The organism is Flavobacterium frigoritolerans (genome assembly GCF_025847275.1).
Taxonomy (GTDB): Bacteria; Bacteroidota; Bacteroidia; order Flavobacteriales; family Flavobacteriaceae; genus Flavobacterium; species Flavobacterium frigoritolerans.
The window spans coordinates 1-57,671 of the sequence record NZ_JAOZEV010000009.1; the positions used below are offsets into that span (position 1 = coordinate 1).

Here is a 57,671-nt window from a genome sequence, read left to right on the forward strand (position 1 = left end):
GGCACGCAAAACTTTGTGAACTTAGCGTAAATCTTAGCACCCTTTGTGGTTAAATTAATTTATAGACTAAATGATCTTTACTGCTTTGTAATTTAATGACATTACTTTCTGAAATAATATTTTTTTCCATGAGTAAACGTGCTGTTAAATAACAAATAGTAGATTCAGCTCCCTGATTTAAATTTACATTTTCTTTTTCCAATCCATCATAACACCCACCTGTAATGGGATCATACATAATTTGATTTAAATGATTTTGACCTAGGAACCAATTAAATGCTACTTTCATTAATTTTTTATATAAAGGATCATTGAAAGTTTTATAAAAAAGATCCAGAGTTTGTATGGTATAAGATACATCTATTGGCTGTTCACCATATTTATACGGTATTGCTCCTTTATGATGCCATCCATTATTTGAAATTACTTTGAATTCCCCGTTTATAAACATCTTAGATAATAAAAAATCAAATGATTGTAGGGTGATATTTTTATAAATTAATTTATCAGTTGCTAAATATGCATAAAGCATAGATTCAGATAATATACTATTGGCATAAGTAAGATAGTTTTCGAACCAGTTCCAATTTTTAATTGCATGATCATTATAATTCTTAGATAGTCTTGTTGCCAGTTTATCAATTATTTCGTTGATGCGTGGACTAGGATCTACAGAATTAAATAAAAACAATCCTTTGATTATAAAACCTATAGATCTAGGGGAAGTAACAGTCTCTGTCCAATTTAAAGCTTTTATAATACATGCTGTTGCTTTATTTATAGCACTTGGAGGTATTAGTGTGGATTTTAGCGAAACGAGCATTCCTAGAGCCCAAATTGCTCTTGCATTTGAATCTTCTAGGTTTACAGTATCATTTTTCGGATCTATTGTATTGAATTCATCTACATAATTTATAAAATTCCCCCCTGGTTGCTGGCATCTTTCAATAAAATTTATATAAGTATTAATGTAATAAATATCATTGATGTCTTCTTTTAATTGATAGTGCAAACACATAGATATTAATGCTCTGGCATTATCATCAAGTGTATATCCAGAAGTAATATCAGGTTCAGAAATTTTGCTAAATTGTATCATTCCCAGTGGTGTTGTCATGTTTTTTTGATGATCCATTTTGATTGGTGGATACATAAATTTGACAGCTGTTAGTTCATCTGTAATTTTTTGATAGGTGATCATATGCTTTATTGCTACATTTTCCCAAGAAGTTTTTCTGGTTTTTTCAAATGCATTCAAAGCCATAGATTCACGCAATATTGGATCTGAGAGCAGTTTTATCGTCGCATTTGCAAATTGGTCAGCGTTTTTAATATCGACTAAAACACCAGTATCTGGAGATAAAACTTCTAGTGTATGAGGAATTTTTGTTGCAACAATAGGACAAGAACAACTCATTGCATACGAAAAAGTACCGCTTACTGCTTGATTTGGATCTTTAGATGTAAACAGATATACGTCTGTTGCTTTTAAATAATTTAAGAGCTCGTTTACTTCTAAATATTGATTTATAAAAAGAACATTCTTTTTTAAGTTCAAATCATTCACAAGAGATTCTAAATGATTTCGATATTCATCTATGTTATCTATAATATTGTTGGGATGTGTTTTTCCAATAATTAAATATAATACATTAGGAAATTGTTCAACAATTTTGGGAAGTGCTTTTAACCCTGTCTCAATATTTTTGCCTTCTCCTAATAAACCAAAAGTAGAAAGAACTATTCTGTCTTCTAAATTAAATTTTTGTTTAGCTTTTGATGTATTTTCATATTCTACAATGTGCGTACCATGATGAATACAAACAATATTTTCGTGATTTATTCCATAATCTTCAATGAGGATTTTTTTTGACTGATTTGTCATTACAAAAGTTGAGCTGGAATAGGAAATTAATAGCTTAACGAAGTTTTTTAATTTTTCGTTAGGTCTTGGAATCACACTGTGAAAAGTAAATGTGATGGGTTTGTTACTCGCATTTAAAAAATCAATCAGGTAATTACCATATTCACCTCCAAAGAGACCAAATTCATGTTGAATATGAATTAATTTTACAGCATTATCTTTATTTATTTGAAATGCTACTTTTTTATATTCATCCCTATTTTTTGTGTCAAGTATATAGGCAGATTTTTGGTTATTAGCGACTTTGTCTGTTAATTCACATATTTCGCATTCAATACTTTTACCATATACTTTATTTATAGCATTGATGCTGTCTTCTGTATAGGTGGCAATTCCACATTGTGTAGGTGGAAATGTAGAAAGGAATATTATTTTTGATTTAGGTTCTTTCGTTTTCATTTTTATTATTTTTTAGTTCAAGTAATAAATCATTTATGTTTATTGATGCCACAGCAATTTTATCATCGGCAGCGCCGTAGTATATATATAGTCTATCATTAAAAATTGCTGTACCAGTTGGGAAAACAACATAATTTACATAACCGTGTCTTTCGTAATATTCAGTAGGAGATATTAAAGGTTTTTTTAATCTTGCAATAACCTTAAGCGGATTATTTAGGTCTAATAAAGCGGCAGAAGCATGATATACGAGTCCTTTTTCTCTTTTCTCGACAGAATGATAAATAATAAGCCAACCCTCTTTTGTTTCGATAGGAGGGCTTCCTGATCCGATATGACTGGTTTCATGTTCATATTTAGGGCTCATTACAATATGTTGGCTTAAATTTGAAATATATTCTCGCCAGAATTCAACTGTTAATTCAGAAGGTTTATTAAAATATAATAGTTGTATGGAAGGGAATAGTCTGTGAAAGGCAGCAAATTTTCCGTTAATCTTTTTAGGAAAAAACACAACATTTTTATCCCATACATATATTTTATTCTCTGTGCTTTGAGCTAACGGATAATTTACGTTTAGATTAAATAGTAAGCTATCGAATATGCTTGAATTCTTTAAGCTATGTCGGAGTAAATCGGAGTATTCCTGGATTAAAAATTTGGGTGTAATAATCCCTTTTTTTTTAAATTTCTTTAAATCTTTGGAAACTGCATATGCTCCAAATACATTTGTACCATCATATGCTGCATATGACAAGTAGTAAAGGTCCTCAATCTTTGTTATACGCGGATCTTCTACACCATGAATTTCATATATATATTCGGGTGAAATTATTGGCTCAGTAGCTCTTTCAATTACTTTTAAAGGGCCTTCGAGTTTACAGTATCCTATTGAAGAAAAATTTCCTATTTGTGCTGCTCTATAAAACATATGAACTGTATTTCCATCTTGATAAATAGCAGGATTTAGTACTCCAAGATTTTCAAAATTCAAATCGGTAGGTTCTAATATTACACCATGCTTAGTAACTGACTCCATAATAGATTTTGTTTTTTATAAAATTAGAAATGAATATTCACATAGATTAACTCAATCGATTATTTGATTGACTCATCTATGATTATTCAAAAAAATATTAATTAATAAGTTGTCAATTAATAAGTTATTTATTTTGTGATTGACTTTTTTGAAATAATGGTTTTGGAAGTAGGGTTAAATTAAAAATTTAAATGAGTCAATAATTTTACCATTTGAGTTAAGTCTTATGCTTTATAAAGTTGAAATTTGTTACAACTAGAAGATTGTTTAGAATCTTATTTACTAACTAAAAAAAGAATCATATGTTACGTTGGACAGTCATTTTTATAGTTCTCGCAATTATTGCGGGAATTTTTGGTTTTGGTGGTATAGCTGCCGGAGCTGCTAGCATAGCCAAAGTGCTATTCTTTATCTTTATTGTATTATTTGTAATCTCATTAGTTACAGGGAGAAGGAAAGTATAAATTAAAAGAGATAAAGCAGAATTATTTTTTTTAACACTTTATAAATAATTATAAAGACAACTTAAATTGCAACCTGTTTTGTTTGTGTTTATTTTAGACAAAAAACAGAAAGGTATCTCTTTAAAAATATTAATTATGAAATTAGAATATGCAAAACACGAAATAGATTATATCGAAGAGTATCAAAAAAAGGGATATACATCTAATTATCTTTTTGAAAATGGTTGCTTGATTGATACGGAAACAAAATACTCTTATAAACCAGAGGAAATTTTTATAGTTGCACAGCACCGATACGAAGGTATGAGTAATCCTGATGATATGTCAATTTTGTATATAATCGAAACTGCCAATTTTGAAAAAGGAACATTTTTACTCGGATATGGACCAACAAGTGATTTAGAAGCTTCGGAGTTTTTTAAGGATATTCCTGAGAGTAATTGTTCGGATAAAGAAAGTATAAATAATCCATAATTAATTTTAATTTTTTTATTGATTTTAGAATTAACTAAAACTACTTGAAAAGCCTTGTTAGTATGACAAGGCTTTTTTTTTGTTTTTAATTGATTTACAGGTAATTATGAAACTTAATATCGGAATTCTATAACATAATCATTGAATTGATTGCTAGATTTGATTGTACTAATAAACTATTAAGAATTATTTTAAAATAAATTAAAAATGAAAAGTATATATCTAAAAGCAGGAAAAGCACAAGATGTTTTTAATGAATTAAAGAAGAATCTTAAAGGAATATTAACCTCAAACAATGAGGAGTATAATTTAGCGCTAGAATCAGATTTTGCAAAAGGTAATATCGAAGGAATGACATTTCAAGAAGGAATGACTTATATGCAATTTGAGATTGTTTTTTCTGATGATGTAATGCTGAGCATAGAATTGTTTAAAACATCGCCTATTTTCTTTGCTTATTGTTCTGAGGGATCTCTTAAGCATAGCTTTGGAGTAAATGGTGATAAAAATTGCCTTAAAAAATATAATTCAGGAGTTCTAAAAAGTACAAGCAGTATTAATAGTATTTTATACTTTGAAAAAAACATTCCAATTAAATTTTCTATCATAGGAATTGGTACTAGTGCAATTAGTAATGTGCAGAATGATAATTTAATACATAAACTAAAAAACACATTCTTAAAGAGGAAAGATGATTATGTGGATATTAGATTTAGAAACTTTAAAATAGACGAGAAAATTGAAGAACTTAATGCTATAACACAAACCGGAATTGTTCGGAATTTATTAAAAAAAGGAATTTTACAAATTATTCTGGCAATGGAAATAGAACAGCATACTGATAGTTTTGTTAAAATATCTGAAGCAATTACTTGCCTTACATTGAGACAAATTGAAGAAATTAAAAGAATTTCAAATTTCATTATGAATTTTCCTGCTGAGCAATTTACAATTAAGTTTTTGACTCAAAAAACGGGATTATCGCCATCCAAATTACAAGAAGGATTTAAGCTGGTACACAGTCGAACAGTTAATGATTTTATAACTTTTATGAGAATAGAGAAAGCAGAGAATCTAATTAGAACATCCGATTTAAATATTTCAGAAATAGTTTATGCTATTGGTTTTACAAGTAGAAGTTATTTCTCTAAAATATTTAAGCAAAAATACAATTGTAGTCCTAAGGATTATAAATATAATCAGAATTCGGTAGCTAAAACAGCCTAATATATTATTGTTTATTAATAAAAGAAACAGCTTTTCATGGGGCTGTTTTTTTTTGCTTTATTCTTTTTCGTATTTGCTGATGAAATAAATCATGACTATATTCAGGAATAATGAGATACTATTAGTTATCATTATCGGATAATCTTTTTTGAGAAAACCATAAACTACCCATAAAAAAATACCTAATGTGAGTGTGCTAAACATGGTTAAAGAAACATTTTTTACTTTTTTTGATTTCCAGACTTTTATAATTTGCGGAATAACGGCTATGGTTACACAGATTCCTGCTGCAAGGCCTATGATATTAGTTATTTCCATAATAATTGATTTAAGGATTTAAAATTATCTATTGAATTTATAAAATTTTAAATCTGGGTGAGGAGAGTTGTTTAATGATTCCATAATAGAATTCATTGCCATTACACTAAAAGTAATGCCGTTACCGCCAAAGCCTAAAACATAATGTTCTTTTTTTTGAGGATTAGGTTTACCAAAATAGGGCAGTGCATCCTGGGTTTCTCCAAAGGTGCCAGCCCAAGAATAATCAAGTTTAAAATTTATATTTGGAAAGCATTTTTTAAATTGTTTTAAAAGATAGATTTCTTTTCTTGGTAATAGTTTATCTCGTTTTTCGGGATTGTGAAATTCTTCATCTCCACCACCCATTATAATTCTATTATCGGCAGTTGCTCGAAAATATAAATAAGGTTCAGATGTATTCCAATAGATACAATTTTTAAACACTTCAGGGACTTTTGTAAAACTTTCAGAAGCCAATGCATAAGTACTTTTTAAATCTACTATCTTCTCAGTAAGCATTTGGGTACTTTCATAACCACTGCAATGAATACTATTTTCTGCTGTAATGGTAAACAAATCTTCAGTTATTGCAAGTATTTTTCCTTTTTGGTATTTAAATTCTATAATATTGGTACGGTCATATATTTGCATTCCTTTTTGTGTACAATATTTTAAAAGATCATAAGCCAGTTTATAAGGATCCATGACGGCTCCCGATTCAGATTCTATTGCAGCAAAAGCATTTATTCCCTGTTTTTTTAATTCTATTTCATCCAGCCATTTTACTTTAAAACCATTTTCTTTACGAGCTTTAAATTCTCTTTTTAAAAACGGAATATCTTTTTTTACAGAACAAAAGTAAACACTCTTTTTAAACTCAAATTGGCAATCACTTTTTATTGAATCTACTATTTTTTTGAGATCAAAGATTGCTTTTTCACAATTTTTATAACTCGATACAGCACAATCAAAACCTCTTTTCTCTATTAGTTCATGCAAAGAAATATCAATTTCGTATTGCAATAGTGCAGTACTTGCTGCAGTACTGCCATTACAGATATCACGTTTATCTACAAGAACCACTTTTTTTCCTTCGGTTATCAATTTATAGGCAATTAATGCTCCAGTGATGCCTCCGCCAATAATTAAAATAGGTGTAGAGATGTTAGCACTTAAAGAAGGATAACTTGTGTCCATGGCATTTTTAATAGGCCAAAAAGTTTCGGTTGAATGTAGTATCATGATTTTATCTTTTCGATACTAGTTTTAATTATAGTTTTAGAACTAGTAATTTTATTTGAAACCAAAGTAGAAATGTTTCCTATATTATTTTTTTGCGTTGTCTTTTTCCTTTGGAGCTTCTTCTTTTTTATCTTTTTCTTTCGTCTTGTCTTTTTCCTTTTCTAGTTTTTCATGCTCTTCTTTGGCTTTTTTATCAGCTTCTTCTTTTTCTTTTTCCTTTTTTTTGAAATATCCTCTAAAAAGGAAATTACTTTTAGCAGCTTCCATGTTTTGACTAAATCCTTGTGTACCGCTTTCTAAGTTGGTAATTGTTTTAGTAAGTGTGTTTGCAAGCTTAGGATCTGTCAATAATCTTGATAATGCACCATTTCCATTATTCATATTATGAGTAAAAACGGCAAGCTCTTCGGATATTATACCTGCATTATCCACACTTTTTTTTACGCTTTTCATAATGTCATCCATTTCTATGGCATCTATAGAAGCTATTTTTCCATCATTAGCGATAATCTTATTCGATTTATTACCAGGAGAAATAGTAAGGACTTTGTCGCCCATTAACCCTTCGGAACCAATACTGGCTCTGGCATCTGTTTTTATAAATTGTCTGACTTCATCTTTGATAATCAGTTTTACAACCACTGATGAGTCGTTTATTAATTGAATGTCTTCAACAGTACCTATATTAATTCCTGAGAAACGCACATTGTTACCCACCTGTAAACCACTTACGGTTTTAAAAGTTGATGTTATATGGAATGTTGAACCAAATAAATTTTGTTGTTTTCCAATAAAATAAATGGTTAGCATAAAAAGGATTAAACCTATTGTTACAAACATTCCTAGTTTCCATTTAAATCCAGATTCCTTATTCATAATTTCTTATTGTTAAATGTTTATATAAAAAATGATCTTACCCATTCATCTTCACTTTTTTCTAATTCTTCGTATTTTCCTTCGGCATGTATTACGCCGTCTTTTAATATCATAACCCGATCAGCCGTTAATTTGGCACAGGACATATCATGTGTAATGATTATAGATGTCGTCTTGCGTTTCTTTTTGATATCTAAGATTAATTCGCTTATTTCTTTTGATGTAATTGTGTCTAGACCAGTAGTAGGTTCGTCGTACAAAATAATTTCGGGCTTTAGAATTAATGTTCGGGCAAGGCCAATTCGTTTTCGCATACCACCAGATAATTCTGAGGGCATTTTATCGACAGCATCTGACAAACCCACACTATCAAGAACATCCATAACCTGTGTGTCAATTTCCTGAGCTGATAGTTCTGTTGAATGTCGTTTTAATGTGAACTCTAAATTTTCTCTTACCGTCATTGAATCATATAAAGCACCACTTTGAAAAAGAAACCCAATTTTGACTCTTATTTTATTAAGTTCACTTCTATTTAATCCAATTATTTCTTCTCCTAAAACGCTTATATTTCCTTTATCAGGAATTACCAATCCTACAATACATTTTATAGTAATTGATTTTCCTTCGCCGGATCTTCCTAAAATCACTAAGTCTTCGCCTTTATTTACGGTGAGATTTATTCCTTTTAAAACATCATTATCGCCAAAAGACTTATGCAAGTCTTTAATCTCGATTACAGGGCTTCGTTTAGCAGGACTAGCTGTTTTTACTATATTTTCTTGTTCGGTTTTCATACTAAAAAAATAAATCTGTGATTTGTACTGCGAGCATATCTAAAATAAAGATGGTCAGTGAGGCTGTAACTACGGCTGAATTTGCTGCTTTACCAACACTTTCGGTACCATTTGAGGCATTAAAACCTTTGTAACAGCCAATCATTCCGATGAAAAAACCAAAGAAAAAAGTTTTAATAGTAGCTGGAATGATATCTATAAAGTCTAATGATTCAAAAACTTGCGTAATGTATCGGTATGCGTTTACATCGCTATGAATTGTTATTCCAACGTAACCGCCTAGTATTCCGATTGCATCTGCAAAAACTACTAAAATCGGAACCATTAATGTTGTGGCTAAAATGCGTGTAACGACTAAATATTTAAAGGGATTTATGGCGGCAACTTCCATGGCATCTATTTGTTCGGTTACCTTCATCGAACCTAGTTCGGCTCCAATTCCTGATGAAATTTTTCCAGCACAAATCAATGCAGTAATTACTGGTGCAATTTCTCGAATCAATGATAAGGCGACCATACCGGGCAGCCAAGATTCTGCTCCAAAAGTGGCTAATGTAGGTCTTGTTTGTAATGTGAGTACTAATCCCATTATAAAGCCTGTAACAGCTACCAATGGCAACGATTTATAGCCCATGAGATAACATTGCCTAAAGAATTCTTTGGATTCGTAGGGAGGAATAAATACTTCCTTGAAAAACTTTTTAGTAAAAAGTGTTACATCACCTATATCTGTAAATGTATTTTTAAAGTATAAAGTTGGCATAATATATTTTTAATTTGTGAAAATCATTTTTATAATCTTATTGAGAATTAAAAACGGAAAATCTGGTGTTTATAATTAAAGTATATCCTTCTTGGAGATTTCTGTTTATTTGAAGAAGGACTACCTTTAAAAATCAAATTATTATAACTTGTGTTTTTTAATAATTGATTTGGTGTGAATTATGCTTAAAAGCATATTGTTAAAGGTCAGTATTTTATATGGGATTTGAATTATATAACTTTAAAAAATAGTTATATAATTAACATAATGCGAATATAATTGTATGCAAAAGTGGAATTAGGGTATACTAAATGCAAAATCTATTGACTTAGCCAAAAGTAAAAATGGAAAGAATTATAATTTATAGAACTAGATATTTATGCAATTTAAGCCATATTAGGTATTTAGGTAATGCATTTTTTTGTTTAGAGTAATAGTCTAAATCCAAAAACAGGAAGTTCTCCTTGCATGAAATCTAAATCTTCGGATCTTTTAAAACCTAATCTTTCATACATTTTCCATGCAGTTTGCATTGCCATAGTCGAATGGATAATCAACTGCTGATGTTTTTTTTCTTTTGCTTTTTCAATACAATCCTTTATTAAGAGCTTGCCAATGCCTTGCTCTCTGTTCATCGGGTTTACAGCTAGTAATCTAAAACCTGACGTATTTTGTTCTTTGGTTGCAATTCCTCCTGAACCATAATATTGCATATCGCTAAAATAAACGATGCCACCAATGATTTTACCATCAGAAGTAACTGCAACCAAAAGTTCTGTATTGGGATTGGTAGTTAAATCACCAATGTTAGCAAGCATTTTGTAATAATTGGGTTGCTCAGATTCTTTTGGAAAACCTTCTAATTGCGAATAAACAAGAACCATTAATTTTCCGATTTCCTCAAATTCATTTGCTTTAGCATTTCGGATTGTATATTCTTGGTTGTTCATGATTTAAAGTGGTTTGTAAGCATTAGATAGGTAAATATATTGAAATATTTAATTTTGGCTAGTTAAGTAGAATTAAAAATATCGAATTTTAAGTATTCTATTTTTTTAATTTTTTTGGACTCATTATAGAATCTCTGGCAAAGACCTATTAGGACGTTATATTTATAGAAAGTTCATTTATTTTTGAAGAACCCCAGCGGGGTGGTATCTGTCTTAGATCATAGAATATAAATATAGATTTCGCTCCGTTGGAGCTTGAATAAGAAAAACGTGATTATTTGCTATAAATAGGATGCTCCGATGGAGCTTTTAATGATAAAATTAAATGCAGATTGAAATTATTATGGTAAATAGATAATCTAACTTACAATAATATCATGTTTAAAAAGTAATCCTTTGACTTCTTTTAAAGCAAAAATTGCTTTTTTTAGTTTTACTCTCGAAGGATCTATGGTATAATTGTAACTGGTTTTAAAATCGGCTTTATTTGCAATTGCTCTATCAAATTCAGCGCGGTATAAGTCGCAATTATCAAATACTACATTTGTGATATCGCTAGCCATAAAATCGACTGCTACTAAGCTGCAATCGGTAAACGAAGTTCCTTTTATCTTTAGAGTATAAAACTTAGAAAAATCCAAAACACAATTATTAAAATTTACTTCGAATATAAGTTTATCACACATAGCAAAATTTACATCTTTAATCTCGCAGTCATTAAAAGTAGCGGTTCTAAAAGCGACATAGTTTATTTTGGCTTCGCTAAAAGTACAATTGTTAAATATACAATCAATAAAAGTAACGGCTAGGAAAGTACAGGCTGAGAAATTACAATTGCTAAAAGTGCAGCATTCAAAATCCTTGAAATTCAGATCATCTCTATTATAAGTGATGTCTTTGTATTCAATATCAAGGAAATAGTCTGTCATAATTGTTTTTAGAGAAAGAAGTAAATATTTAGGACAAATAAACGAAATTATTTTCGCTTAAATAGTGCTGATTTTAATTTGGATAATCCTGTTGCAAATCTAAAATGACTTCCCATTCATTTAGTTTTGTATCAAATGATTTACTGGCATTTGCAGGGCTTGTAGATGGAAGTGTAATTAGTTTATAATTATCACTAATTTGAATGTATTTCTTAAAAAAGGCAGCTGCTTTTTGTCCATTAAATAGAATGGTTTTAATATGGATGTGTTCTTTTAAGAAAGCTTCAAAATCGTTAGTGATTTCATTTTTAATGGCACTATCGAGACTTCCAATTCTATCACAGTATTTTAAAACATCCCATAAGGCAATGTTGTTTTTTAAAAGAATTTCTTTTTTAGCTTCGTAATCATTCGTTGGATCTTCTTTAAAAATAGTGAATACTAATTTCCAAAAGTTATTTTGTTTATGCCCATAATATTGTCCTAATTCTAAAGATTTTATTCCCGGCATGGTTCCAAGAATTAAAATAGTGGCATTGGGCGATGCAATAGGTTCAAAGGAATAACTTTCCATTTGTTATTTGCTGTTTTGAGAAATTACAATTAAAACAATTGCTATTAAGGCCAAGAAAAGACCAAGGTAATTCATCTTGGATTGTTTTTCTTTAAAGATTAAAATACCAATAAGACTTCCTATAATGATAACTCCCATGTTCATTCCTGCAAAAACTGTCGATGGATTATCGGCAAACTCTTTATGTGCTTTTAGATAAAAGAGAATATTACCAAAATTAAGAATACCTACCAATCCGCCAAAAAGGATATTATTTGCTGTTAGTTTTATTTTCTTAAAAAGAGTTTCATAAATAACAACTACAATCATTATAGTCATTGAGATTGCAAAAATGGCAAACAAAGAAGTAGTGTAGGGAAGGTCGGTGTAGGTTGCAATTTGCTTAAAAAGAATATCGATTACTCCAAAACCTAACAATACAACTGCAGGATAAATCCATTTATTGGTTGTTTTACCAGTGGGTTTATTCAAGATAAGTAATAAGGCAGGTAAGGCTATTAAAAGCGCTATAATTTTAAGGACATTAAAATCTTCTTTAAATAATAACCAAGCAGCTAGAATAGGAATAAATAACGAAAGGCGCTGTGCAGCATCAGTTTTTACAATTCCCATATGTTTTATAGAAAGTGCCAAGAATAGAAATATAGTAGGCAATAAAATTCCAATTACGATATAAAGATTCCAAGGAGCAGCAGCTGTAATTGCTGTAATATCTGGGCTGAATGACAGATAACAAAGTGACAAGGCAAAAATATAATTGTAAGCCACGATTTGAGTATTGCTGGTATTGTATTTTCGTGCTATTTTAAATAAAACACCAACACTCACACTGCATAAAATACTTAATATTAGAAATAACATATATTTTTCGGGTTTATTTTCGACGAAATAATTCGCTCCCAAATTTACTTCTATTTTAATTAAAAAAGCCTTCAAAAAGAGCTATTTTGAAGGCTTTGTATTTAGCTGAAAATCAGATTTATTTAATGAAATCCATTTCGACATGATCGATTCCTGCATCTACAAAATAATTGTCGGTTACTTTAAAACCATTTTTGATGTAAAATTGTTTAGCAACAACCTGAGCATGTAAGTATATCTTTTCTTCTAATTTTACATCATCCAAGATTTTAAGCAATAGTGCTTCGCCAATACCTTTTCCTCTGTAGTTTTTTAATACAGCGATGCGTTCTATTTTAGTTCCTTTTTCGGTTTTTCTATATCGGGCCGCACCAGCTGGTAAGTCATTGTAAGTAGCTAAATAATGAACCGATTCGTTATCATCCATAGATTCGCGTTCTACAGAAACATGTTGCTCCTCTACAAAAACTTGTCTGCGGATAAAGAAAGCAAGATCTATTTGATCTTTATCATTAATTAATTCTGTCTTGATTATATTGGTCAAAGTGTGATTTGAATTAGTCTCCATTTTATTGATTTTATGCTGTCAAAAAATAATTTATATGCAAATATACGTAGTTGACTACATATATTCAAAATCAAAAAGAAAATTTTAAGTTTTATTACTAATCAAAACCAATAATCTTTTGGTAAACGAATAAAAATAAAGAATAAGTAAGGATTTTATTTTTTGAATATTATAATTTTCTATTTTTGATTAGAACACTTTTGAATATGAATTACCAGAATTTGTCTGGAAAAAATAACATAAATGAAAAAGGAAATTTTAGATAGAATTCAACAATTAGGGGGAAACATAAGTAAAGTAAAAGGATTGTCTTCGCATAGCGATATTTTGTCAATTACTTTTGATACCGTTCTCTATCGAAGACCAATTGATACTCCATGGGAAAAAGCAGAGGATTCAGAACCAATTTATGGTATCGCTGAGTTCATTACTGAAAATCAAGAACTTTTTAAAAAAGACCCAAAAGCTTTTTATGATAAAATAATCGAAAAATATTATCGATTAACGATAGAAGGTTATGGGCAGATGTTTTGGGAAGGGCAGCCTTTTACGCCTTTTAAAGATGGAACAGAAGACTATGAGGAATGGAATGATGAGTTTATAGATGACGATATTGATCTAAGCGAAATAACTAAAGTAACGAATGATCCTGCTCCAGATTTTATTTACCTTTTTTCTAGTTATGGTTTTCCCGATAATTACTATATATGCTTAACAGATCCAAATCCTGAGAATCCCACATTATTTGGTACCGATCACGAAGTATTTTTTAGAGAAGTTTCTAATGAAGGAAATCTAGAAGATTTCTTAAATACTTTTATGACGAAAGAAGAACTTTTGGAAATAGTAAAAAAACGAATTGAAAGTTAAGATCTAAAGCAATTATTGCTGACGGAATGGGAGCACTTATGTTTGTATATAGTGGACCTCTTTCTATAATTGCAGGTTGTGTAACTTCGCTTTTTGTTAATGAAGCCTTATAATAAACTAGAAAAATAAAATTTATGGAATATAACAAAGTAATAAGATTTCTAGAAAAATATGATTACACATATACAGTAAAAGATAAAATTATTACAACAAACCTTAATCTTTCTCAAAATGTAATTATTGATTTATCTAATTCTCAAAAAGTAATCATTAGTGACGAACTAGTAAATTGGAATTTTTTAACTGGAGGAATTATAATGAGTTTAAAAAAAGCAATCATTTATAATTTTGTTGCTATGGTGTTTTTTGTTTTTTTTTGCCAATATCTAGAATTTTCAAATAAAGATTTTTCCAGTTTACTATTAGTATTTATTGGTTGGGTGTTAATTTTTACATCATATTATTCTATTAATTTAGCTAGTTTTAAACAAGGAATTATACATTGTACTTCGGAATAAATAATTTAATTATTATGGAAAGGCAGTACTTGACTTTTTTAAGTTAGGTATTGCCTTTTTGCATTAAATTTTATTACATATAAAGAGATAAGTCCAAATTATTCAGTTTTGCTAATTCATTGCAATCGGATTTAACTCATTTTCATAATGCTTAGAATTAATAGAGAAGTTTCTTTTTTAACTTTTTTAGTCGATATTTAGGAAAAGCTTCAACAGTTTTTTCAATTGCCTCCTGCTTTAGCTGGAGGTTTAGAATAGAATAATAAAAAAGGCTTTAGCCAAAATGTACATATTCGGCTAAAGCCTTGGTTCTTGCTATATAAAATCCCTCCAGCTAAAGCAGGAGGCTATTCAAACTTTTAGTATTAATCTTTGTGAATCTCTATGTAACTTTTAAACATAAAAAGGACGATACTAAATAAAGTATCGCCCTTTAAGGCAAAATTTAATTTGCATTCTAAAACCAGATTTTAAAATGCGGAATTTAAAAATTGCGTACAGTTCTTGTAAACTATAAAAAGAAGGCTAGTTATTCCTTAACAGCATCGCCTTCTTTAATTTCTTCGTTGGCAAGTTTTATCAGTTTGTCGTTGGTATTTAAGTTACCAAAGATTTCAATTTTATCATCGATTTCTCTACCTTTTTTTACGTTGATTCTTGTGGCTTTATGGTTTACAACTTTTATAACATACACACCTTCGGCAGAACTTACAACGGCAGTTTTAGGCGCTACAAATGTACTGTCTTTTGCATTTAGCGGAAGCAAAACTTCGGCTACCATTCCAGGTAATAAATTTCCGTTGGTATTGTTCACATCCATTTCAACACGTTCTGAGCGCAGTTTTAAATCTAATGCTCCCGACATACGTTGGATTTTGGCTTTAAAAGTATCAGGTGATGATTTTACATTAAAACTCATTTCGTCACCTTGTTTTAAATATCCTGTATATAGTTCTGGGATAGAAACTGCAAGACGTAATTTGGTTTGTTCCTGAATGGTTAATAATGGCAAATCAGATCCTTTACCAGATGGACCAACATAAGCGCCCAAATTGACATTTCTTGCTGTAACGATTCCGTTAAAAGGCGCGCGAATTTCCAGATATCCTCTCATAATCGCGACTTCTTTATGTGCTGCAACGGCGGCTTGGTATTGCGCATAATCAGAATTCTTTTTTCCGTTTGCCATTTCTAAGTCATTTTTAGAAATTGTTCCTTCAACTTTACTGGTTTCATAAAGGCGGTTGTAGGTGCTTTTGCTTGTATTATAAATAGCTTCCATCGATTTTAATCTCGACTCGGCTGCTGCAAGTTGCGAACTAATTTCGGGTGCTTCTAATACGATTAAAAGTTGTCCTTTGGTTACTTTCGAACCAATATCTACTTTAAGTAATTTTACAAAGCTGCTTACTTTAGCATATAAATCTACTTGTTGAAAACCAGATAATTCTGCTGGCATTCTTAGTTCGGTTGTAAACTTTTCTTTTTGCAAAAGAAAGGTTTCCGTTTTAGGTTCTACTTCAGCAATAGCTTCTTCTTTTTTGCTCGAGTTGCAGCTGCTTAATAAACTTACTGCTATGAATAATAGCATGGTCGATTGTATTATTTTATTTTGCATTTTTTGGATTTAATGAGGATATATAATGAATGCTTTCTTCGTCTTCGGGATCTAAAGAAACCGATTGTGTTGTTGCTTTTTCTTGCGCCCACGCAAAAATTAGTGGTAAAATTAATAGTACTGTAAAGGTCGAAAAGAATAATCCTCCGATAACAGCACGTCCTAATGGTGATACCTGATCGCCTCCTTCGCCATGACCAATTGCCATAGGTAACATTCCGGCAATCATCGCGACTGATGTCATGATGATAGGGCGGAGACGCAATGCAGCAGCCTCACGAGCCGACTCTAATGCGTTGCCATTGTGTTTGCGTAATTGTTCGGCATTGGTAACCAATAAAACTGCATTGGCGATAGAAACCCCAACCGACATAATGATTCCCATATACGATTGTAAGTTTAAGGTCGAACCTGTTATTGTTAGCATTAATAAAGCTCCTAGTACTACTGCGGGAACTGTTGTTAAGATGACCAACGATACTTTGAACGATTGGAAATTTGCCGCCAACATCAGGAAGATTACAAAAATAGCAACCAATAAACCTACTTGCAAACTGCTTAATGTTTCTACCAATACTTTACTCATACCTATTGGGGTAATGAACAATCCACGAGGTAACTCTCCTAATGAATTTATGGTTGCCTCTACATCTTTTACTGCCGTTCCTAAATCGGTTTGGCTAATGTTTGCAGTAACAGTAATGTAAGGCATCGCACCTAAGTTGTCATTTTCGCCACTAACAAAACCGGGTGTAATTTTGGCAACATCGCTTAAAACTGGACGAAGCGAATTTTTTAGTACTGGAATTTCTCCTATATCGGTTTTGCTTTTCATTTGATTCAACGGAACCTGAACCTGTACGTTATACGATAATCCAGCTCTTTCATCTACCCACATATTTTTTTCAGTATATCTGGATGAAGAGGTCGAAGCTACAAGTGATCTCGAAATATCATTCATATCTACGCCTAGTTCGGCAGCACGAGTTCTGTCAATATCGATATTCATTGCAGGATAATGAATCGGCTGTCCAATTTGCACATCTCTGAAATAAGATATCTTCTTTAGTTTTTCGACTATTTGGTTGGCGTAAAGCTCATTTCTTTTTTTGTCTTTTCCTGCAATTCGTACTTCAATAGGAGTAGGCGAACCTTGACTTAAAACTTTATCGGTTAGTTCGATAGGTTCAAAAGAAAGCTTTACATCAGGAAGAATCTTTTTGATTCTAGCCCTAAATTCGTCTTTAAAATCATCCATATCGGTATGATACTCTTTTAAACTCACCTGAAAAACTGCTTCATGCGAACCTGCCATGAATAAATAAATGGGGTTAATAGAGTACAATGCCGGGTGTTGTCCTACATATACTGAGGAAATCCCGATATGTTCCTTGCCAACCATTTTGTTTAATTCTTTTAGTACTAAAATCGCCTTTTCTTCGGTACGCTCTAAACGAGTTCCATCGGGAGCGCGCATTCTTAACTGAAACTGGCTTGAGTTTACTTTTGGGAAAACATCTTTTCCGATAAAGGTAATCAGTACAATTGCCAAGAAAGTAATTCCGAAAAGATAGGCGAGAGTAACTCCTTTTTTATGCGGAAACAGTCGATCTAATGTTTTCATAAATCGGATTCTGAATTTCTCAAAATGACTTATTTTTCCATCATTGTTAAAATCGTCTCTTTCGACCATTGCTTTTTTCTGAGTAATCAAATCTTTTTCTGACTCAGGTGTTAATCCGCAATCATTAAATTCGGCTTCGTCATCTGTAATTCCTGGTGCGTGTGCGTGTTTTGGGTGCGCTTTCATTAACCAGTTTGCCATAACAGGCACAAAAGTTTGTGATAGCAAAAACGAAATAACCATCGAGAATCCAATCGCTAATGCTAATGGTAAGAATAATGCTCCCGGAATTCCGACCATGGTAAATGCTGGTGCAAATACGGCAAGAATACAAAGCAGAATCAATAATTTAGGCAGTGCAATTTCCTGACAGGCATCCCAAATGGCGAGTGCCTTGGGTTTTCCCATATCGAGATGCTGGTGAATGTTTTCGATTGTAACCGTACTTTCATCTACCAGAATTCCAATGGCAAGAGCCAATCCGCTTAATGACATTAAGTTGATGGTTTGTCCGAATAATTTCAAGAATAAAACGCCCGCGATAATCGAAATAGGAATGGTTAGGATTACGATTAAAGCAGCACGTTTGTCGCCAAGGAATAGTAAAACCATTAATCCTGTTAATACAGCGCCAATGATTCCTTCGGTAATTAAACTCTTAACCGAATTGATTACATAAACCGATTGGTCAAACTCGTATGATAATTTTACATCTTCGGGTAAGGTACTTTGTATTTTAGGCAGTTCGGATTTTAATTTCTGAACCACATCCCAAGTCGAAGCATCTCCTGCTTTGGCAATACTAATATAAACCGAACGTTTTCCGTTTACCAAGGCATAACCTGCCGTAATATCGGCACCATCTTTTACGGTGGCAACATCACCTAATTTTAAGTTTTGAACACTTCCTTTAAACAACGGAATGTTCTCAAAATCTTTAACTTCTTTAATCGTATTATTGGTTGGCGTAATATAATTTTTATCGTCTATTCTCACATTTCCAGATGGAGCCGTTTGGTTGTTTATACGAATGGCTTCAACAATCTGATCGGGAGTCATACTATGCGAACGCAGCAAATCTGGATCTACATTAACCTCGATTGTTCTTGGGCTTCCGCCAAAGGGTGCAGGAGATAATAAACCTGGAATCGAAGTAAATGAGGCACGTACATACACATTGGCTAAATCCTGTAATTCATTGTTGGAGCGTGTTTTACTACTCAAAACCAATTGTCCGATTGGTAATGACGAAGCATCAAAACGAATGATAAATGGCGGTTGTGTTCCGGGAGGAAATGCCGCTTGAATTCTGTTTGAAAGCGAACTCAATTCGGCAGCAGCCTGCGCCATATTTGTGTTTTCGTAATAGGTTAATTTCATAATCATTAACCCCTGAATATTCTTAGTTTCTACCGATTTTACACCATTGGCAAAAGGCAAAATATTGACATAAGTCTTAGCAAAATAAGCTTCCATCTGATCGGGTGTGTAACCACCAAATGGATGTGCGATATAAATAACTGGCAAATTCATTTTCGGAAGTATATCTACCTTGATGTCCTTGATGGCACCAATTCCGAAGAAGAATAAACCTGCAACCATAACCAGTATGGAAATGGGTTTGCGAAGTGCAAAACGTATTAAATTCATTAGGATCTATAATTAAAATTCATTTATAAATAAGTCAAAATTACCTGTGGCAGCAGCCTTGAGTAAGAAAGATTGCCAAACATTATTATTGACAATATCGCGGTCTATTTCGGCACGATTAAGCGTATATAGCGTTTGAGTAATATCGGTTAATGTGGTTAATCCGTTTTTGTATAAAGTTGATTTTTGTAAATAAGCCTGAGCAGCTGCATTAACCTGAATAGGTGCTTCGGCATAATTATCCATCGTGATTTTAATTTTCGCATCAGCAAGACTCAATTGCGCTTTAAGCTCGGTATCAATCTGGTTGTATTCATCTTGTAATCCTTGCGAAATAAATTTCTGAGCACTTACTTGTTTACTCACTCTAAATGGTGTTGTAAGATTCCAGCTAATACCAATTCCTACCAAATAATTGGTTCGGTCAGGACTAATACCATCTATGTAATTTCGATTGAAAGCTGTTTGGTCAGTTGCATAATCGGAGTTAAATCCCGATGCTCTTGTTTGTAAAACGCCAAACATACTCATTGTTGGGTAATAGCTTCGTTTGTATAATTTAAGTTGTTGGTTGCTGTAATCAATTTTGGTTTTGTAGTATTGAAGTGCTGGATGTAAACTATCGTTAGATACTGAAGGGTGTATCATTTCTCTAGGAATCTGACTCACAAATAAGGTATCTGGAACAAAATCCTGAGTAGGAACTCCCATTAAAATAACCAGTTTGCTATTTTGTTCTTTTACAAAATCTTTGGCTTGGTTTAAGGCAATTTTTGCACGTGATACTTCGGCTGTAGCCAATGTAGAATCTACGCCAGCCAATAATCCGTTTTTGACTCTTGCTACAGCTGTATTCTTGAAAACTACAGCGCGTGTTAAGTTTTTTTGCTGAGAAATTAATAAACGTTGGCTTGCCAGCAAATTAAGATAAGCAGCAGAGATTTTGATTTCCTGTTGAAATTTCTCTTGTTGCAAATCATTTTCACGACTTTTAACTTCAACTTTGGCAAGATTGATTTTTTGTTTGATTTTTCCGAAAGTAAAAAAATCCCAATTCATGTTAACCAGATACAATGCTCCAAACGAAGCGTTCCAGTTTTGTTCAGGCAATGCAGGACCAGAAGAAGCAGTTCCTAAACCATTAAAACCGTATAATGCACCATTTTGGCCATTTATGGTTCCATAGTCTTGTTGTGCCGATAAATTTAAATTGGGCAAATAATCCCGGTTTGCTTGTTTGAGCGTTTCTTTGGAGGCATTGGCATAATTGCTTTTTGCTTTAACACTACCATAATTTTCAAGACCTATTTTAATAGCATCTTTTAAAGATAGTGTTTGGGCAAAGGATGCCGAAACGGAAAACAATAAAAATAATAGCGTAATTTTTTTGAAATACATAAAACTCTAAGTAAGAAATTATGAAACAAAAATATTTTACTTGATCGGAAATAGCCTTTGTTAAATGATGTAATGCAATAGTAAATGACGAATTGAATTGGTCATTTATTGGCTATAAAAACTAAAAAAAAGTGGTTAATTTGTAAACTATTTAAGTATTAAAAATGAATAAAAAAATCAGTAAGGTATTGGATAACAAATGGTGGCAAGAAATTGCAGTTATTGTCTTTTCGTTTACAATTTACACGTTAAAAAACGATTGGATGTTATTTAGTTCTGTGGCATCTATATTAATGGGCGTTTTTTTTTATTTGATTTTATACATGCATGCCCAATTTAACCGTTTTTTTATACTTCCTATTTTATTTAATAAACAAAGACCATTAACATATATATTCTTGACTCTTTTGGGAGTATTCCTATTTTCGGTTGTTTTATACGAAATAACGACTTTGGGTATGTTTAACAAATGTCGTTTGTATCAAAATTCTCATCAACGAAGTTACGCCTTCCAATTAGCAAGTGTATTAGGGACATTGGTATGTATATTGAGTCCTATAATTGTTTTTAAATTCTACAGAATTCATAAAAAGCAAACAGACGAAACATTGTTGTTTAATCAGATGCAGCTTAATGCGCTTAAAGGACAATTAAACCCTCACTTTTTATTTAATACTTTTAATACGCTTTACGGAATTAGTTTAGAATTTCCTGATCGGACACCCGATTTAATCATGAAAGTGTCCCAATTAATGCGTTATCAATTAGAGAGTAATAATAAACAATGTGTATCATTAGAAGAAGAGCTTTCGTTTATTAATAGCTATATTCAATTAGAAAAAGAACGAGTAGGGTATCGCTGTGATATTACGTATGATTGCAAAATCGATAATGAAAATGCCTATAAAGTTTCACCAATGTTATTAATTGCTTTTATAGAAAATGCATTTAAACACGGAACTTGTGCAATCGAAAACTGCTTTGTTCGTATTTTTATCACAGTCGAAAATGGGTTACTGCATCTTCATGTTATTAATTCGATACCAACCAAAAAAACTAATGTAGTTTCGACAAAAATTGGATTGAAAAATACTATTGAAAGATTGAATCTAATTTATGGCAAAGAATATAAATTAGATATTCAGGATGATAATAATACGTATATCGTAGATTTAAAATTGCAACTCAAGAAGCTTGTATAAAATGAAAGAGCCAAAAAAATGTATTATTGTTGATGATGAGCCTGCTGCGCATTACGTTTTGGTGAATTATATTAAACAAAATCCACAGCTAGATTTAGTTTTTCAATGCTATAATGGCATTGAAGCTATGAATTATCTTAGAGAGAATAAAGTTGATTTGATGTTTCTTGACATTAATATGCCCGAAATAACCGGAATAGAATTATTGAAAATTATTCCGATGCCACCAAAAACAATCTTGACTACTGCTTACTCCGAATTTGCTTTAGAAAGTTATGATTATGGCGTTATCGATTATTTATTAAAGCCTATTTATTTTCCTAGGTTTTTAAAAGCAATTGACCGTTTTTTTTATGTCGAAAATATTCCAAACAAGGTTACCGGAACTGTTGCAAATTCAGTAAGTGTAAAAGTCGATGGACATTTTATAGAACTAGAACTTGATACTTTTTTGTTTGCGCAAAGTTTTGGGAATTACGTAAAATTACATACTACCAAAAGAACTTATCTGGCATCTATTACAACTAGCGAATTTGAAAAATGTCTTCCTGAATTGGGGTTTATGCGCATTCATAAATCATATATTGTTGCTTTGGATAAAATAGAAGCAACTGACAAGGATTTTGTTGTAATAAAAAAAGAACGATTACCTATCGGAATTACTTATAAAAGAGAACTATCGGATCGATTGAAGAATAAAGTTTTTCTTTAAATAATTGTATTGGTTATAATTCGTAAAAGTATTTAACACATAGAAACATAGCTTTAAAATTATGATTTAAGATATTTTCATAAAATCATGATTTTTCCACATAGCGCTATGCGATTTATTTTGAGTGAAATGCCTTTTTTAGAATTATTAAACTATGTTTCTATGCATTAAGGGTTTAGTGTAATAAATTATACTCTTTCGTAATCGCCCTTCCAATCGGTAATAGATTTTTTGATTGAATTTCCAGATAGATTTTCATCCAATGTTTTTTCGATTAGTATAAGGAGTTCTTTATCTGGGCTAAATCGTAATGCAAATATTTGTTCATCACTTAATTGGTCTTCAATAAGTTCAAGTCTTTCCCCTGTTAACGATAAATACCTATATCTAAGTTCTAGCTTTACAATTCGGTTTTGTAATGTTAATGCATAATGTTGGCGTAGCATGAATGCCAATCCAAATAAAACTACAAAAATTAGGCTAATAAAAATCCAGATTGCTGTATCATTTGATGTAAATGAAAAATAGATACTAATAATAAGTAAAATTGTTATGACAGGATAATATACAAAATGATGAGGCGGATAATACCGAACATGATTTTTATAGGATTGTGCTTCCATGTGAGTTAGTTTTTTTTAAAGGTAATCAAAACTGTAGTTTCTAAAATTTTATTTATCAATACGTTAAGATTTTAGAACAAAGAAAAACCTTCAAAATAAATCATTTTGAAGGTTTTGTTTTTAGTTACTTATTTTAATATTACAACTTCTTCTGGTACAACGAATAACATGGTACATCCATTTTTTGAAAATGCCGAATGGGTACTTCCTGGGGGCATATACAAATAATCACCACTATTTAATTGGTCTGCGCCAAAACGGATATCACCTTCCAAAATATATATTTCTTCTCCAGCCGGATGAGAATGATTAGGGTAGGAGGCACCTGGATCAAATTTTAATAAAAAAGTTGGTGGTCTTTGTGTAGCATTGTCAAAGCGAAGAACTTTTACATAAACACCATCTGTTTTTATGCCTTCTTCTACTAGCGGTTTCCAGTTTATTTCGTTGCTTTTTGTGATTTGCTTTTTCATTTTGTGAATAGTTTAAATTAGAGTTGATCTATGTTTTTAAGAAGTATTTCGTCAATGCTCCAACGATATTGAGGCATCGTAGCTAAAAGAAATGCAGCTGAGGCAAATACTAATACCGAATAATCTAATGGATCTTTGATGCCAAAAGAATAAGCCATCGCTAATGCAAACAATAATGTTAGGATTGCTGCTCCAGTTGCCGCCAATCGGGTTTTGTAACCTGCCAAAAGCATTAATGCCAATAGGGTTTCTAAGATGGTACTTAGTATTGCAATAATGGGGATACTATTTTTTGGAGCAAAAGAGTTTACTTTTTCAGTATAGGTTACAAAGTTTTGCCAGCCCGAAGAATATTCTCCCCATAAACCTAAACGGCTAAAAACTGCCGATAAAAAGCCAATTCCGAGCGAAATACGCAATAGTAGTGTTGCTGTGTCCTGATGTTTTTTCATTTACTTAAATATTAGTAATTGTTAATCAGGACAAAGGTGCAATATGGTTATTCGCTAAAGAATAGAGAATATTGGAAAAAGCATGTACTATTCGATCATGACCTTTTCTTTATATGATTTTGGAGCAATATTGGTGTGTTTTTTGAAAAAATTAGAGAAGTAAAAAGGATCGTTGAAGCCTAACATATAAGCAACTTCTTTTACTGATAATTTCTCGTAGGTAAAAAGACGTTTAGCTTCAGAAATGATTAGTCCGAAAATTACATGCTGTGCCGTTTTGTTGGTATGAAGTTTCGAGAGTTCATTTAGTTTTGATTCTGTAGTACCAAGTAATGAGGCAATATCGTTTACAGATAGATTTTTCTCGAAGTTTTTAAGTATCGTTTCCAGAAAGGCAAGGAATAAGGCATCGGGTTTATAAATTTCGTCACCACGATTTATTTTAGAACGATTTATCTCAATTAAAATTAACTCAATTCGGCTGTGTGTAGAAATTAGATATTGATAAGGAGTTTCTGTTAATTCCTTTTCGATTAATTGTAATTCTTGTAGTATGGATTCACTATTGTCCACCGGAATAACTTCGTTCATTGCAAAGTGACAAAACAAACCATTATGAAAGATTAATTCGATGTCATTATCATTTTTACAGAAATAATCATAAGTAAATTCAAGAACAATTCCTTTTGCATTATCGATGTTTTTAAAATAATGAATTTGCCCTGAAGTGATGGTAAGAACAGTATTTTCTGTTAACACAAATTCATTTTCATCTACAGAAATAGTTACCGAACCCGATGTACAAAAGATTAAAACATATTTTAAAATTCGTCTCGGTTTCTCTAAACCAATTGTCTTGTCAAAAGTTTTTATGTCAATCATTTAGTAGTCTTATGGTTTTAAATTTAATCAAAAATAAAGAAAAGAATAATGAATTAAAATCATAAATCTAATTCGTTGGGTGTGATTATTATGAACACATAGAAACATAGATTTTATAAATTAAAAAAAGGCGTTCGTTCCACTTATTTAAAATTAGCATAGCTGTCTATGTGAAAGAAATATATTTCTTTTTGTCTTCTTTTACCTAAAACAATTTATGTTTCTATGTGTTCATTTTTTGCAGGCTTGCCCTAAATCAAAACTTACTATTTCCATTTATTTTTGGATTCCATGCTATCAGCAATAAGTTCGTTTAGGCGTTTTATTCTTGTAGTTTCTTGTTTAGCACTCATCACCCAATTTTTTGAAACTTTTTTATAAGAAGGAGCGAGTGATTGAAAGTAATCCCAAGCTTTTTCGTTGGCTTTAAATATTTTCTCAAATTCATCAGAAAAGTGTACTTCTTCGATTTCGTGTGTATAAATTCTAGATTTGTCTTCTTTTCGTAATTTAAAACTAGTAATACCTGCGGGTTGCATTAATCCTAGTTTGGTTAAATCTTCGACCTTCTTGATATTTATAGCGCTCCAAATACTTGTCGCTTTTCTAGGTGTAAAACGTATAGAGTAACTATCCTTGTCTATTGACCTGCGTACGCCATCAATCCATCCAAAACATAGTGCTTCATCTACAGATTGTGACCATGTCATGCTAGGTTTATTGGTATTTATTTTATGAAAACCAACTAATAATTCGGTTTCGAGTAGGTGATTTTGGGTTAACCATTTTCTAAATTCAAATTGATTTTTAAAAAATATTGGACTCATTTAATTTTCTTCTACTAGTTTTTTTATTTCTTCCAAAATCGGATTCCAGCCTTCTCCATTATTTAAAGCTTCAGAATATCTTCTCTGTCCATCTGCCACTGTTGAGTAATCGCCTTGAGAAACATTAAGAACGGTTTTCCCATTATTATCGGCCAATTCATACGTTACATTTAGATAATTATCTGGAATGTCCGGAATAGTTGAGTTTGGATCAAAAGTAGAATAAATAAGCTTTTTATTTGGTTCAATGCTCACAATATGTCCTTTTACAAAAATCAAGTCCTGACCTTCATAATTGGCTTGCCAAAGAAGTTCGCTTCCCACTTCCCAATCAGACAACGCTTCGCAACCAAACATATAAACTTTTGTTTTTTCAGGATTTGTCAATGCATCCCATACTTTATCAGCAGGAGCATTTATCTCGATAGTATTGTTAACTGTTAGTTCGTTTGCCATGATTATTTGAATTACTTATTATAATATTTCTTTGTAATGTATGCAATAGGAATCCCGATACAAAAAATCAGTATTAGGATTGATAATAGTAACGGAAAATCTAAATTTTTTGCAGGTAGAATTGGGAATACAATTGGAAGAACAACCAGGTTCATTATAATCCAAACAAAAATACCATATAGTACTCCTGAGATTATGGTATTATTTTTTAAAAAAGTAATGTATGGATAAATTTTGAAATAGAATAAAGCGAAGATAGTAGCAATTATAAAATGAAATAGGAGTCCGTAGAACGCCATTTTTGGATCACCCGAATAGGCATCTTGTTTAAAAATACCACTAGCAATAGATTGTAGAATTTTAAGAGCAGTAGTTTTTTGTAATATAACGGCATAAATAAGAATAGGGGTAATGATATCCAGCGTGCCTGCAATTAAACCTGATAATAATACCGTTCCAACTTTTGATTTCATATAAATGCTTTTTTATTTTTTAGTCACATTTTCAAAAATTATATTTAATTGTTTGATATGTCTTTGTATATGAATAAGGGAGAAATTAATCCATTCATAAATTGTAAATTTTCCAAATGAAGGAATTTCAGACTCAAGACAAGTTAGCGTTAAATCATAAGTTTCGGATACGTGTAATAATTCTTTCTCTATTTTTTGAAGAGATAAAGTTAACGAATTTTTGTCGTATTTTTTATCCAATGGTTTTATGAATTCCGGAGATTGCATTTTTATGGCAAAGTTTAGAAAAAGAGCTTCGATATCTTTTACTTTTTCATCGGGTTTTCGAGTGGTTTTTTCAGTAGGACCGCTACACATTTCGGGATAACCTGAACTTGCTAAGATGAGGTGCTGTATAACTTGTCCTGCTGTCCAACTTCCTTCATAAGGAACTGTATTTAGCTCTTTATCAGAAAAGGAGGAAAGTATTTTATAAAGCTGTTCAAATGTATCAGTGATTTTTTTTTGAAGTCTTGTTTTCATTTTATGGATTAATTTTAAGGTTATGTTTATTACCTATTTACAGATGATGTTATCCACCATACATTACCAAATGGGTCGGTTACACCACAGGTTCTACCATAATCCTGATTACTTAATTCCATTAATGTTGAGGCGCCAGAAGCTAGAGCTTTTTTATAGGTTTCATCGGCATTGTCAACATATATAAATAAGTTTGCTGTTTGAGGTTTCCAATCTTTGGTAGCATCAGTAAACATTATAGTACTACCACCAATTGTAATCTCTGAGTGTCTTACTGTTTCTCCATCTTCATGTAATTTATGCATACTTGTTATAAGTTCTGCATCAAAAACATTTTTTGTAAAGTCTATAAATTTTAAGGCTCCATTTAGCATTAAATAGGGCATTACAGTTTGATGTGTTGTTGGGACTTCCATTTTTCAATATTTTGATTAATAATAGAATAAAATTACAATATTTAATGTTTAAATATTTAAAAATCAATATTTTATGCAGAATTTTTGTTATGCAAGTACTTCACAATGATAGCCATAGGAATTAAGCAGTTCGATTATTTTTTTATTTGAAATTTTCAAATCAAGTACTCGCAGAATTTTATCACAATCCTCTAAGTCAAAGTTAATACTGCCATTTGGGAAATGCTCAAGAAGTTTTGCAACAATCATTTTCGACTGCTCCACTTCTTGAACATTTGTTTTGAAAACTTCTATCATGTTTTCTAATTTAAAGCTAAAGGCTCTTGTAACTTAATAGTTTGTGGTAATTGATATATGAGATTATCAAAATCACCAAAAAAATCAAAGGGAAAATTGCTTGAAAACCTGCTCCGTCAACAGCAAAATGACTTATGGATGCAAATATAAAGTCGAAAGCAAAACCTGCATAAGCCCATTCTTTTACACGATTAGGAATTGATGGGATTACTAATACTAGTACACCTAAAATTTTAAAAACTACTAATGCATTTCCGAAATACTCAGGATAACCTAAATGTCTTATTCCTTCTTTTGCTAGTTCGGTTTGAGATGTTAGTGCTGGCATAACTCCTTCAAATAGGAAAATGATAATGGTTGTTATCCAGAAAATAATTTTTGTTGATTTCATTTTTGTTAGTTTTTTTGGTTGATTACTAATTACTTAACGAAATTACGAATATTGTTTTTATGTTAAATACGCATTTACGACTATTTTAGGGGCGTATAAGACAATCGCTTTTTTATGTGTTTTTTACCATTAAGGTATTAAGGGATATTAAGTAACCCCAAAACTTGTCTCTCTGAGCGGAGTCGAAGAGTTGTGTGGGGCTTCGACTCCGCTCAGCCTGACAAAAATTGAGAGTAAAAATAATTAAGGTTTTTGTAATTAATGGATTAAGGGAAATTAAGTAACCCAAAACTTGTCTCTCTGAGCGGAGTCGAAGAGTTGTGTGGGGCTTCGACTCCGCTCAGCCTGACAAAAATTGAGAGTAAAAATAATTAAGGTTTTTGTAATTAATGGATTAAGGGAAATTAAGTAACCCAAAACTTGTCTCTCTGAGCGGAGTGGAAGAGTTGTGTGGGACTTCGACTCCGCTCAGCCTGACAAAAATTGAGAGTAAAAATAATTAAGGTTTTTGTAATTAATGGATTAAGGAAAATTAAGTAACCCCAAAACTTGTCTCTCTGAGCGGAGTGGAAGAGTTGTGTGGGGCTTCGACTCTGCTCAGCCTGACAAAAACTGAAATGAAGATGATAAAGTTTAACCATTTAAAACCTTGCGTGCTTTGCGGTTAATTCTCTTAATGGTTTAAAATATCACTCATTTTTTAAAATGTAGTTTTTTATAATAAACAAGTCTTCAAAGCCAAGTTTAGTGTAGATGCCTTTTCCCATTACAGATGCTTGTAATAAGGCATATTCGGCATTTAAATCTAAAGCAAGGTTGAGAGCATACTTCATGATTTCTTCAGCAAAGCCTTTTCTTCTCATTTCGGGGATTACGCCCACGCCATGAATTCCGATATTATTTTCGGTTTGAAACAACATAAAAGTACCGATTGGCTGGTTTTGGTAAGTAACTAAATGAAATTGCACTTCGTTGTAATTATGTATTAGAATTTCTTTGCTAATTACATAACCAAATGCATTTGGATATAAATCAGACCAGATTTTTGCATCTTCATCTTTCCAAATACGTTTAAATTCTAGAGTGTTTTGTAGCTCAAATGGTTTATCTAGTTTTAATGCCATTGCTACTTGTTCGGTTTTTTTTACCAAACCTTTGGTTTCGAAAATTTCATTAGAATTTGTTCCGTAAATATCCCAATACGGAATTACTAAAGTTGGATTGGATTCAAGAAATTCGATCGCAGTTTTGGCACTATTTAGATTAACATCCTCACTAAACCATAACTTATTTGGCCAACCTGAATTTTCTATTTTGCAATATTCGAAAGTATTATTTTTATGATAGGATTGAAAAGGAGCTCCTACTGTTTTCCATAAACGGGTAAGATTGTTAATATTGTCAGTAATACGATTTGTGTTTTTTTCCATTTTCAATAAAATTATAAGAATATAAGTCAAAGATAAGTCTGGTATTTTATCTAAACCTTTACTTATGTTGATTTAGGTATTTTTATCTAGACTTTTCCTTATTCTGCTCAACTGTGTTGGAGTAATTCCTAAATGAGATGCAATATGGAGTAGGGGGATTCTATGCAAAATATCTGGATGCTTTGCTAATAAATCGAGATATCTTTCGGTAGCATTTTCCATAACGATTGAGATCTCTCTTTGCTCTTTTTCGATTACCCAGTTTTTTTCGAGGTAAGCAATATAATAGTTTTTTAAATCATCGTTTTGGTTAATTAGTTCTCTGTATTTCTTGTAGTTAATAGCAATAAGAGTTGAGTCTTCTAGTGCTTCGATTGTAAAATCAGAAGATGTTTGCTGTAATAATGAAACTGTTGAACCTGCAAAATAGCCTTCAAGAAAAATATTCTTATTATAAATATTTCCTTCCTTATCGGTGATGTAAGCTCTTAATGCGCCTTTGCAGATAAAGTAAATTTCTTTGGCAACTTGTCCATTTCGTAATAGTATTTCTCCTTTTTTTAAGAGTTGAAATTCAACGATATTTTCTATCAATTTCAAAGATGCATCTGTAATAGGAGCATAGCTTTGAAGCTTTAATTTTAAATCGTTGCTGTATTTATCTTTATTGAATGTCATTTTGTAGTTTTTTCGACTTATCAAAAATAAGGAAATAAAATGGCTTGTACCTAAATGTATGCGAAAGTGGATCCGTTTTATCTGTGTGCCATGTCAACAAAAAAACGCTGCAAAACCTAAGTCTTACAGCGTCATCTCAAAAAATAAATAATTAACGGGTAACAGGTATTATTTCCATCCTCCACCGAGTGCTCGATATAACTCGGTATTGGCGGTTAATTGTTCGCGTTTGATGTTGGCTAGTTCCAACTCGCTTTGTAATATATTCGCTTGAGCTGTAATGACTTCAAGATAATCTGCCATTCCGTTTTTGAATAGCATATTTGAGTTGGTTACTGCTTGTTGCAATGTTTTTACACGTTCTTTAAGAAAGTATTGTTGTTTTTCAAGTTTTTCTATTTTTACTAAAGCATCTGATACTTCGCTAACGGCAATGAGTACCGATTGTCTGAAGTTTAATACTGCTTTTTCTCTTTCGGCTTTAGCAATATTATACTGTGTTCTTATTCTTTTACTGTTTAACAAAGGCTGTGTTAATCCGCCAAGTGCAGTTCCGAATAAAGAAGCTGGGATATTAAACCAGTTACTGGTTTCGAAAGAATTTAAACCTCCGCTTGCTGTAATTTTAAGTGAAGGGTATAAATTTGCTTTTGTAATTCCAACGGTAGCATTTGCTTTAACCAACGCTAATTCGGCGCTTTTTACATCTGGTCTTTGTCTTACTAATGATGATGGAATTCCAGCGGCTAAATTTTGTTTTAATTCGATTGAATTAAGTGTAATTGTTCTTTCTTTTGAACTAGGAAATGAACCTGTTAATACGCTTAATGCATTTTCCTGTATTGCTATGTTTTGTTCTAACAATGGGATTAATTGTGCTGCAATTAGTTTTTGCGCTTCTGATTGCTGAATGGCTAATGATGTTACTTGACCTGCATCGTATTTTAATTTGATGATGAAGGTGGTACTATCATTTAATTTCAGGTTCTTTTTGGCAATCTCTAATTGAGAATCTAGCATCAAAAGATTGTAATAGCCTTTGGAAACATTAGAAACTATAGTCGTTTGCAATGCTTTTTTTACTTCTTCTGACTGAAGATATCCTGCATAGGCTTCTTTTTTCTGGCTGCGAATTTTACCCCAAATATCTGCCTCCCAAGATAGTCCTATTCCTGCCGAATAATCTTCAATATGACTTTTATTTAAAGATTGATTCAGATTATGTCCGTTAAAACTATTTTTAGATGGATTATTGATACTTCCGTTTACAAAAGCATTTACTTCGGGAATATTTCCCCATTTTGCCTGCGTTAATTGATATTGTGCAATTTCAATATTTTTGGTTGCGATTTGCAAATCATTGTTTTTTGTAATGGCATTGTCTATCAGTTTTACGATGTCTTTCTCTGTAAAGAAAGTTTTCCATTCCATATTAGCAGTAGTTGTAGTATCGCTTGAAGCGGATGCACCCCTGAAATTATCAGGAAATGCATCTTTTGGAACTTCAATATCCTTAGAAACTTTACAGGATATGAATGTTGTGATGAGTAACAGTACCACAACAGTTTTTGTTATATAATTTTTCATTTTATATGGTATCATTAATTTTTTTGACATTTATCTTCTGGCGCTTCAAGTACTTTTGAAACTTTCCAGGATATTAATGTAAAGACAACAAAAACTGTTATCAGAACTGATGTTATATAATTTTCCATTTTTTATTTTTCTTCGTTATGAATTACGGCTAATGATTTTCCAGAAACCTTTTCTTGTAAATGTTGGAATACGATAAATAGCACTGGGATGATTAATACCCCAAGAATTACTCCCGAGATCATTCCGCCTGCAGCACCAATACTTATAGAGTGGTTTCCTTTTGCAGATGGACCTGTAGCGCTCATCATCGGTATTATTCCCACGACAAATGCTAATGATGTCATGATAATTGGTCGTAGTCTTAGTTTGGCAGCTTCTATTGATGATGCCACTAATGATTTTCCTGCTTTTCTTCGCTGTGAAGCAAATTCGACAATAAGAATTGCATTCTTGGCTAGTAATCCTATAAGCATGACCAGAGCTACTTGTACGTAAATATTATTTTCGATACCAGTTAATCCAATCGCTATAAATACTCCAAATACTCCAACTGGGATTGACAAAATTACAGCCAAAGGCAAGATGTAACTTTCGTATTGGGCAGCAAGTAGGAAGTAAATGAATATAAGACAGAGAAGGAAAATTGTTGTTGATTGCCCTCCCGAAGAAATCTCTTCACGTGTTTGTCCTGAAAATTCATAGCTATATCCTGCTGGCAATTGTTGTGCAGCAACTTCTTCAATTGCTTTAATGGCATCTCCTGAACTAAATCCTGGTTTAGGAATGGCATTAATTGAAATTGAGTTGAACAAGTTATATCTCGAAGCCGTTTCGGATCCATATATACGAGTTAGTTTTACCAAAGTATTGATTGGAACCATTCCGCCATTTTTGTTTTTTACAAAAACGTTATTTATTGATGATGGTTCCGCTCTATCTGCAATATCTGCTTGTACAACAACTCTATAATATTTACCAAATCGATTAAAATCGGATGCTTGTGCACTACCAAAATAAGCCTGCATTGTTTGTAGAATGTCTTTTACATTCACGCCCAATTGGTCTGCTTTTTCGTCATCAATATCCAATTGCAATTGTGGATAATCGGCTTTAAAGGTGGTAAAGGCTACTGCAATTTCTGGTCGTTTCATCAACTCTCCAATAAAGGTTTGTGAGATTCCGCTAAATTTATCTAGTTTACCTCCAGTTTTATCTTGCAATACCAAATCCAGCGCTTCAACGTTACTGAATCCAGGTACGGTTGGGAAACTGAATACAAAGAAACTACCTTTTGAAATGGCACCTAATTTTCCTTGTACGTCGGCCATGATTTGATCAATATTCTTGATTGCTCCACGCTCTTCATTTGGTTTAAGCAAAACAAAAATAACGGCTGATGATGGACTTGTTGAGTTCGTTAACAAGTTAAAACCTGAAATTGCTGTTACAAATCGTGATGCATCTAATCCTCTTAAAGTGTTCTCTGCCTCAGTCATTACTTTTTGAGTTCCATCTAGTGATGTTCCTGATGGTGTATTAACTGCAATTGCAATAAATCCTTGATCTTCTGTAGGTATAAACCCAGCAGGAGTTGTTTTTACCATTAAGATAGTTGCTGCAGTTATCACTGCTAATCCACCTAGACTAACCCATTTATTACGGATTAAGAATCTTAAACTTCCAACATAACGGTTGGTTAATGAATTGAAGCTTTTATTGAATCCTATAAAGAATTTTTCTTTAAATCCTTTTTTTGTTTCTGGATCAGCTGCATGCGTTGCTGCATGATTATTTTTTAAGAATAAAGCAGCAAGCGCTGGACTTAAAGTTAGTGCATTAACTGCCGAAATTAGAATTGCAATTGCCAAAGTAAAGGCAAACTGACGATAGAAAACTCCTGTAGAACCTTCCATAAAACCTACGGGCAAGAAAACGGCAGCCATTACTAAGGTAATAGAAATAATTGCTCCTGTAATTTCATGCATCGCTTCATTTGTGGCTGCTTTTGGCGATAAATTCTTGTGTTCCATTTTAGCATGCACCGCCTCGACGACGACAATTGCATCATCGACGACAATACCAATTGCAAGGATTAAGGCAAATAATGTTAACAGATTTATCGAAAACCCGAATAGCTGCATGAAGAAAAATGTACCCAGAATAGCAACTGGAACTGCAATTGCAGGAATTAATGTTGATCTAAAATCTTGCAGGAATATAAATACTACGATAAATACTAATATGAAGGCTTCTACCAAAGTGTGTTTTACCTGATCTATTGATTGGTCTAATGAAACTTTTGTACTATAGAATACATTTTGTTTTATTCCTGCAGGGAAGCTTTTAGCCGATTTTTCCATCAGCTTGTTAATTGCTACCTGAATTTCATTAGAATTAGATCCTGCTAACTGTATGATACCTATTACAACTCCTTTTTTACCATTTAAACGAGTTAAACTATTATATGAATAAGCTCCAAGTTCAACTCTTGCTACGTCTTTTAAACGAAGTATTGATCCATCGGCATTAGCGCGTATAGCTATTTTTTCATATTCTTCAGGTTTTGTTAATTTACCTTTGTACTTGATAACGTATTCGAAAACTTCTTTACTACGTTCTCCAAATTTCCCTGGTGCGGCTTCCAAACTTTTATCTTGAATTGCCTTCATTACCTCGTTTGGAGTAACCTGATAAGTTGCCATTTGTGTAGGGTTTAACCATACACGCATCGAGTAATCTCTTACACCACCAAATATACTTGCTGAACCTACTCCCGGAATACGTTTTATTTCAGGAATAATATTGATTTGTGCATAATTGGCAATGAATGTCTGGTCATATTTTGCTTCGTCTTCGGTATATAAACCAATACCCATAATGAAGCTATTTTGTTGTTTTGCGGTAGTTACCCCTTGCTGAACTACCTCTGTTGGCAATTGACTTGTTGCTTGAGAAACTCTGTTTTGAACGTTAACCGCTGCTTGATCGGCATCTGTACCCAATTTAAAGAAAATGGTAATGGCTAGCGTACCATCATTACTAGCTGTAGAGCTCATATAAGTCATGTTCTCCACACCATTTATAGATTCTTCTAGTGATGGTGCTACCGAACGTAAGACTGTTTCGGCACTTGCGCCCGGATATACTGCTGTTACCAAAACCGATGGCGGTGCAATATCGGGAAACTGTTGTAAGGGTAGTTTTGTAAGTCCAAGTACACCCAATATCACCAATAAAATGGAGATAACAGTAGCCAGTACAGGTCTTTGTATGAATATTTTGAACATTTTCGTAAAATTATTTTTTGTTAATTACTTGGGCAACTTTAGCAGTCGATTTCTCTGGCTGAATTACTTGACCTTCCTGAAGTTTATCGATACCACTTAATACAATTTGATCGCCAGATTTAACACCATCTTTGATAAGATAATCTGTTCCCATTTTTCCGATTATTGTGATTGGCATTTTGTTTACTTTGTTTTGTTTACTTAGCGTATAAACGAAAACTTTGTCTTGCATTTCTATAGTAGCAGATTGCGGAACCAAAATGGCATCGTCATGCTGAATCCCTAAGCGAATTTTTCCTGTATTTCCAGAACGTAATGTTCCGTTGGCATTTGGAAAAGTTGCTCTAAGTGTGATTGCACCGGTATTTTTATCAAATTGTCCATCGACCATATCGATTTTTCCTAATTGTGCGTAAGCATTGCCATCGGCTAGAATTAAAGATACAGGAGGCAGGTTTTTGATTTTGTCACCAATTGTATTTCCAGAATATTGAGTTTTGAAATTGATAAAATCTGTTTCTCCTAATGAGAAATAAGCATATACTTCATGAACATCTGATAATTTTGTTAATGGTTCAATATCTGATACAGAAACTAAACTTCCTTGTTTTTTAGGTAGTCTTCCTATGTATCCGCTTACTGGAGCTGTAATTGTAGTATAACTTAAATTAATTTTTGCAGATTCTACCATTGCTCTGGCTTGTTCAATATTTGCAACAGCAATTCTATGAGATGCTTTTGCCGTTTTTAATTGATAGTCTGAAACTACTTTGTTTTGTACAAGAGGAGTTAGTTTATCAACTTCTAGTTGAGCATTGATTAATGCAGCTTCAGCTCCGTGGAGGTTTGCCAATGCATTGTTAAGTTGTTCACGAAACGGGCGTTCATTTATTTTGAATAATGATTGTCCTTTTGAAACATAAGCACCTTCATCTACCAGAACTCGGTCTAGGTTACCGCTTACTTGTGGACGAATTTCTACATCAATCGTTCCTTGGATTGAAGCAGGATATTCGGAATCTGTGGTTGCATCTGAGTTTTTAATAGCAAGCACAGGTAATAATGGGGCTGCAGGAGCAGGTGCTTGAGACTTATCTGCACATCCTATTACGACTAAGGCAATAAGAATACTGGTAATTATTATTTTTTTCATTTTAGGGTTGATTTTAATTTGTTGAACATTTGAGTTATTTAAATTGGGATTGGGTTTTGTATTAATTTGATTCACATTTAATTGCATTAAATTATCTAACGTTGTTAAGTATAAAAGCGTAAAAATTCATATAATTATTCCTTCCAGTTATAAGATGCTATAATTGGTATTAAATTATTTATCACTGTTAAGTGAAGTGGCAAAAAACTTCAATTTCTCCTTCGACACGACCTTCGACTCCGCTCAGGATGACAAAAGGATGATAATAAATTGAAATTGTGGTATTAAATTACTGTATTAAATTTTTTAACGTCGTTAAGTAGAATTGTAAAAAAAACTTTTGACTTTTCCTTTGACTTCGTTTAAGATGACAAAATTTGGTTCAAATTTACTACATTAAATTATTTATCAGCGTTAAGTGAGCATTAAATTTTTTTTAACGTATTGATTTTATGATTCCACCAATGGCATCTTTTAAAATTTGGGTATTAATTGTTTCTAAAACTTCACTTTTGTTGATGATATTGATTGAGATTAATCCGTGAATAACAGAAAAGAAAGTAAAATACTTTTGTTTTATTACTTCTTCAGTTGGTTTGCTATCTTTCATTATTTCGGCAATAACCGCAACAAATAGTTTGTAAGGAGCTTCAGAAGCCGAACATCGTTCATTGCAACAGGTCATTTGTACTCCAAACATTAATTGATACATTTCGGTATCGGTAAATGCAAAATCCCAATATGCCATCCACATTGCTTCAAGCTGTTCTTCGGGATTATCGTATTTGTTTTTAGCTTTTTCTAGTTCAATAGTTAACTTTACAAAACCTCTACCAGTTAGTTCTTGTAATATTGCTTCTTTATTAGAAAAGTATTCATAAATGATTGGGGCAGTATATTCAATCTTATCTGCAATTTTTCGCATACTAAGACCTTGCCATCCCTCATCTTTTACAATAGTACAGGCAGCATCCAGAATGTTTTTTCTGGTCTCTTCTTTTTGTCTTAAAATTCGATCTTTACTTGCCATTTTTATAGAGTATTAAATTGTTTAACACCGTTAGGCAAATGTATGGCAATTTTTAAGATTAAAAAATATTTCTCTCATAGTTTTTTCTTATTGCTGAATAAAAAAAATCTAAGGAAGGTGTTATTTGAGGTAAAGTATTGAAATTCTGTATGTAATATAAGATAAGTAATAGGTAAAAAGATAAAAGCTAAGGTATATAATGCAAATGGGGGTAAAGGGTATGTTAACTTGTTGAGTGTGATTAAGTTGTTCGTTTTTTATTATTCTTATTTAATGTCTTTTCTATGTTATTTAGCTTAATTCATTTATAATCATCCAATTGTACTATTATTAAGTTGTTTTATTCTAACAAAAAAAAACGACTTGGTGAATTTAAAATTGCTAATAATTCTTACATTAGACGATTCTAAATTTAAACTATGGTGGGTTTTCTCCTTTTTGCCTTAATTGTATGTGTTGTTATTCTGTTTTATAATTTTTCCATATTAAAAAGGGAAAACGAATACTTAGATTCTCTTTATAGTAAAAGTAAAGAAGAATACAACTCTTTGAAAAAAGAGATTGATGAGATTAAAAATCAAATCACACAATCTGGTTTTGTTGCTGAAAATTCAGTTTCAAAAATTAATGAAGTTGAAATTGTTTCAGAACCAATTCAAGAAGTTATTCCTCAAGTCATTCCTGATGTTATGAGTGTTATTGATGTTTCTCCTCAAAAAGAAGAAGATGTCATTATTGAAGAATCTATTGAAAAGCCTGTTTTTAGTTTTGAATCCAGAACAATTCATGTACTTGAAAAAGAAGAAAACGCTAACGAAAAAGAAACTCCAGAATTAGAAGAAGCCCTTGAAACACTACCTGTTTATGAATCTGAACCTCAGCCTGAACCTCAGCCTGAACCTCAAGTTTATGAAGAAGAGGTTTATGTAGAAAGTGCCTTTTCTGTTTTAATTAAAAAGATAGAGCATCAATTTGCCGAAAATTGGACTGGAATTTTAGGAACTGCGATAATGGTTTTAGGAATTGGCTATCTAAGTATTTATACTGCCTTGAAAGTTTCACCAGCGTTCCGAATCTTGATTCTTTGGCTTTATGCTGGAATTTTAGTTGGTGCCTATTTCTTTTTAAAGACAAAAGAAAAATGGTTTAAAACGGGGCTTTGGCTTCGCAGTGCCGGAGCGAGTTTATTTTTGTTTGGCTGTTTTGGTGCTTCGCAAATTCCGGCGCTTACTTTTATACATAGTATTCCAATAGCTTATTCACTCATCGGAATTGGAATTGCAATCAATTTATATGTTGGTTACATTATAAGACAACAAACTTTTTTATCACTTCACGTAATTTTAAGTATCTTAATTTTATGTGTAATTCCAGAAAAACTCTTAATTACATTCTTGTTGGCGGCGATAACGGCAACGGCAGGAATTATTTTGTCCTATAAAGAAAAGTGGGAATATCATTTATTGATTGTTATTTCGTGCTTTATCATATTTGATATTTGGTTTACTCAAGGAACAAATAATTTGAGTGCGTCTCAAAATATTTTTGCAATACTGGGTATTATTTTGGTTTCAGTTAGCTGTATGTATATGCAGTATCGAACTATTTATGCTAACACCCGTTTTGATAAAATTGCTTTTGTAACGCATCTTACTAACTGGGTTTTATTTGCTTTAGGTTTGATTTTACATTCAACAGGAAGCAAGATCAAAATTTTCGTTTTATTTACTGCAGCAATCCTTTGTCTTTTTGCGACTCTTTTTGCCAGAAAGAAAAAAATCTTTTGGTTGTATCATTTAGACGGGATGGTTTCGTTTTTGCTTTTTGCATTGAGCATCATCATGCTTAATGATTGGAAGGTAGGCTCTGATATTATTGCTTGCGGATTGTACGCCTTAGTAATTACTTGTTTGTTTATTGTTTATAAAAATAAGGAAGTGTTGCTGTCTAAAATATTTTTAGGTCTCAATCATATTTTTTGTTTGTTTATTTTCTGTTTTTTTGTTTTGCATATTAATCCATCTTCTGAACAAACCAACATAACAAACTCTTTCGCGACCTTGATTGTTATGATATTCATAACGTTATTAGTTCCTGTTTTTTGCTCGGTAAAAAAAGAGTTCTTAGCTATAGATTCTTTTATTGTTAAAAAAGATTTGAGCCTAAACGGAGTCTTCTCTGTACTGCTTTCAATATTATTTTTCTTAAGTTGGTACCATACGATTGAAATTTCGTTTTATTATCCTCTTTTATTTATCGCTTTGTTGTGGTGCTTTTTACGATTCAAATTCAAAACAAATACTTTTGATTTTGGAAGATTCACTTTTTTAATCATTACCATTGCTACAGGACTAATATTAATTCTTACTGAGCCAAAATCTAATCTAGATGTTGTATTTGCTTTAGGAATTGTTTCTGTAATAACTTTTAACTGGTTTGTAAAATTATTATACACAGATGATTCTACTATCAAAATGATCGGGATTGTTGGTATAAATGTTTTATTAGTTTCGCTTTTATATAAGTATTTTGCTCTTTATTATATAATTCAAATTTTCGGATTCTTTGTAATAGCTTTACTAAATCACGAATTTTTATGGATTCAATTTAAACGAAAAACACTTTCTATCAGTAACCAAATCATGCTTTATGGTTTTTGTCTTGTTTTTTCGATATTTGGAAGCTTTTTGTTTTTATACAATACCCAATTTTTGAATAATACTGAAATTGGATTAATTGCTGTTGGACTTTCTATAATCGAAACTTATATTTTATTTGCTGACAAAATCAGAAACAAATCAAATGCTATTGTCTCAGGTTGGGGAAATTTAAGTGTTATTAATTCTGAATTCATTCTTTTTAATGCTTTAGTTTTTGGATTTTCTTGTATCGAAACCGACTATATTCCTGTTTATTTAGGAGCCTTAGCATTGCTTACTTTTTGGGTTTTTCAAAAAACAGATAAAATTAAACGTTATAATACTTACTCTTTTATATTATTACTAGGTGCTATACTTGTAAGTGTTTATTTAGCTATCGATGAAGCAAATGCTCCTAGTAAAACGATACTTTATATCACACAAGCAATAGGTATATTGTTGTCTGTTGCTTATAGTTATTTACAAATTAAATGCTCTAAAGATGAGGGAAAAATGTTTATCACAGTTTTACCTGTTGTTCAAAATCTATGGATTATAACTTTATTATTTATTCAGGTAGATATGGCTTATTTACCAATGTTATTTATGCTTTTAGCAATTCTTAATTTTGGTTTAATTGTATATAAAAAAATAGATTTGGTTCCAGAATCGGTACCAGTGATTGGGTTATTATCGATTTTAGTCTCTGTTTTATATAGTATTAAAGAGCTAAATCATTTTAGTATTTTAGCTTGGGTTTTACAGCTTTCCAGCATTGCTTTATTGATTGTTTTAGTGCTCTTGATGAACAAAAAAGACTTTGTTAAATCATTAAAAATAGATTATCAGATTGTTATAAATATTTGGCTTTCTATTATTATGTTCTCACAATTAGAGCATAAATGGCTTCCTGTATTTTGGGCTGCAACTGCTATAATAAATTTATGTCTTTATTATAAAAAAATAGGTACTAAAAAAGAGATCAGTATTGTTTATTATTTATTAGCAAATTTTCATTTAGCTTTTATTAGTTTCAATTATTACGAATCTAAATTTGAATTTGTCTATCTGATTATATTTGCCTTATTAGCACTATACATTTTTATTATTTATAAATATATTGAAGATTTTAAATTCAGAAACAGTATCATTATTTATCCTGCTACTTTTAGTATCGGATTGTTTTTGTTTCTCTCGTTTGACAAAGGAATCTTAACTTTCTTCTGGATTTTAGAATCTCTGGGATTATTAATACTCGGAATTATTCTGAAAGAAAAATATTTCCGTTACGTTTCGCTTTCCTTAGTTGGTGTTTGTGTAATCCGACTAATGTTTTTTGATTTATCAAATGCGGATTTCCTAATCAGAGCGTTAGTTTTATTGGGAGTTGGAGTAGTGCTTTTGATAATGAATACTCTGTTCAAAAAATATAAAGAGCGATTTGATTAAAAGAACATGAATTTTATTTCTGCAAGGTCAAAAAGAGCTTGCAGAAATCTATTCAAGTCAAAATTAGCTGTTTTTAGTGTTTACTTTGTGAAATAATTCTATCGTTAACACTCTTATAAAAAGGGGTTTGTATTTCGTTTTTAGTACAATTTTCGATAACGTAATCTACTAAGAATGTTTTCTCCGTTTGGTTATTGTTTTCAAAATCCAATTGCAAAGATGATTTGGATTCAAATGGAAATTTAGTCAATAAATCTTTTGAGGTTTCGATATCTTCTTTCGTTAGGTTGATATTGTTTTTGCTGGCAAGTGATTGAATTTCTATCATCATATTTTCTAGAATATGCATTAGATCTTTATCTTCTAAGAGTTGTCCGAAAGTGACTTTATAAGCTGAGGTTATTGCGGCAACAGGTGCTACAAATAGGTATTTTTTCCAAAGTATTTGATTAATATCAGAAACATAAGTTATGTCTAAACCTCCTGCTGTTAATAAATCGATTAGCCATTTATTTTCTTTTTCTCCACCAACGAAAATTTTCCCTGGGCCTCCCACGTGCTGAACCTGCCCTGGTTTTTTAACATTTGATGCCACATAAATACAACCTTCCATAATTTGTCCTAGTTCAGGTAATGTCTCACGAACGATTTCTCTGGCATTTACCACATTCTGCAAAGTGATTATAATGGTTTCAGTACTTATGCAATCTTTATAAGTGTTTAATATCTCGCTTACTGAATAGGATTTACTAGTAACAATCAATACATCTAATATTCCAATTTCTGTTGGGTTATCTGATACTAAATCAGGAAATATTGTTTCTTTTATACCTTTTGATTCAAATATTAATCCGTCTTTTTGGATGGCATTTTTGGTTGCGCCTCTGCAAATGAATATAATTTGGGTTGTACTGTCTTTGTACTTTTTTGCCAATGGTGCGCCTACAAATCCGCCGATTCCACCAATCCCAAGAATTCCTATTTTTATTGTATTTGAGCTCATCTTTTAGTATTTACCGTTTTGGGTTATTGATACAAAGTAAATAGGTTTGCATTTATATATTGATGTAAAAATATAGGTTATATTTGTATATTTTAAGGATTATGAACAACACTTTTTTTATATATAAAGATTTCGAAATTTATTCGGTTGAAGAATTGACATGGAAGAAAGAGGTGCATAGACATAACTTTTTTGAGCTGTTATATATTGAATATGGTACAGGTAATCATATTCTGAATTCAATTCATCATAATTATAAACAGCATGATATTTATTTGCTCACGCCAAAAGATTATCATTCTTTTAAAACACTAGAACCTACAAAGTTTCATTGTTTACGTTTCTTGCCTAATTTCTTTTCTAATAAAACAGAAATTGAAGAAATTGAAAAGCTATTTTATTACCACAATCAACTCAATGGAAATTTGATTTTGCCAGATAGCGATAAGGCATTTTGCGAAGTGGTAATTTTGAAAATATTAGACGAAGTTACCAAGCAAAAAGAGCAGAACGAAATTATAATCAAGAGTTTGATGATGTCTCTTATTCAGATAATAAGAAGGAATGCTAGTATAAATGAAAAGGATTTAAATATTCAAACTACTGAAGTTTTAAAGATAGATACTATTTTAAGTTACATCCGTTTTAATATTGCTAATCCACATTTGCTAAAGAAAAAAGAAATGGCCAGTTATTTTAATGTTTCTATAAATTATATTGGTGAATATTTTAAAACTCATTTAAATATTACCTTAAGAGATTACATTGTACAAACTAAATTGAAGGTTGTAAGTGAAAAATTGAGTAAAAGCAATTTGACTTTTTCAGAAATCAGTAATGATTTGGGCTTTATAGATAGCAGCCATTTTAATAAATTTATTATGCGAAGTACTGGAGTTTCCCCATCTGAGTTTAGGAAGAGGCTTTTTTTTAAGGGTTTAAGGGGCTAAGGTTTAGAGGTTCATAGGTGCAAAGGTTCAAAGGTTTTTTGTAGAGGCGCACAGCAGTGCATGTTTAGTATGCGATAAAGGAACGCGGATAATGCGGATTTTTTAGTTTCATTATTAAAGAAATCCGTGTCATCCGCGTTCCATTTCTAGACAATCTAATTAAAAAAAACACCTTTAAACATTACGCTTAAAGGTGTTTTAAAATTTAATTTATTGAGATTATGAATCGGTGTTGCTCATATCTTTTTTGCGATATACCAGATAAAATACTTGTGGTAATACTGTTAATGATAATATCATACAGGTAATTAATCCTCCTACAATCATAATTGCCAATGGTTTTTGTACTTCTGATCCCATTCCTGTAGATAATGCTGCAGGCAATAATCCAAGAGATCCCATAAGCGCAATCATTACAATAGGGCGTATTCGGCTGTAAATCCCATTTGATATGGCATCTTTTAGATGCATATTGGCTCTCATATTTTCTTTTATGATTCCGATGAGGACAATACTGTCAATTGCACTGACTCCAAAGAGTATAATGAATCCTATTCCTGCTGATATTCCGAACACTGTTCCTGTTATCCATAATGATAAGAAACCACCAATAAAGGCATATGGCATAGCACTTACTGCCACCATAGTATCTTTGAAATTACCAAAATTGAAATACAACAGACATAAAATCAAAATTAATACAACCGGAACAATCATTGCCAATTGTTTAGAAGCTCTTTCTTTGCTTTCAAATTCTCCTGCCCATTTCATTACATTTTCTTTAGGTAGTTTTACTTCGGCTGCTACTTTTTTCTGTGCTTCGCTAATTGTACTTCCTAAATCTCGGCCTTCGATACTAAATCCTACTGCAATATAACGGCTGTTTCCTTCACGATATATAAATGTTGGACCAGTTTTATATTCTACTGTAGCGATTTCTTTTAAAGGAACCTTTTTCCCATTCATGGTTGGAATAAGGATATCTTCTATCTTTTCTTTTGAGTCTCGATATTCTTTTTCGAAACGTAAGCTAATATCAAATATCTTTTCGTCATCATAAAACTGAGTTGCCGCTTGTCCTCCAATTGCCATTCGGATAACTGCTTGTGCATCGGCAGTTGTAATGGCGTAACGTGCCATTTTTTCATCATGGAGTTGAATTCTTAATTCTGGTAAACCTATATTTTTATATACATTTATATCTTCAATTCCTTTTACATCTTTGATTGATTTGGCAACTTTTGCCGCCATTTCTTCTAATTGGAATAAGTCATTTCCGAAAATCTTTATAACAAGAGGACTTTTCACACCTGCGACATATTCTTCTACATTATCCTGAATAGGTTGGCTAAAACCAAAGCCAATTCCGGGATATACATCCAGCTCTTTTTTAATCTCGGCGATTAAGTCCTCTTTACTAATTTTACGTTTCCACTCATCTTGATGCAGCAATTCTATATGCAATTCGATGTTAAAGAAACCTGTTGGATCGGTTCCATCATTTGGTCTTCCTGTTTGCGTAAGTATAAATTTTACTTCTTCAAACTTCCTTATTTTCTCTTTCATCTCTTTGGTAAGCCGAACCGCTTCATCGAGATTAATACTATTAGGTAAAGTGGCTCTTACATAGATAGCTCCTTCATTTAGTTTTGGGATAAATTCGGAACCATAAAAAGCAAATTTGGCACAACAAACTGCAAGTAATACCAAGAATCCGTATAATGTTGCTTTACGATTTCGAGTACTCCATTTAAATAATTTAAATAGGTTTTCTCTAAAGAAACGCGAAATCATATTTTCTTTCTCAACGATATTTTTGGTCAACATTACTTTACACATTGCTGGGACATAAGTAAGTGACAAAATTAATGAGCCTAATAATGCATAGCTTAAAGTAAAGGCTAGGGGAGCGAACATTTTCCCTTCTACTTTATTAAAAGAGAATATAGGCATAAGTGCTACAATCAAAATAATTAGAGCAAAGAAAATATATGTAGCTACACTACCGATACTTTTTTTGATAAGCCCCATTTTACTCATTTTGTTAAAACGTTCCATGCCGACTTTATGTGCTTTCTTTTCCAGCGACACAAAGACTTGCTCGACTATAACTAGTGTTCCCTCGAGCAGTAGCCCAAAATCCAGAGCTCCCATTGATATTAGGTTGGCTGGTAATCCTTGTATTCGTAACATTATAATTGCGAATAAAAATGAAAGCGGTATCACTGATGCGACAATTAATGAGGTTCGCCAGTTGTAAAGGAATATAAATACGATTAACGATACTAGTAATATTCCTTCGACAAGGTTTTTTGTTACTGTTTTTACGGTTGTATCTACCAATTTGGTACGGTCAATAAACGGAACAATTTTTACATTATCAGGCAGTACTCTTTCATTAAGTTCGGCTAAACGATCTTTTAGTCGTTTTATAACTTCACCTGGGTTTTCTCCACGAAGCATAATTACAATACCTTCTACAACATCATTTTCATCATCTAAGCCTACTTGACCTAGTCTAGGTTTAGCAGCTATTTTAACTTCGGCTACGTGTTTTACTAATATTGGCGATGCTCCTTTGGTTTCTATAAGGATGTTACCAATATCTTCTATTTTATTAATCAGACCAACTCCTCTTACTACATATGCCTGATCACCACGCTGGATTACATCACCACCAACGTTTACGTTACTTTTGGATACAGCTTCGTAAACATCGAGTGCTGATAGATTATAATTTTCTAATTGAGTAGGATTAATTTTTATTTCGAATATTTTTTCTTCTCCACCAAAACTTACTACATCGGCAACTCCGGGAACTGAGACTAATTCTCTTTCAATTACCCAATCCTGAATGGCTTTTATTTCTTTAATTGGTAAATCACTTTTTATGATATACCTGAATATTTCACCTGTTGCTCCGGATGGTGGTTCAATATCTACATCTGCACCTTCTGGAAGATCTAATCCGTTAAGGCGATTGGATGCATATTGCTGTGCGTAAAAATCCTCAACATCATCATCAAATAATACGGTTACGACTGATAATCCAAAAAGTGAAATCGAACGTACTTCGGATTTTTTCGGTATCGTATTCATTTGTTTGGAAATAGGAAGCGTAATGAACTTTTCTACTTCTTCGGCACTTCTTCCTGGCCATTGTGTAATTATCCTTGCTCGGGTATTGGTTACGTCGGGAAAAGCTTCTATAGGCGTATTGATATAGCTTACTATTCCGGCTACTAGTAGTACTGCAGTCAAGAAAAACACTATGAGTGAGTTTTTTAACGAGAATGCTACTAAACCTTGTACAAATTTTTTCATGTCTTGTATGGTGTTTATCCGTTTTTATGGAGGATACTTAGTTTTTTAATCTTTCGTGAATTAACAAGTGATTTTTAGTAATAACCTTTTCTCCTTCGTTAACTCCTTTATCAAAATAAATCCAGTTGTTGTTTTTTGTAGTTGGATTTATTTCTCTGGTTTCGATGGTACAATCGTCTTTATAGATTAAGATATAATTGCGATTATTATCAAAAATGGCTGCTTTTGCAGGAACTGCTACTAGCATTTCGCCACCTAAACTTTTATCGATAATGATATCTGCAGTCATTCCGGGTTTTAATTTTAAGTTCTTGTTTTCCATAACAATTCTTGCTTTTAGCACATGTTCATCGGCATCAAAAACTTTGGCAAGCATGGTTATTTTTCCTTTAAATACTTCTCCAGGATATGCTGGTGTAGTAACATCTACGAGCATATTTTCGGTTACATTTTTTAAGTTACTGGTATAAACATTTACCAATACCCAAATTTCTTTTAAGTCAGAAATAGTAAATAGAGGTTCGCTTCCTTCAGTTATTTGCATTCCTGGACTAATATTTTTAGCCACTACATACCCTTCAGTTGGTGCTTTTATCTGAAACACGGCTCTTTCGCTGCTAGCGCTAAACATTGCAAGATTTGCTTTTACATTTTCTAATGATGATTTTAAAACATCCAATTCGCTTTGTGCTTGCATTAAGTCTTTTTGTGATGCAATACCATCATCAAACATTGATTTTGTTGCTTGTAATTGTCGTTGTGCAACTGATAATTGTGATTGTAATGATTTGCTTTCTGATTGCATACCGTTAAGTTCTGTACTTTTTATTTCAGCAAGTATTTGTCCTTTCTTCACATAATCCCCCAACGAAAATGTAGTTTTGGTAATAATCCCTTCTACAAGGCTATTAAACTGTACTACATGATCGTTGTTATAGGTTATGTTTCCAGTAAGATTTATGGATTCACTAACAACTCTTTTTTGTACTGGCTCGATAGTGATTTTTTCTTTTAAGTCTTTATCTATACAAAACTTCTCCTCTTTTGTATCTTTTATTTCTTCTTTTTTGCCACATCCGTAAACGAGCATTAATCCAAGTATAGGGAATAAAATATGTTTTTTCATTGGTGTTATTTTTAAATAATTTGGGTTTTAATTAATTTCCTGACCAGCTATATAGCGTAGTTCTTCAAGGTTTTTATTAAGGTCTTTTTTAGAGTTTAGCAGTATCGATTTGTTTTCTAAATAAGCATCTACAAAATCAAGATATTCTAACATGCTGGTATTACGTTGCATGAAATTTTTACGGTAACTCTCTAAAAGTTTTTCCAAATCTCCTTCATAAGCTGCATCTACACTTTCATAGAGTTTTTTGGTAACTATTAAATCTTCGTAAGCTTGTAATACTTCTGATTGTACACTTATCATTTTTTCTTCGGTAAGTAATTTTCCTTGATCGATAGCTATTTTTGCAGCTTTTACATTTCCTTGATTTCTATTAAAAAAAGGAAGGTCTAGAGAGAATCCAACACCAACAAAATCATTCATCAAACTGGCACCACGGTCATAGCTAACGCCAAGGGTAACATCTGGTGTACGCATTGCTTTTTCGTATTTGTACTTATTATCGTTATATTCATTTCCTAGTTTAAGGACTTTCATATCGGGTCTGTTTTCTACAGCCGATGCCATAAGATTGCCTAGGTTTATATTATCGATGTCTTTATTATCGGGAAGAAAACCATCTTGGGTAAGTTTGATATAACTTGTTGCAGGAAGATTCATAAGAACTTTAAGTTCTTTTTGCAACGAGTTATTTTCTTTTTTAAGGTCGCTGATTTCTTTTAAGAATTTTAGTTCAGTTGCTTTTAGTCTTATGTATTCGCCTTTACCAATATTTCCCTGTGCTACTTGGTTACTATAGGCTTTGAGTAATGTTTGCATCGAAGCAAGTTGTTTTTGATAAACAGTTTCTTGTTCTTGTACAAATTGTAATTGGGTAAGATTACCTCTAAACTCTATTTTTAGATTGCGTAAAAAGGTTTTAAAGTATTCTTTGGCGATATCTACGCCCACTTTTTCCATGGCAATTAGCTTTTTACGTTTTCCAGCTGTTTGGATAAGTTGTTCCAGCTCAGCAGTAACTTGAGATGTAGTACCAAAATTTCCCCATAGCGGTGGTAATTGCTGAGCCGTGGCGTTATTCCAAAGATTTATCTCACCAATGGTAAGCGTAGGATTTGGCCACAGTTTTGCCTGAATAACTTGTGCATCGGCAATATCGATATTCAGTTTTTCTGAAATAAGAGAAAGGTTCTTGTCCAGAAACAAAGCCTCGGCCTGTGTTCGGGAAAGAACAATTGTATCGTTTAGTGTAGCATTTTGTGCCACACCTTTGTATGATACAATTACGAGTAGAGTTAAGAGTATACGTTTCAAATTAAGTTGTTTTTAATATGATGCAAAGCTACTTGCGCCATATTAAATGTTAATTTGATGTATATTATAAAAGCATTAGAGCAACATTAGAAAACGATTAGAGTGGAGGAAATAGTAATGTTACTGTTGTTCCTTCATCTTTTTTTGAAGTAATCGTAAAATGAATGTTATTTTGTTTGAAGATAATATTAGCCAGAGAAAGTCCTACACCGCTGCCTTTTATATCATCCACATTTTTACCTCTGTAAAAAGTTTGTTTGATGAATTTTAAGTCATTTTCACTAATGCCTGTACCGTGGTCTTCGATTACTATTTTTAATTGATTGTCTTGTTGTAATAAGCTTATTTTTATAGGATTGCCATTCGAATATTTCACGGCATTCTCTATGATATTATACAAAGCAATTTTAATTTCGTTGCTATTTCCTTTTATCGAAAGTAATTTGTCATTAGTAACTTCTAGTGCGATTTGAATTTGAGAATCGTTTAGCTGATGTACATCTGGTAACTGGTCGTTAATATCCCATACTAGTTCATCGACTCTAAAAACTTCATTAAGTTCTGTATTATCTCTAAGTCCAGACAACATCATAAGTGTATTGAGAGTATCTTCTATTTGATAGACATTTTCTAATACTTTTTCAGACATTTCTTTGTACTCTGCACTCGTTCTTTCTTTTTGTGCAAATACTTCTAAATTTCCTGATATAGCTGTTAAAGGCGTTTTAAATTCATGAGAGACATAATTGATGAAGTTTTTTTGAATTACAAATGTATCTGATAGACGCTTAAATAAATTATTATAGGTTTCTATAAGCTCTTGTATTTCGTCTTTGGTATTTGGAGATATAATATGTCTGTCTAGTGATGAAGCTTCGATTTCGTTTACCTGATCTACAATGTTTTTAATAGGACTGTAAGCTAGGTTTGATAGCTTACGGCTAACCATATAGATTATTACTAGCCCAATAATTAATACCAGTATCATGATAATAAGAAGACGGTTTGTTATGGTTTTGAATTCGACATCATTTTTCTTGACAAAAACAACAAAATCTCCTTGATTGTCGTGGTAATAACTTCCGAAATAAAAATGATGCTTTGATTTAAAGCTTAATTTTCTATTCTTTCGAATATAATCCAGTCTTTCAGGAGTTATATTTTTATCATGTTTTTTTTCACCATAAACAATTTCGTTTTGCTTGTTGTAAACGCGGGTTACTATCTCAAGAGAATTTTCTTTGAATTGCTGTCCGATGATTAAATGTTGGTTTTCTGGCAGCTCATCTTTTTCTAAATAAAAGATCCCTGTAAGTAAACATGTTTTTTGAAGTTCATTATACATTATTTTTTCTGAATAGCTGTAAAATGAGAAATAGGTTATAATCGAAGCAATTATAAATACAATGCTAAACGTGAATGAAGATATTAATGTAAATCGGTTGCGTATTTTCATGACTATTCTTTGATCATATATCCTGTTCCTTTTATGGTATGGATAAATTTATGGTTTTGTTCGATTTTGTTTCTTAAGTAAGAAATATAAACATCGACCACATTGGTATTATTATCATAATTTATTCCCCAAACGGCATTTAATATTTGGGTTCTTGACATTACTTTATTTCTGTTTTCTAGTAAAAACAATAGTAATTTATATTCTCTTGGAGATAAATCAATAGGTAGATTGTTCTCGGTAACTTTATGTTCTTCAGGGTTTATGGTTAAGCTTCCACAAGTGTATAACGTTTCGACCTTATTATAATTAAATTTTGTTCGTCGGGTTAGCGCATTTACTCTGGAGATTAATTCCTGAAAATGAAAAGGCTTCACCAGATAATCATCGGCTCCAGAATCTAAAGCATTCACTTTATCATCGGTATTACTAAGTGCACTAAGCATTAATATGGGAGTATGGATTTTTTTAAAACGCATTAATTTTGTTAACTGAATACCATCAATGCCCGGAAGCATTATATCCATAAGGATAATATCCCAAGTATTTTCTTGAAGTAAGTCTCTGGCAATCTCACCAGTTTCTGCTAAATGCACTGTAAAATTGTTTTCTTCTAAACCTTTTACTATAAATTCGCTTATGCGTTTATCGTCTTCAATGAGTAAAACATTCATATAATAATTGTTTCTTGTATTTATTCTAATTGCAAAGATTGTCTAAAATGGTACGCGGATGACACTGATAAAGACGTATTTTTTTCTTTCCAACATTTTCAAAAATCTGTATTTTTAGGTGTTTTCGCTTAAGGCGAATCCGTTTAATTCGCGTTCCATTTTAGACAGCGTCTATCATAAATCATTTTAAAATGATTATCAAAAATAACACTTAATTGCGGGAATGTAGTATTAAAATTGATGGTTATAACCATGATTTAGTTTTTTTAATATTTTGTTATGAAACAGAATTCTCAAATAATTAATATCAATTCGTAAATTAGGGGCGATATAAATACATTCGAATGACAGTACTTACATTTACACTGATTATGCTTTTCGGTGCTTTTTTAGCAGGTTTTATAGGTTCATTATCAGGTTTAGGCGGCGGAATAATCATTATACCATTACTAACAGTTGTGTTAGGAGTCGATATTCATTATGCTATTGGAGCGGCTCTGGTATCGGTAATTGCAACTTCATCGGGTTCAGCTGCAGCCTATGTAAGAGAGGGAATTACCAATATGCGTCTGGGAATTTTTCTTGAGATTGCAACTACTATTGGTGCTGTGGGTGGCGCACTACTTTCTACAATTGCTCCAACATCTTTTATTGCTGTTTTATTCGGACTTACATTAATTTTCTCGGCTATTAATTCATTGCGAAAAAAGGAAGAGCATATTGTTTTAGAGTCAAGTCCTTTGGCTAAAAAACTGAAATTGCAAGGGACTTATCCTGCACATGATGGAGAAGTTATTAGTTATGGAACAAAGAATGTTGTGGGTGGATTTAGTATGATGGGAATTGCAGGAATGATGTCAGGATTACTAGGGATTGGCTCTGGTGCTTTTAAAGTAATTGCAATGGATAATATCATGCGAATTCCATTTAAGGTTTCTACCACAACCAGTAATTTTATGATGGGAGTTACAGCAATGGCAAGCTCAGTAATTTATATTCAAAAAGGATACATTGAACCTGGAATATGTATGCCAGTAGTAATAGGTGTATTATTTGGAGCTATGGCTGGAGCCAAATTATTAGTTAAAACAAACCCTAAAAAGCTTCGTATCTTTTTTGCCTGTCTTATTTTTGTACTTGCAATAAATATGATTTATAATGGACTTAATGGAAAAATCTAAGGTTATGACACACGAAAAATTTGGAGAAAAAGATTTTCAATCCATTATAGGGAACTTATTGCGTTACGGAGTATGGATTTCATTATCTGTAGCTTTTATTGGAGGAATTGTTTATTTGATGCATCATGGCAACGATATCGAAGACTATTCAGTATTTAAAGAAAACGACAGAAACATCTTTGAAGTAATTACTGCGATTTATAACGGAGTCATTCAAGGAAACGGAGAATCTATAATATTCTTTGGTGTGATATTACTCTTTCTCACGCCTGTATTACGTGTATTGCTATCGCTATTTTCTTTTTTGCTAGAGAGAGATTATATGTATGTAGTAATTACTCTAATTGTAATCTTTATTATTCTGGTTAGTGTTTCTTTAGGGTTTTCCCATTGATTAAGAGGGTGAATTAGAATAAGTTTGAGAATAGGGCTAATGAAAATTGGACAATAAATAAAAATATTGCGATAATGATTTTTATTAACCTCATGTTCCTAAAAAGAATGTAAAATAGATTTGAAAAATTTATTCTACTAAAATATCTGTTGTGTTAAGGCGTTTTTCGGCCTCTTCAACATTGATTAACAGGGGTTCGACACGAGAGTAATTTTTAATGACTTTTACAGTAATTAAGGCAAGTGGTATTCCAATAATATTTAAGGCTATGCTCAAAATTGTACTGGTATTCAATTGGTCAATAGTCACGGCTTTCATAGAATATCTAAATACAATTTGCCCAAGAATATTGCTGATTATCCAAAGCGCCCACCATAAAACCAATGTTGCTGTTGAAAGACTACTAGTTGTTGTTATTTTATTTCTATCCAGAAAGGATTTTGTTTTTTCATACAATTCTTCCATAATCTGATAAGGTCTATAAAGATTTATAAAAGGTAAAAACCAACTTCCTGCTGCCCATCCTTCTGTATGAGATAGGGGACCAGTTATTATATGAAGATTAAAATATGCTCTTCGGAACCATTGAATAAAAGTTACTCCAGAAACTACATAAGCAATCAAATAAATTATACCTATAATTTGTTCTCTGCTATCGTTTGCATTTACTGCATCTATTGAAATAGTGCCTCCAGCCGCAGCAGTTTGAATCAAATCATATTGTAAAAAACTAGAAATTAAACTTATAATTTCAAGAGCAAGCATAATCCATATTAATAATATTGCATTTTTTGCTCTTTGTCCGTTAGGTCTTAATTCTTCCATTATTTGATGTTCGGTTTGGTTCGTTTTTTAACAGAGCGAATGTATTCTATTTTGTACTATAATTACTAATTAAGTTTAATATTATTCTCAAATAGAATTGCAAATGAATAATTATCCCATTGGTGTACAAACTTCTATCAAAAACCCATCAATATCTCTTATATAAGCAACAGTTTGTCCCCAAGGTTTTTGTTTTGCTTCTTGCAAAATAGTAGCACCAGCTTCTTTAGATTTTGCTAGAATTTCAGCTACATTATCGGTAATAAAACCCAATTCGGTAGCAAAAGGTTTATTGGTTAAATCACTTTCGATGAAACCGTCTTTTAAATTTGAATTAGCCAATTCTTTTGATGCAAATGAAATTGTAGTTTCTCCAGTGCTAAGTTCTCCGTAATCATTTTCGGGAGTTACAAATTTTCTCGTAAAGCCAAATGCATTTTCATAAAACGAAATTGATTTGCTTACGTCATTGACATATAATATTGTGTAGCCGAATTTCACCATTTTTTAGTTTGTTTTTTATATTGCGCTGTTTAACTCATTAAATTTATTAAACACATAGACTTTATGCGTATAATAGAACTCAAAAGAAATGCATTCCTTTCACATAGCTAGGCTCTGTGTTTTTCAATAAGTGAAACGTCTTTTTTTAGAGTAAAAATCTATGTTTCTATGCGTTAAATTAATTATACCCAATGGGTTTATAATAGTTATTTCTGAAATCGATACCTATACTTCTAAATTAATTAAAGCTTGGCAAAATAGAAATAATGTATTTTTTATTGAACGAAAATACAAATAAGCTTCTATCTCGCCAAACCTTAAATTATTTTATAGATTAGTTTGCCACTTTACTTGTCCATTCAGTTCCACTAATATCGGTAAGCGTTAAAGTATAATTGGTGTTTTTTTGCAGATGATAATTCGTTAAATCAATATTCAGAATTGCTTTTGCGCCAAGCGGAATTATCAAACTGTGTTTACCTGGTTTTACTTTTGTTACATATTTATTGGCGATATCGGCTTTTGGGAATTTAGCCAAATCTTCCCCTTTTAAATCGAAGATAATTTCTCCTTGTTCATTCTTTAGCTGAATTCCAATTAAAAACGAACCATAAACATCAACACCTTCTGTACGATATATTTGGAATTGTAAGGCATCATTTTTTATTGTTGCGTCGCTAATTTCTACTTTAGGTTTTACCGATTTGTTATGCAATTTTCCGAATACGCCACCATGAAAATATTGATTAGTATATAAAGTAAGGGATAATATTAGTAATGATCCAACTAGAACAATAGGTTTAAGATTGGGAATAGTAAGGGGACCTGAACCTAGCCATGAGAACCATTTTGTTTTAGTGAAAGCATAATTTTTGTTCATGAAATAATTGTCTAGAGAATATGAACCGCTTCCGCTTAAAAAGAGAGTAAATCCACAAGCAATTCCTAAAACTCCAATTTGCCATTCGTCTAAGCAAGTAGTTCCAATCCAGCCAGAACCTAATAAAATTCCCATGGCTAAACTAAATACTCCAAAGCTCATTAATCGGGTAAAGAATCCAAGCATGATAAGTAAACCTACAATAGCTTCGACAATGGTAAAACTAACCATTGACCACCAAAGTGCTTCGGGATTTGTAACTAAATATTCGATTATAGGCTTAATTCCCAATGCATTTGGCAGAAAATGATTGAATTTTTCGCCAATATATCCTGCTTCATCTTGAATTAATTTGTTCTCGAGAATAAGTCTTCTCCAAAAAGCTGAAAAGTATGTCCAGCCAATAACAAGCCTAATAGAAAGCGTAAAAAGACCAGCCAAGTTGTATGACTGATTCGTATGAATGTTTTTCATAAGTGTATATTTTAATTTTAAAAAACGATAATAAATAAAATGCGATTGTTCTGGATTATGCCAAATCGGATTTTAATCGTTTGTATAAAATATACAAAGGGGGAGTGTTTACAGCGGTTACATTTACATAAATATGTTTTTTATGTAATGCTGTTGCTAATAAAATTTGATTTTGAGAAACAGAAACGGGTAAAACAGGAATTTGTTTATTGAGTTTCTGAACGTTATTTTCTGACTGATTAACGTTTGATTCTTCTACTTCGCAATAAGAAACTCCTGTTGGGGTAGTTTGGTTCTTATTAAGCGTCTGGAAGTACTCTATATCAAAAACAGAGAACAAAGAACTCTTTACCGAACACGGAGCCAACGCAAACACCACAGCAAGTAGTATCACGACAAGTCGCATGTTTTTAGGATAGGTTCGTTTGTTTTTCATATTTTTCAAAGATATACTTTTGTTTTGCTTTTCTGTTATGCGTATGGAAAGAATTTGTTGAATTGTATATGGACTAGACCTAACAGGTTTTTAAAACCTGTTAGGTCTGTGCTGAAAATAAAAAGTTCTATAATTAAATTTTATAGATTATGTGATTCTCTCAATATGTTCTCAACCATTTCGATTGCTCTTTCGTAGGTTATTCCGTTTTCCTGATCGATTGTTAGTTGATGATTTTCTTCGATGCATTTAATTTCAGGGATAAATCCGATTCCTTGCTCAATAGCAATTGTTTTTAAACTTAGAGTTTCACCATAATTAGGAACCATGGTTTGCAACCAACCAAAATAAGGTTCTTGTTTGGTACGGTCTTGGTCTTCCCACAAATTTATTCTGGTTTCAAAATTTTCAGGACTAATAGACGTCCAAATATCAAAAGCAAAGTCTTCATGGTGATTAATAATTGGAATTGTCAATCGACCACGATGAAAAAAATATTTATCATCGATAACACATAAACTTTCTTCGAGTTGAATTCTTTCTTCTCTTTCTTCGGGAGGAACAGAAAAATAATATGCTGGATAATCAGAACCAAAACAAAGCGGGAGGTTATTGTAAATTATATCACAACAATTGCATTTGTAGGCTGTTTTGTTTGTTTCGGGATTTAAAAAAGGAATTAATTTCAATTTGTATGCAATTAGGTTTTGTTATTGATTGAGTTGAGATTCTAGTCTAGCGAAGATATTAATTTAATAGAAATCATACTTAAGGTTTGAATGGAAAGATATATGTTATTCTTTTTTTGTAGCTATTAATCCAAAGACCAATGCTATAATTAGCAAAACAGTAATTAGAGCTATTTCTTTCCAAGCTGATTTTTCGCAAGAATTATGCCCTTTTAATGTCATAAAATTCAAACCATTTTGATTTTTTTTAAATTCAAATACCTCCTTTTCATTTCTTAATTTTTCATAAAAGGAATTTTGTTTTTTTACCTTAAATATTACAGAATCGTAAGCAACTGAGTTTAGAATATCTTTTTTATCAATCAAGCTTAAATTTTCTAAACCGCAT

Annotated in this window: 55 protein-coding genes (1 of these 55 running past the window's edge); 11 read left to right on the forward strand and 44 right to left on the reverse strand. The window is 31.9% G+C overall.

From position 1 onward, the window contains the following. Positions 1 to 49 precede the first annotated feature (49 nt). Both OIU80_RS12160 and OIU80_RS12165 read right to left on the reverse strand, forming a co-directional pair. Positions 50 to 2,323 (reverse strand): glycosyltransferase, encoded by a 2,274-nt coding sequence (locus tag OIU80_RS12160; protein ID WP_264287274.1) that lies wholly within the window; start codon positions 2,321 to 2,323, stop codon positions 50 to 52. Then, positions 2,304 to 3,362, reverse strand: a complete 1,059-nt coding sequence (locus OIU80_RS12165) for a glycoside hydrolase family 130 protein (protein ID WP_264287275.1) — start codon at positions 3,360 to 3,362, stop codon at positions 2,304 to 2,306. The genes OIU80_RS12160 and OIU80_RS12165 overlap by 20 nt, the downstream gene beginning before the upstream one ends. Positions 3,363 to 3,664: 302 nt before the next feature. Here OIU80_RS12165 and OIU80_RS12170 point away from each other — a divergent pair, with 302 nt between their 5' ends. The 3 genes from OIU80_RS12170 to OIU80_RS12180 all read left to right on the forward strand — a co-directional run bounded on the left by OIU80_RS12170 (position 3,665) and on the right by OIU80_RS12180 (position 5,527). After that, on the forward strand, positions 3,665 to 3,826 hold the full coding sequence (locus OIU80_RS12170; protein WP_264287276.1) for a DUF1328 family protein: 162 nt from the start codon (positions 3,665 to 3,667) through the stop codon (positions 3,824 to 3,826). A 135-nt stretch (positions 3,827 to 3,961) separates the two neighbouring features. Continuing rightward, positions 3,962 to 4,300: a hypothetical protein gene (locus OIU80_RS12175; RefSeq protein WP_264287277.1), complete on the forward strand. Its 339-nt coding sequence runs from the start codon at positions 3,962 to 3,964 to the stop codon at positions 4,298 to 4,300. Between the two features lie 207 nt (positions 4,301 to 4,507). Beyond that, on the forward strand, positions 4,508 to 5,527 hold the full coding sequence (locus OIU80_RS12180) for a helix-turn-helix domain-containing protein (RefSeq protein WP_264287278.1): 1,020 nt from the start codon (positions 4,508 to 4,510) through the stop codon (positions 5,525 to 5,527). 57 nt (positions 5,528 to 5,584) lie between these two features. Here the strand turns inward: OIU80_RS12180 and OIU80_RS12185 are convergent, their stop codons facing one another. From OIU80_RS12185 to OIU80_RS12230, 10 genes are all read right to left on the reverse strand, one after another. Continuing rightward, positions 5,585 to 5,845 (reverse strand): SemiSWEET family sugar transporter, encoded by a 261-nt coding sequence (locus OIU80_RS12185; RefSeq protein WP_264287279.1) that lies wholly within the window; start codon positions 5,843 to 5,845, stop codon positions 5,585 to 5,587. 24 nt (positions 5,846 to 5,869) lie between these two features. Further along, the gene (locus tag OIU80_RS12190; protein ID WP_264287280.1) at positions 5,870 to 7,069 is read right to left on the reverse strand and encodes an NAD(P)/FAD-dependent oxidoreductase; all 1,200 of its coding nucleotides are present in this window, start codon (positions 7,067 to 7,069) and stop codon (positions 5,870 to 5,872) included. An 84-nt stretch (positions 7,070 to 7,153) separates the two neighbouring features. Continuing rightward, positions 7,154 to 7,945 carry an MlaD family protein gene (locus tag OIU80_RS12195; RefSeq protein WP_264287281.1) on the reverse strand — a complete coding sequence of 264 codons (792 nt, stop codon included), beginning with the start codon at positions 7,943 to 7,945 and terminating at the stop codon, positions 7,154 to 7,156. Between the two features lie 20 nt (positions 7,946 to 7,965). Continuing rightward, entirely contained in the window at positions 7,966 to 8,742 is a 777-nt protein-coding gene (locus tag OIU80_RS12200) for an ABC transporter ATP-binding protein (RefSeq protein ID WP_264287282.1), read from the reverse strand. 1 nt (position 8,743) lies between these two features. Then, a complete protein-coding gene (locus OIU80_RS12205) occupies positions 8,744 to 9,505 on the reverse strand; it encodes an MlaE family ABC transporter permease (RefSeq protein ID WP_264287283.1) in 762 nt (253 codons plus the stop codon). Positions 9,506 to 9,930: 425 nt separating this feature from the next. Further along, positions 9,931 to 10,455, reverse strand: a complete 525-nt coding sequence (locus OIU80_RS12210; RefSeq protein ID WP_264287284.1) for a GNAT family N-acetyltransferase — start codon at positions 10,453 to 10,455, stop codon at positions 9,931 to 9,933. Positions 10,456 to 10,814: 359 nt separating this feature from the next. Next, positions 10,815 to 11,384 carry a pentapeptide repeat-containing protein gene (locus OIU80_RS12215; protein ID WP_264287285.1) on the reverse strand — a complete coding sequence of 190 codons (570 nt, stop codon included), beginning with the start codon at positions 11,382 to 11,384 and terminating at the stop codon, positions 10,815 to 10,817. Positions 11,385 to 11,457: 73 nt separating this feature from the next. Continuing rightward, complete coding sequence (locus OIU80_RS12220) at positions 11,458 to 11,958, reverse strand: DNA-deoxyinosine glycosylase (RefSeq protein WP_264287286.1); 501 nt, start codon at positions 11,956 to 11,958, stop codon at positions 11,458 to 11,460. A gap of 3 nt (positions 11,959 to 11,961) precedes the next feature. Then, the gene (locus tag OIU80_RS12225; protein ID WP_264287287.1) at positions 11,962 to 12,819 is read right to left on the reverse strand and encodes an EamA/RhaT family transporter; all 858 of its coding nucleotides are present in this window, start codon (positions 12,817 to 12,819) and stop codon (positions 11,962 to 11,964) included. Positions 12,820 to 12,937: 118 nt separating this feature from the next. Then, complete coding sequence (locus OIU80_RS12230) at positions 12,938 to 13,387, reverse strand: GNAT family N-acetyltransferase (protein WP_264287288.1); 450 nt, start codon at positions 13,385 to 13,387, stop codon at positions 12,938 to 12,940. A gap of 243 nt (positions 13,388 to 13,630) precedes the next feature. Here OIU80_RS12230 and OIU80_RS12235 point away from each other — a divergent pair, with 243 nt between their 5' ends. Both OIU80_RS12235 and OIU80_RS12240 read left to right on the forward strand, forming a co-directional pair. Then, positions 13,631 to 14,257: a hypothetical protein gene (locus OIU80_RS12235; protein ID WP_264287289.1), complete on the forward strand. Its 627-nt coding sequence runs from the start codon at positions 13,631 to 13,633 to the stop codon at positions 14,255 to 14,257. A 134-nt stretch (positions 14,258 to 14,391) separates the two neighbouring features. Then, a complete protein-coding gene (locus OIU80_RS12240; protein ID WP_264287290.1) occupies positions 14,392 to 14,775 on the forward strand; it encodes a hypothetical protein in 384 nt (127 codons plus the stop codon). A 529-nt stretch (positions 14,776 to 15,304) separates the two neighbouring features. On the opposite strand, the gene OIU80_RS12245 is transcribed toward OIU80_RS12240, so the two are convergent. The 3 genes from OIU80_RS12245 to OIU80_RS12255 are packed head-to-tail and all read right to left on the reverse strand — an operon-like array spanning position 15,305 to position 21,065. Beyond that, positions 15,305 to 16,393 carry an efflux RND transporter periplasmic adaptor subunit gene (locus tag OIU80_RS12245; RefSeq protein WP_264287291.1) on the reverse strand — a complete coding sequence of 363 codons (1,089 nt, stop codon included), beginning with the start codon at positions 16,391 to 16,393 and terminating at the stop codon, positions 15,305 to 15,307. After that, positions 16,383 to 19,667, reverse strand: a complete 3,285-nt coding sequence (locus OIU80_RS12250; protein ID WP_264287292.1) for an efflux RND transporter permease subunit — start codon at positions 19,665 to 19,667, stop codon at positions 16,383 to 16,385. Before OIU80_RS12250 ends, OIU80_RS12245 begins: the two co-directional genes overlap by 11 nt. Positions 19,668 to 19,679: 12 nt before the next feature. Further along, positions 19,680 to 21,065, reverse strand: coding sequence for a TolC family protein (locus OIU80_RS12255; RefSeq protein WP_264287293.1), 1,386 nt, complete (start codon positions 21,063 to 21,065; stop codon positions 19,680 to 19,682). Positions 21,066 to 21,229: 164 nt separating this feature from the next. Here OIU80_RS12255 and OIU80_RS12260 point away from each other — a divergent pair, with 164 nt between their 5' ends. Together OIU80_RS12260 and OIU80_RS12265 are read left to right on the forward strand one after the other, a co-directional pair. Further along, entirely contained in the window at positions 21,230 to 22,267 is a 1,038-nt protein-coding gene (locus OIU80_RS12260) for a sensor histidine kinase (RefSeq protein ID WP_264287294.1), read from the forward strand. A 1-nt stretch (position 22,268) separates the two neighbouring features. Then, on the forward strand, positions 22,269 to 22,979 hold the full coding sequence (locus tag OIU80_RS12265; protein ID WP_264287295.1) for a LytR/AlgR family response regulator transcription factor: 711 nt from the start codon (positions 22,269 to 22,271) through the stop codon (positions 22,977 to 22,979). Positions 22,980 to 23,167: 188 nt separating this feature from the next. On the opposite strand, the gene OIU80_RS12270 is transcribed toward OIU80_RS12265, so the two are convergent. The 17 genes from OIU80_RS12270 to OIU80_RS12350 all read right to left on the reverse strand — a co-directional run bounded on the left by OIU80_RS12270 (position 23,168) and on the right by OIU80_RS12350 (position 37,965). Next, complete coding sequence (locus OIU80_RS12270) at positions 23,168 to 23,602, reverse strand: DUF6526 family protein (RefSeq protein WP_264287296.1); 435 nt, start codon at positions 23,600 to 23,602, stop codon at positions 23,168 to 23,170. 128 nt (positions 23,603 to 23,730) lie between these two features. Next, positions 23,731 to 24,075 carry a cupin domain-containing protein gene (locus OIU80_RS12275; RefSeq protein WP_264287297.1) on the reverse strand — a complete coding sequence of 115 codons (345 nt, stop codon included), beginning with the start codon at positions 24,073 to 24,075 and terminating at the stop codon, positions 23,731 to 23,733. Between the two features lie 17 nt (positions 24,076 to 24,092). Further along, on the reverse strand, positions 24,093 to 24,527 hold the full coding sequence (locus tag OIU80_RS12280) for a DoxX family membrane protein (RefSeq protein WP_264287298.1): 435 nt from the start codon (positions 24,525 to 24,527) through the stop codon (positions 24,093 to 24,095). Positions 24,528 to 24,614: 87 nt separating this feature from the next. Next, a complete protein-coding gene (locus tag OIU80_RS12285) occupies positions 24,615 to 25,409 on the reverse strand; it encodes a helix-turn-helix domain-containing protein (RefSeq protein WP_264287299.1) in 795 nt (264 codons plus the stop codon). Positions 25,410 to 25,675: 266 nt separating this feature from the next. Beyond that, positions 25,676 to 26,236 carry a YdeI/OmpD-associated family protein gene (locus OIU80_RS12290; RefSeq protein ID WP_264287300.1) on the reverse strand — a complete coding sequence of 187 codons (561 nt, stop codon included), beginning with the start codon at positions 26,234 to 26,236 and terminating at the stop codon, positions 25,676 to 25,678. Beyond that, positions 26,237 to 26,692 (reverse strand): SRPBCC domain-containing protein, encoded by a 456-nt coding sequence (locus tag OIU80_RS12295; RefSeq protein ID WP_264287301.1) that lies wholly within the window; start codon positions 26,690 to 26,692, stop codon positions 26,237 to 26,239. A gap of 11 nt (positions 26,693 to 26,703) precedes the next feature. Next, complete coding sequence (locus tag OIU80_RS12300) at positions 26,704 to 27,165, reverse strand: DUF1440 domain-containing protein (RefSeq protein WP_264287302.1); 462 nt, start codon at positions 27,163 to 27,165, stop codon at positions 26,704 to 26,706. Between the two features lie 12 nt (positions 27,166 to 27,177). Further along, complete coding sequence (locus OIU80_RS12305) at positions 27,178 to 27,687, reverse strand: DinB family protein (RefSeq protein ID WP_264287303.1); 510 nt, start codon at positions 27,685 to 27,687, stop codon at positions 27,178 to 27,180. 29 nt (positions 27,688 to 27,716) lie between these two features. Next, positions 27,717 to 28,103 (reverse strand): VOC family protein, encoded by a 387-nt coding sequence (locus OIU80_RS12310; protein WP_264287304.1) that lies wholly within the window; start codon positions 28,101 to 28,103, stop codon positions 27,717 to 27,719. A gap of 87 nt (positions 28,104 to 28,190) precedes the next feature. Further along, positions 28,191 to 28,400 (reverse strand): hypothetical protein, encoded by a 210-nt coding sequence (locus tag OIU80_RS12315; RefSeq protein WP_264287305.1) that lies wholly within the window; start codon positions 28,398 to 28,400, stop codon positions 28,191 to 28,193. Positions 28,401 to 28,416: 16 nt separating this feature from the next. Then, positions 28,417 to 28,791 carry a DoxX family protein gene (locus OIU80_RS12320; protein ID WP_264287306.1) on the reverse strand — a complete coding sequence of 125 codons (375 nt, stop codon included), beginning with the start codon at positions 28,789 to 28,791 and terminating at the stop codon, positions 28,417 to 28,419. A 689-nt stretch (positions 28,792 to 29,480) separates the two neighbouring features. Further along, positions 29,481 to 30,221, reverse strand: coding sequence for a GNAT family N-acetyltransferase (locus OIU80_RS12325; RefSeq protein ID WP_264287307.1), 741 nt, complete (start codon positions 30,219 to 30,221; stop codon positions 29,481 to 29,483). A 72-nt stretch (positions 30,222 to 30,293) separates the two neighbouring features. Next, positions 30,294 to 30,899, reverse strand: coding sequence for a Crp/Fnr family transcriptional regulator (locus OIU80_RS12330; protein WP_264287308.1), 606 nt, complete (start codon positions 30,897 to 30,899; stop codon positions 30,294 to 30,296). A 168-nt stretch (positions 30,900 to 31,067) separates the two neighbouring features. Next, positions 31,068 to 32,486, reverse strand: coding sequence for a TolC family protein (locus OIU80_RS12335; protein ID WP_264287309.1), 1,419 nt, complete (start codon positions 32,484 to 32,486; stop codon positions 31,068 to 31,070). Between the two features lie 131 nt (positions 32,487 to 32,617). After that, entirely contained in the window at positions 32,618 to 35,782 is a 3,165-nt protein-coding gene (locus tag OIU80_RS12340; protein ID WP_264287310.1) for an efflux RND transporter permease subunit, read from the reverse strand. 10 nt (positions 35,783 to 35,792) lie between these two features. Then, the gene (locus OIU80_RS12345; protein WP_264287311.1) at positions 35,793 to 36,935 is read right to left on the reverse strand and encodes an efflux RND transporter periplasmic adaptor subunit; all 1,143 of its coding nucleotides are present in this window, start codon (positions 36,933 to 36,935) and stop codon (positions 35,793 to 35,795) included. Positions 36,936 to 37,371: 436 nt separating this feature from the next. Further along, positions 37,372 to 37,965, reverse strand: coding sequence for a TetR/AcrR family transcriptional regulator (locus OIU80_RS12350; RefSeq protein WP_264287312.1), 594 nt, complete (start codon positions 37,963 to 37,965; stop codon positions 37,372 to 37,374). 419 nt (positions 37,966 to 38,384) lie between these two features. Between OIU80_RS12350 and OIU80_RS12355 the strand changes: the two genes are divergently transcribed. Beyond that, positions 38,385 to 42,053: a DUF2339 domain-containing protein gene (locus OIU80_RS12355; protein ID WP_264287313.1), complete on the forward strand. Its 3,669-nt coding sequence runs from the start codon at positions 38,385 to 38,387 to the stop codon at positions 42,051 to 42,053. Between the two features lie 73 nt (positions 42,054 to 42,126). Here the strand turns inward: OIU80_RS12355 and OIU80_RS12360 are convergent, their stop codons facing one another. Next, the gene (locus OIU80_RS12360) at positions 42,127 to 43,056 is read right to left on the reverse strand and encodes a ketopantoate reductase family protein (protein ID WP_264287314.1); all 930 of its coding nucleotides are present in this window, start codon (positions 43,054 to 43,056) and stop codon (positions 42,127 to 42,129) included. 101 nt (positions 43,057 to 43,157) lie between these two features. Between OIU80_RS12360 and OIU80_RS12365 the strand changes: the two genes are divergently transcribed. Beyond that, on the forward strand, positions 43,158 to 44,006 hold the full coding sequence (locus tag OIU80_RS12365) for an AraC family transcriptional regulator (RefSeq protein ID WP_264287315.1): 849 nt from the start codon (positions 43,158 to 43,160) through the stop codon (positions 44,004 to 44,006). 219 nt (positions 44,007 to 44,225) lie between these two features. Here OIU80_RS12365 and OIU80_RS12370 read toward each other — a convergent pair whose 3' ends face one another. From OIU80_RS12370 to OIU80_RS12390, 5 genes are all read right to left on the reverse strand, one after another. Continuing rightward, entirely contained in the window at positions 44,226 to 47,330 is a 3,105-nt protein-coding gene (locus OIU80_RS12370) for an efflux RND transporter permease subunit (protein WP_264287316.1), read from the reverse strand. A gap of 37 nt (positions 47,331 to 47,367) precedes the next feature. Beyond that, on the reverse strand, positions 47,368 to 48,456 hold the full coding sequence (locus OIU80_RS12375; RefSeq protein ID WP_264287317.1) for an efflux RND transporter periplasmic adaptor subunit: 1,089 nt from the start codon (positions 48,454 to 48,456) through the stop codon (positions 47,368 to 47,370). A gap of 27 nt (positions 48,457 to 48,483) precedes the next feature. Continuing rightward, positions 48,484 to 49,770: a TolC family protein gene (locus tag OIU80_RS12380; protein WP_264287318.1), complete on the reverse strand. Its 1,287-nt coding sequence runs from the start codon at positions 49,768 to 49,770 to the stop codon at positions 48,484 to 48,486. A 97-nt stretch (positions 49,771 to 49,867) separates the two neighbouring features. After that, complete coding sequence (locus OIU80_RS12385; protein ID WP_264287319.1) at positions 49,868 to 51,226, reverse strand: sensor histidine kinase; 1,359 nt, start codon at positions 51,224 to 51,226, stop codon at positions 49,868 to 49,870. A 2-nt stretch (positions 51,227 to 51,228) separates the two neighbouring features. Continuing rightward, positions 51,229 to 51,900 carry a response regulator transcription factor gene (locus OIU80_RS12390; protein ID WP_264287320.1) on the reverse strand — a complete coding sequence of 224 codons (672 nt, stop codon included), beginning with the start codon at positions 51,898 to 51,900 and terminating at the stop codon, positions 51,229 to 51,231. Positions 51,901 to 52,244: 344 nt separating this feature from the next. On the opposite strand from OIU80_RS12390, the gene OIU80_RS12395 reads away from it, so the two are divergent. Both OIU80_RS12395 and OIU80_RS12400 read left to right on the forward strand, forming a co-directional pair. Continuing rightward, a complete protein-coding gene (locus OIU80_RS12395; protein ID WP_129538766.1) occupies positions 52,245 to 53,081 on the forward strand; it encodes a sulfite exporter TauE/SafE family protein in 837 nt (278 codons plus the stop codon). A 4-nt stretch (positions 53,082 to 53,085) separates the two neighbouring features. Continuing rightward, positions 53,086 to 53,475, forward strand: a complete 390-nt coding sequence (locus tag OIU80_RS12400; RefSeq protein WP_264287321.1) for a DUF1634 domain-containing protein — start codon at positions 53,086 to 53,088, stop codon at positions 53,473 to 53,475. Between the two features lie 129 nt (positions 53,476 to 53,604). On the opposite strand, the gene OIU80_RS12405 is transcribed toward OIU80_RS12400, so the two are convergent. The 6 genes from OIU80_RS12405 to OIU80_RS12430 form a co-directional block, all read right to left on the reverse strand. Beyond that, positions 53,605 to 54,300 (reverse strand): DUF4328 domain-containing protein, encoded by a 696-nt coding sequence (locus tag OIU80_RS12405; RefSeq protein ID WP_264287322.1) that lies wholly within the window; start codon positions 54,298 to 54,300, stop codon positions 53,605 to 53,607. 111 nt (positions 54,301 to 54,411) lie between these two features. Continuing rightward, positions 54,412 to 54,804 (reverse strand): VOC family protein, encoded by a 393-nt coding sequence (locus OIU80_RS12410; RefSeq protein WP_264287323.1) that lies wholly within the window; start codon positions 54,802 to 54,804, stop codon positions 54,412 to 54,414. A 334-nt stretch (positions 54,805 to 55,138) separates the two neighbouring features. After that, positions 55,139 to 56,158: a TQO small subunit DoxD gene (locus OIU80_RS12415; RefSeq protein WP_264287324.1), complete on the reverse strand. Its 1,020-nt coding sequence runs from the start codon at positions 56,156 to 56,158 to the stop codon at positions 55,139 to 55,141. Between the two features lie 55 nt (positions 56,159 to 56,213). Further along, positions 56,214 to 56,594, reverse strand: coding sequence for a hypothetical protein (locus OIU80_RS12420; protein WP_264287325.1), 381 nt, complete (start codon positions 56,592 to 56,594; stop codon positions 56,214 to 56,216). A gap of 140 nt (positions 56,595 to 56,734) precedes the next feature. After that, entirely contained in the window at positions 56,735 to 57,283 is a 549-nt protein-coding gene (locus OIU80_RS12425; RefSeq protein WP_264287326.1) for a DUF2199 domain-containing protein, read from the reverse strand. A gap of 105 nt (positions 57,284 to 57,388) precedes the next feature. Then, positions 57,389 to 57,671, reverse strand: partial view of a hypothetical protein gene (locus tag OIU80_RS12430; RefSeq protein WP_264287327.1) — the 3' portion only. It continues 221 nt past the right edge of the window; the window shows 283 of its 504 coding nt (coding positions 222-504); the start codon falls outside the window, past its right edge — the gene reads right to left on this strand; the stop codon is at positions 57,389 to 57,391.

Bases quoted from the DNA above. Each gene is read 5' to 3' on its own strand.
- OIU80_RS12160 (WP_264287274.1), bottom strand. From the start codon at position 2,323: ATGAAAACGAAAGAACCTAAATCAAAAATAATATTCCTTTCTACATTT.
- OIU80_RS12165 (WP_264287275.1), bottom strand. From the start codon at position 3,362: ATGGAGTCAGTTACTAAGCATGGTGTAATATTAGAACCTACCGATTTG.
- OIU80_RS12170 (WP_264287276.1), top strand. From the start codon at position 3,665: ATGTTACGTTGGACAGTCATTTTTATAGTTCTCGCAATTATTGCGGGA.
- OIU80_RS12175 (WP_264287277.1), top strand. From the start codon at position 3,962: ATGAAATTAGAATATGCAAAACACGAAATAGATTATATCGAAGAGTAT.
- OIU80_RS12180 (WP_264287278.1), top strand. From the start codon at position 4,508: ATGAAAAGTATATATCTAAAAGCAGGAAAAGCACAAGATGTTTTTAAT.
- OIU80_RS12185 (WP_264287279.1), bottom strand. From the start codon at position 5,845: ATGGAAATAACTAATATCATAGGCCTTGCAGCAGGAATCTGTGTAACC.
- OIU80_RS12190 (WP_264287280.1), bottom strand. From the start codon at position 7,069: ATGATACTACATTCAACCGAAACTTTTTGGCCTATTAAAAATGCCATG.
- OIU80_RS12195 (WP_264287281.1), bottom strand. From the start codon at position 7,945: ATGAATAAGGAATCTGGATTTAAATGGAAACTAGGAATGTTTGTAACA.
- OIU80_RS12200 (WP_264287282.1), bottom strand. From the start codon at position 8,742: ATGAAAACCGAACAAGAAAATATAGTAAAAACAGCTAGTCCTGCTAAA.
- OIU80_RS12205 (WP_264287283.1), bottom strand. From the start codon at position 9,505: ATGCCAACTTTATACTTTAAAAATACATTTACAGATATAGGTGATGTA.
- OIU80_RS12210 (WP_264287284.1), bottom strand. From the start codon at position 10,455: ATGAACAACCAAGAATATACAATCCGAAATGCTAAAGCAAATGAATTT.
- OIU80_RS12215 (WP_264287285.1), bottom strand. From the start codon at position 11,384: ATGACAGACTATTTCCTTGATATTGAATACAAAGACATCACTTATAAT.
- OIU80_RS12220 (WP_264287286.1), bottom strand. From the start codon at position 11,958: ATGGAAAGTTATTCCTTTGAACCTATTGCATCGCCCAATGCCACTATT.
- OIU80_RS12225 (WP_264287287.1), bottom strand. From the start codon at position 12,819: ATGTTATTTCTAATATTAAGTATTTTATGCAGTGTGAGTGTTGGTGTT.
- OIU80_RS12230 (WP_264287288.1), bottom strand. From the start codon at position 13,387: ATGGAGACTAATTCAAATCACACTTTGACCAATATAATCAAGACAGAA.
- OIU80_RS12235 (WP_264287289.1), top strand. From the start codon at position 13,631: ATGAAAAAGGAAATTTTAGATAGAATTCAACAATTAGGGGGAAACATA.
- OIU80_RS12240 (WP_264287290.1), top strand. From the start codon at position 14,392: ATGGAATATAACAAAGTAATAAGATTTCTAGAAAAATATGATTACACA.
- OIU80_RS12245 (WP_264287291.1), bottom strand. From the start codon at position 16,393: ATGCAAAATAAAATAATACAATCGACCATGCTATTATTCATAGCAGTA.
- OIU80_RS12250 (WP_264287292.1), bottom strand. From the start codon at position 19,667: ATGAATTTAATACGTTTTGCACTTCGCAAACCCATTTCCATACTGGTT.
- OIU80_RS12255 (WP_264287293.1), bottom strand. From the start codon at position 21,065: ATGTATTTCAAAAAAATTACGCTATTATTTTTATTGTTTTCCGTTTCG.
- OIU80_RS12260 (WP_264287294.1), top strand. From the start codon at position 21,230: ATGAATAAAAAAATCAGTAAGGTATTGGATAACAAATGGTGGCAAGAA.
- OIU80_RS12265 (WP_264287295.1), top strand. From the start codon at position 22,269: ATGAAAGAGCCAAAAAAATGTATTATTGTTGATGATGAGCCTGCTGCG.
- OIU80_RS12270 (WP_264287296.1), bottom strand. From the start codon at position 23,602: ATGGAAGCACAATCCTATAAAAATCATGTTCGGTATTATCCGCCTCAT.
- OIU80_RS12275 (WP_264287297.1), bottom strand. From the start codon at position 24,075: ATGAAAAAGCAAATCACAAAAAGCAACGAAATAAACTGGAAACCGCTA.
- OIU80_RS12280 (WP_264287298.1), bottom strand. From the start codon at position 24,527: ATGAAAAAACATCAGGACACAGCAACACTACTATTGCGTATTTCGCTC.
- OIU80_RS12285 (WP_264287299.1), bottom strand. From the start codon at position 25,409: ATGATTGACATAAAAACTTTTGACAAGACAATTGGTTTAGAGAAACCG.
- OIU80_RS12290 (WP_264287300.1), bottom strand. From the start codon at position 26,236: ATGAGTCCAATATTTTTTAAAAATCAATTTGAATTTAGAAAATGGTTA.
- OIU80_RS12295 (WP_264287301.1), bottom strand. From the start codon at position 26,692: ATGGCAAACGAACTAACAGTTAACAATACTATCGAGATAAATGCTCCT.
- OIU80_RS12300 (WP_264287302.1), bottom strand. From the start codon at position 27,165: ATGAAATCAAAAGTTGGAACGGTATTATTATCAGGTTTAATTGCAGGC.
- OIU80_RS12305 (WP_264287303.1), bottom strand. From the start codon at position 27,687: ATGAAAACAAGACTTCAAAAAAAAATCACTGATACATTTGAACAGCTT.
- OIU80_RS12310 (WP_264287304.1), bottom strand. From the start codon at position 28,103: ATGGAAGTCCCAACAACACATCAAACTGTAATGCCCTATTTAATGCTA.
- OIU80_RS12315 (WP_264287305.1), bottom strand. From the start codon at position 28,400: ATGATAGAAGTTTTCAAAACAAATGTTCAAGAAGTGGAGCAGTCGAAA.
- OIU80_RS12320 (WP_264287306.1), bottom strand. From the start codon at position 28,791: ATGAAATCAACAAAAATTATTTTCTGGATAACAACCATTATCATTTTC.
- OIU80_RS12325 (WP_264287307.1), bottom strand. From the start codon at position 30,221: ATGGAAAAAAACACAAATCGTATTACTGACAATATTAACAATCTTACC.
- OIU80_RS12330 (WP_264287308.1), bottom strand. From the start codon at position 30,899: ATGACATTCAATAAAGATAAATACAGCAACGATTTAAAATTAAAGCTT.
- OIU80_RS12335 (WP_264287309.1), bottom strand. From the start codon at position 32,486: ATGAAAAATTATATAACAAAAACTGTTGTGGTACTGTTACTCATCACA.
- OIU80_RS12340 (WP_264287310.1), bottom strand. From the start codon at position 35,782: ATGTTCAAAATATTCATACAAAGACCTGTACTGGCTACTGTTATCTCC.
- OIU80_RS12345 (WP_264287311.1), bottom strand. From the start codon at position 36,935: ATGAAAAAAATAATAATTACCAGTATTCTTATTGCCTTAGTCGTAATA.
- OIU80_RS12350 (WP_264287312.1), bottom strand. From the start codon at position 37,965: ATGGCAAGTAAAGATCGAATTTTAAGACAAAAAGAAGAGACCAGAAAA.
- OIU80_RS12355 (WP_264287313.1), top strand. From the start codon at position 38,385: ATGGTGGGTTTTCTCCTTTTTGCCTTAATTGTATGTGTTGTTATTCTG.
- OIU80_RS12360 (WP_264287314.1), bottom strand. From the start codon at position 43,056: ATGAGCTCAAATACAATAAAAATAGGAATTCTTGGGATTGGTGGAATC.
- OIU80_RS12365 (WP_264287315.1), top strand. From the start codon at position 43,158: ATGAACAACACTTTTTTTATATATAAAGATTTCGAAATTTATTCGGTT.
- OIU80_RS12370 (WP_264287316.1), bottom strand. From the start codon at position 47,330: ATGAAAAAATTTGTACAAGGTTTAGTAGCATTCTCGTTAAAAAACTCA.
- OIU80_RS12375 (WP_264287317.1), bottom strand. From the start codon at position 48,456: ATGAAAAAACATATTTTATTCCCTATACTTGGATTAATGCTCGTTTAC.
- OIU80_RS12385 (WP_264287319.1), bottom strand. From the start codon at position 51,226: ATGAAAATACGCAACCGATTTACATTAATATCTTCATTCACGTTTAGC.
- OIU80_RS12390 (WP_264287320.1), bottom strand. From the start codon at position 51,900: ATGAATGTTTTACTCATTGAAGACGATAAACGCATAAGCGAATTTATA.
- OIU80_RS12395 (WP_129538766.1), top strand. From the start codon at position 52,245: ATGACAGTACTTACATTTACACTGATTATGCTTTTCGGTGCTTTTTTA.
- OIU80_RS12400 (WP_264287321.1), top strand. From the start codon at position 53,086: ATGACACACGAAAAATTTGGAGAAAAAGATTTTCAATCCATTATAGGG.
- OIU80_RS12405 (WP_264287322.1), bottom strand. From the start codon at position 54,300: ATGGAAGAATTAAGACCTAACGGACAAAGAGCAAAAAATGCAATATTA.
- OIU80_RS12410 (WP_264287323.1), bottom strand. From the start codon at position 54,804: ATGGTGAAATTCGGCTACACAATATTATATGTCAATGACGTAAGCAAA.
- OIU80_RS12415 (WP_264287324.1), bottom strand. From the start codon at position 56,158: ATGAAAAACATTCATACGAATCAGTCATACAACTTGGCTGGTCTTTTT.
- OIU80_RS12420 (WP_264287325.1), bottom strand. From the start codon at position 56,594: ATGAAAAACAAACGAACCTATCCTAAAAACATGCGACTTGTCGTGATA.